58 protein-coding genes, 2 tRNA genes and 1 riboswitch (2 of these 61 cut by a window edge) are annotated in these 54952 nt (G+C 60.2%); of the genes, 27 read left to right on the top strand and 33 right to left on the bottom strand.

The window, feature by feature from the left end; translation table 11 throughout:
- A protein-coding gene (gene mksB, locus ELQ88_RS06690; protein ID WP_224790917.1) for an Mks condensin complex protein MksB crosses the window boundary here: on the bottom strand, positions 1 to 849 show its 5' portion. It extends 444 nt beyond the left edge of the window; the window shows 849 of its 1293 coding nt (coding positions 1–849); the start codon lies at positions 847 to 849; its stop codon lies beyond the left edge, outside the window.
- Positions 850 to 1056: 207 nt separating this feature from the next.
- Here mksB and ELQ88_RS06695 point away from each other — a divergent pair, with 207 nt between their 5' ends.
- Positions 1057 to 1797, top strand: a complete 741-nt coding sequence (locus tag ELQ88_RS06695; RefSeq protein ID WP_138969485.1) for an energy transducer TonB — start codon at positions 1057 to 1059, stop codon at positions 1795 to 1797.
- Positions 1790 to 2242: a ribosomal protein S18-alanine N-acetyltransferase gene (gene rimI, locus ELQ88_RS06700; RefSeq protein ID WP_128873665.1), complete on the top strand. Its 453-nt coding sequence runs from the start codon at positions 1790 to 1792 to the stop codon at positions 2240 to 2242. The genes ELQ88_RS06695 and rimI overlap by 8 nt, the downstream gene beginning before the upstream one ends.
- Positions 2243 to 2367: 125 nt before the next feature.
- On the opposite strand, the gene ELQ88_RS06705 is transcribed toward rimI, so the two are convergent.
- Positions 2368 to 2772 carry a serine kinase/phosphatase gene (locus ELQ88_RS06705; RefSeq protein WP_138964261.1) on the bottom strand — a complete coding sequence of 135 codons (405 nt, stop codon included), beginning with the start codon at positions 2770 to 2772 and terminating at the stop codon, positions 2368 to 2370.
- A gap of 168 nt (positions 2773 to 2940) precedes the next feature.
- Here ELQ88_RS06705 and can point away from each other — a divergent pair, with 168 nt between their 5' ends.
- Complete coding sequence (gene can, locus ELQ88_RS06710; RefSeq protein WP_128873667.1) at positions 2941 to 3585, top strand: carbonate dehydratase; 645 nt, start codon at positions 2941 to 2943, stop codon at positions 3583 to 3585.
- Positions 3586 to 3696: 111 nt separating this feature from the next.
- Here the strand turns inward: can and ELQ88_RS06715 are convergent, their stop codons facing one another.
- Both ELQ88_RS06715 and ELQ88_RS06720 read right to left on the bottom strand, forming a co-directional pair.
- A complete protein-coding gene (locus ELQ88_RS06715; RefSeq protein WP_138964263.1) occupies positions 3697 to 4869 on the bottom strand; it encodes a hypothetical protein in 1173 nt (390 codons plus the stop codon).
- 109 nt (positions 4870 to 4978) lie between these two features.
- Entirely contained in the window at positions 4979 to 6397 is a 1419-nt protein-coding gene (locus ELQ88_RS06720; protein ID WP_128873669.1) for a TIGR00366 family protein, read from the bottom strand.
- Between the two features lie 202 nt (positions 6398 to 6599).
- On the opposite strand from ELQ88_RS06720, the gene ELQ88_RS06725 reads away from it, so the two are divergent.
- Entirely contained in the window at positions 6600 to 7913 is a 1314-nt protein-coding gene (locus ELQ88_RS06725) for an MFS transporter (RefSeq protein WP_138964265.1), read from the top strand.
- A gap of 29 nt (positions 7914 to 7942) precedes the next feature.
- Entirely contained in the window at positions 7943 to 9037 is a 1095-nt protein-coding gene (gene ddlA, locus ELQ88_RS06730; protein WP_138964267.1) for a D-alanine--D-alanine ligase, read from the top strand.
- A gap of 70 nt (positions 9038 to 9107) precedes the next feature.
- Here the strand turns inward: ddlA and ELQ88_RS06735 are convergent, their stop codons facing one another.
- The 3 genes from ELQ88_RS06735 to ggt all read right to left on the bottom strand — a co-directional run bounded on the left by ELQ88_RS06735 (position 9108) and on the right by ggt (position 11894).
- A complete protein-coding gene (locus ELQ88_RS06735) occupies positions 9108 to 9479 on the bottom strand; it encodes a helix-turn-helix domain-containing protein (RefSeq protein ID WP_128873672.1) in 372 nt (123 codons plus the stop codon).
- A gap of 3 nt (positions 9480 to 9482) precedes the next feature.
- The gene (locus ELQ88_RS06740; protein WP_128873673.1) at positions 9483 to 9785 is read right to left on the bottom strand and encodes a type II toxin-antitoxin system HigB family toxin; all 303 of its coding nucleotides are present in this window, start codon (positions 9783 to 9785) and stop codon (positions 9483 to 9485) included.
- 276 nt (positions 9786 to 10061) lie between these two features.
- On the bottom strand, positions 10062 to 11894 hold the full coding sequence (gene ggt, locus ELQ88_RS06745; RefSeq protein WP_138964269.1) for a gamma-glutamyltransferase: 1833 nt from the start codon (positions 11892 to 11894) through the stop codon (positions 10062 to 10064).
- A gap of 164 nt (positions 11895 to 12058) precedes the next feature.
- Between ggt and ELQ88_RS06750 the strand changes: the two genes are divergently transcribed.
- The gene (locus ELQ88_RS06750; RefSeq protein WP_138964271.1) at positions 12059 to 13162 is read left to right on the top strand and encodes a DUF2817 domain-containing protein; all 1104 of its coding nucleotides are present in this window, start codon (positions 12059 to 12061) and stop codon (positions 13160 to 13162) included.
- A 116-nt stretch (positions 13163 to 13278) separates the two neighbouring features.
- Here the strand turns inward: ELQ88_RS06750 and ELQ88_RS06755 are convergent.
- Positions 13279 to 13355, bottom strand: a tRNA-Met gene (locus tag ELQ88_RS06755).
- 296 nt (positions 13356 to 13651) lie between these two features.
- Here ELQ88_RS06755 and ELQ88_RS06760 point away from each other — a divergent pair.
- Complete coding sequence (locus ELQ88_RS06760) at positions 13652 to 14869, top strand: MFS transporter (protein WP_128873675.1); 1218 nt, start codon at positions 13652 to 13654, stop codon at positions 14867 to 14869.
- Positions 14870 to 14985: 116 nt separating this feature from the next.
- Here the strand turns inward: ELQ88_RS06760 and ychF are convergent, their stop codons facing one another.
- From ychF to ELQ88_RS06800, 8 genes are all read right to left on the bottom strand, one after another.
- Positions 14986 to 16086 (bottom strand): redox-regulated ATPase YchF, encoded by a 1101-nt coding sequence (gene ychF / locus ELQ88_RS06765; protein WP_064675906.1) that lies wholly within the window; start codon positions 16084 to 16086, stop codon positions 14986 to 14988.
- A gap of 22 nt (positions 16087 to 16108) precedes the next feature.
- Positions 16109 to 16693: an aminoacyl-tRNA hydrolase gene (gene pth, locus ELQ88_RS06770; RefSeq protein ID WP_046030136.1), complete on the bottom strand. Its 585-nt coding sequence runs from the start codon at positions 16691 to 16693 to the stop codon at positions 16109 to 16111.
- Between the two features lie 170 nt (positions 16694 to 16863).
- Positions 16864 to 17466: a 50S ribosomal protein L25/general stress protein Ctc gene (locus ELQ88_RS06775; protein WP_128873677.1), complete on the bottom strand. Its 603-nt coding sequence runs from the start codon at positions 17464 to 17466 to the stop codon at positions 16864 to 16866.
- Between the two features lie 141 nt (positions 17467 to 17607).
- Entirely contained in the window at positions 17608 to 18549 is a 942-nt protein-coding gene (locus ELQ88_RS06780) for a ribose-phosphate pyrophosphokinase (RefSeq protein ID WP_003208392.1), read from the bottom strand.
- A gap of 45 nt (positions 18550 to 18594) precedes the next feature.
- A tRNA-Gln gene (locus ELQ88_RS06785) sits at positions 18595 to 18669 on the bottom strand.
- 36 nt (positions 18670 to 18705) lie between these two features.
- On the bottom strand, positions 18706 to 19557 hold the full coding sequence (gene ispE, locus ELQ88_RS06790) for a 4-(cytidine 5'-diphospho)-2-C-methyl-D-erythritol kinase (RefSeq protein WP_138969486.1): 852 nt from the start codon (positions 19555 to 19557) through the stop codon (positions 18706 to 18708).
- A 2-nt stretch (positions 19558 to 19559) separates the two neighbouring features.
- Positions 19560 to 20177, bottom strand: a complete 618-nt coding sequence (lolB, locus tag ELQ88_RS06795; protein ID WP_128873679.1) for a lipoprotein insertase outer membrane protein LolB — start codon at positions 20175 to 20177, stop codon at positions 19560 to 19562.
- Between the two features lie 4 nt (positions 20178 to 20181).
- Positions 20182 to 21906: a tetratricopeptide repeat protein gene (locus ELQ88_RS06800; protein ID WP_138964273.1), complete on the bottom strand. Its 1725-nt coding sequence runs from the start codon at positions 21904 to 21906 to the stop codon at positions 20182 to 20184.
- Positions 21907 to 22256: 350 nt separating this feature from the next.
- On the opposite strand from ELQ88_RS06800, the gene hemA reads away from it, so the two are divergent.
- The 6 genes from hemA to ELQ88_RS06830 all read left to right on the top strand — a co-directional run bounded on the left by hemA (position 22257) and on the right by ELQ88_RS06830 (position 27632).
- Positions 22257 to 23546, top strand: a complete 1290-nt coding sequence (gene hemA, locus ELQ88_RS06805; protein WP_138964275.1) for a glutamyl-tRNA reductase — start codon at positions 22257 to 22259, stop codon at positions 23544 to 23546.
- Positions 23543 to 24625 (top strand): peptide chain release factor 1, encoded by a 1083-nt coding sequence (gene prfA / locus ELQ88_RS06810; protein ID WP_128873681.1) that lies wholly within the window; start codon positions 23543 to 23545, stop codon positions 24623 to 24625. Before hemA ends, prfA begins: the two co-directional genes overlap by 4 nt.
- The gene (gene prmC, locus ELQ88_RS06815; protein WP_128873682.1) at positions 24626 to 25456 is read left to right on the top strand and encodes a peptide chain release factor N(5)-glutamine methyltransferase; all 831 of its coding nucleotides are present in this window, start codon (positions 24626 to 24628) and stop codon (positions 25454 to 25456) included.
- Entirely contained in the window at positions 25450 to 26205 is a 756-nt protein-coding gene (locus tag ELQ88_RS06820) for a molybdopterin-synthase adenylyltransferase MoeB (RefSeq protein WP_138964277.1), read from the top strand. Before prmC ends, ELQ88_RS06820 begins: the two co-directional genes overlap by 7 nt.
- Positions 26198 to 26989: a glutamate racemase gene (gene murI / locus ELQ88_RS06825; protein ID WP_138964279.1), complete on the top strand. Its 792-nt coding sequence runs from the start codon at positions 26198 to 26200 to the stop codon at positions 26987 to 26989. The genes ELQ88_RS06820 and murI overlap by 8 nt, the downstream gene beginning before the upstream one ends.
- A 124-nt stretch (positions 26990 to 27113) precedes the next feature.
- Positions 27114 to 27632: an acyloxyacyl hydrolase gene (locus ELQ88_RS06830; RefSeq protein ID WP_138964281.1), complete on the top strand. Its 519-nt coding sequence runs from the start codon at positions 27114 to 27116 to the stop codon at positions 27630 to 27632.
- A 126-nt stretch (positions 27633 to 27758) separates the two neighbouring features.
- Here ELQ88_RS06830 and ELQ88_RS06835 read toward each other — a convergent pair whose 3' ends face one another.
- From ELQ88_RS06835 to ELQ88_RS06865, 7 genes are all read right to left on the bottom strand, one after another.
- The gene (locus tag ELQ88_RS06835) at positions 27759 to 28064 is read right to left on the bottom strand and encodes a YkgJ family cysteine cluster protein (RefSeq protein ID WP_074880229.1); all 306 of its coding nucleotides are present in this window, start codon (positions 28062 to 28064) and stop codon (positions 27759 to 27761) included.
- Between the two features lie 150 nt (positions 28065 to 28214).
- Positions 28215 to 29462, bottom strand: a complete 1248-nt coding sequence (locus ELQ88_RS06840; protein ID WP_138964283.1) for an FAD-dependent oxidoreductase — start codon at positions 29460 to 29462, stop codon at positions 28215 to 28217.
- Entirely contained in the window at positions 29459 to 30241 is a 783-nt protein-coding gene (locus ELQ88_RS06845) for an SDR family oxidoreductase (RefSeq protein ID WP_138964285.1), read from the bottom strand. The genes ELQ88_RS06840 and ELQ88_RS06845 overlap by 4 nt, the downstream gene beginning before the upstream one ends.
- A gap of 116 nt (positions 30242 to 30357) precedes the next feature.
- A complete protein-coding gene (phrB, locus tag ELQ88_RS06850) occupies positions 30358 to 31803 on the bottom strand; it encodes a deoxyribodipyrimidine photo-lyase (RefSeq protein ID WP_138964287.1) in 1446 nt (481 codons plus the stop codon).
- Positions 31804 to 31824: 21 nt separating this feature from the next.
- Positions 31825 to 32766, bottom strand: a complete 942-nt coding sequence (locus tag ELQ88_RS06855) for a MerR family transcriptional regulator (protein WP_138964289.1) — start codon at positions 32764 to 32766, stop codon at positions 31825 to 31827.
- Positions 32766 to 33725: a DUF523 and DUF1722 domain-containing protein gene (locus ELQ88_RS06860; protein WP_138964291.1), complete on the bottom strand. Its 960-nt coding sequence runs from the start codon at positions 33723 to 33725 to the stop codon at positions 32766 to 32768. Before ELQ88_RS06860 ends, ELQ88_RS06855 begins: the two co-directional genes overlap by 1 nt.
- A gap of 121 nt (positions 33726 to 33846) precedes the next feature.
- Positions 33847 to 34833: an NAD(P)/FAD-dependent oxidoreductase gene (locus ELQ88_RS06865; RefSeq protein WP_128873691.1), complete on the bottom strand. Its 987-nt coding sequence runs from the start codon at positions 34831 to 34833 to the stop codon at positions 33847 to 33849.
- A gap of 196 nt (positions 34834 to 35029) precedes the next feature.
- Between ELQ88_RS06865 and ELQ88_RS06870 the strand changes: the two genes are divergently transcribed.
- On the top strand, positions 35030 to 35932 hold the full coding sequence (locus ELQ88_RS06870; RefSeq protein ID WP_138964293.1) for a TIGR01777 family oxidoreductase: 903 nt from the start codon (positions 35030 to 35032) through the stop codon (positions 35930 to 35932).
- A gap of 13 nt (positions 35933 to 35945) precedes the next feature.
- Positions 35946 to 36968 (top strand): ferrochelatase, encoded by a 1023-nt coding sequence (gene hemH, locus ELQ88_RS06875; protein WP_138964295.1) that lies wholly within the window; start codon positions 35946 to 35948, stop codon positions 36966 to 36968.
- Between the two features lie 108 nt (positions 36969 to 37076).
- Here hemH and ELQ88_RS06880 read toward each other — a convergent pair whose 3' ends face one another.
- Positions 37077 to 38351, bottom strand: coding sequence for a uracil-xanthine permease family protein (locus ELQ88_RS06880; protein WP_138964297.1), 1275 nt, complete (start codon positions 38349 to 38351; stop codon positions 37077 to 37079).
- A gap of 2 nt (positions 38352 to 38353) precedes the next feature.
- Positions 38354 to 38992 (bottom strand): uracil phosphoribosyltransferase, encoded by a 639-nt coding sequence (gene upp / locus ELQ88_RS06885; protein ID WP_128873695.1) that lies wholly within the window; start codon positions 38990 to 38992, stop codon positions 38354 to 38356.
- Positions 38993 to 39166: 174 nt separating this feature from the next.
- Between upp and ELQ88_RS06890 the strand changes: the two genes are divergently transcribed.
- The 4 genes from ELQ88_RS06890 to ELQ88_RS06905 all read left to right on the top strand — a co-directional run bounded on the left by ELQ88_RS06890 (position 39167) and on the right by ELQ88_RS06905 (position 41215).
- Positions 39167 to 39724: a hypoxanthine-guanine phosphoribosyltransferase gene (locus ELQ88_RS06890; RefSeq protein ID WP_128873696.1), complete on the top strand. Its 558-nt coding sequence runs from the start codon at positions 39167 to 39169 to the stop codon at positions 39722 to 39724.
- Positions 39725 to 39728: 4 nt separating this feature from the next.
- Positions 39729 to 40202, top strand: a complete 474-nt coding sequence (locus tag ELQ88_RS06895; protein ID WP_128873697.1) for a WbuC family cupin fold metalloprotein — start codon at positions 39729 to 39731, stop codon at positions 40200 to 40202.
- Positions 40203 to 40378: 176 nt separating this feature from the next.
- Positions 40379 to 40864 (top strand): hypothetical protein, encoded by a 486-nt coding sequence (locus tag ELQ88_RS06900; RefSeq protein ID WP_138964299.1) that lies wholly within the window; start codon positions 40379 to 40381, stop codon positions 40862 to 40864.
- 63 nt (positions 40865 to 40927) lie between these two features.
- Complete coding sequence (locus ELQ88_RS06905; RefSeq protein ID WP_059406169.1) at positions 40928 to 41215, top strand: PA4642 family protein; 288 nt, start codon at positions 40928 to 40930, stop codon at positions 41213 to 41215.
- Between the two features lie 135 nt (positions 41216 to 41350).
- On the opposite strand, the gene mqo is transcribed toward ELQ88_RS06905, so the two are convergent.
- Together mqo and ELQ88_RS06915 are read right to left on the bottom strand one after the other, a co-directional pair.
- Complete coding sequence (mqo, locus tag ELQ88_RS06910) at positions 41351 to 42859, bottom strand: malate dehydrogenase (quinone) (protein ID WP_128873699.1); 1509 nt, start codon at positions 42857 to 42859, stop codon at positions 41351 to 41353.
- A 737-nt stretch (positions 42860 to 43596) separates the two neighbouring features.
- Positions 43597 to 43830: a hypothetical protein gene (locus ELQ88_RS06915; RefSeq protein ID WP_128873700.1), complete on the bottom strand. Its 234-nt coding sequence runs from the start codon at positions 43828 to 43830 to the stop codon at positions 43597 to 43599.
- Positions 43831 to 44028: 198 nt separating this feature from the next.
- On the opposite strand from ELQ88_RS06915, the gene ELQ88_RS06920 reads away from it, so the two are divergent.
- On the top strand, positions 44029 to 44613 hold the full coding sequence (locus ELQ88_RS06920) for a YajG family lipoprotein (RefSeq protein WP_128873701.1): 585 nt from the start codon (positions 44029 to 44031) through the stop codon (positions 44611 to 44613).
- A gap of 339 nt (positions 44614 to 44952) precedes the next feature.
- Complete coding sequence (locus ELQ88_RS06925) at positions 44953 to 45231, top strand: hypothetical protein (protein WP_138964301.1); 279 nt, start codon at positions 44953 to 44955, stop codon at positions 45229 to 45231.
- A gap of 72 nt (positions 45232 to 45303) precedes the next feature.
- Here the strand turns inward: ELQ88_RS06925 and ELQ88_RS06930 are convergent, their stop codons facing one another.
- Complete coding sequence (locus tag ELQ88_RS06930; RefSeq protein WP_138964303.1) at positions 45304 to 46470, bottom strand: 1-acyl-sn-glycerol-3-phosphate acyltransferase; 1167 nt, start codon at positions 46468 to 46470, stop codon at positions 45304 to 45306.
- Between the two features lie 139 nt (positions 46471 to 46609).
- On the opposite strand from ELQ88_RS06930, the gene ELQ88_RS06935 reads away from it, so the two are divergent.
- The 4 genes from ELQ88_RS06935 (at position 46610) to ELQ88_RS06950 (ending at position 48727) form a co-directional block, all read left to right on the top strand.
- Positions 46610 to 46792: a CPXCG motif-containing cysteine-rich protein gene (locus tag ELQ88_RS06935; protein ID WP_008153387.1), complete on the top strand. Its 183-nt coding sequence runs from the start codon at positions 46610 to 46612 to the stop codon at positions 46790 to 46792.
- A gap of 13 nt (positions 46793 to 46805) precedes the next feature.
- Positions 46806 to 47066 (top strand): DUF2007 domain-containing protein, encoded by a 261-nt coding sequence (locus ELQ88_RS06940; RefSeq protein WP_128873704.1) that lies wholly within the window; start codon positions 46806 to 46808, stop codon positions 47064 to 47066.
- Between the two features lie 35 nt (positions 47067 to 47101).
- Complete coding sequence (locus ELQ88_RS06945; RefSeq protein WP_128873705.1) at positions 47102 to 47725, top strand: SOS response-associated peptidase; 624 nt, start codon at positions 47102 to 47104, stop codon at positions 47723 to 47725.
- A 183-nt stretch (positions 47726 to 47908) separates the two neighbouring features.
- Positions 47909 to 48727 (top strand): M48 family metallopeptidase, encoded by an 819-nt coding sequence (locus ELQ88_RS06950; protein ID WP_128873706.1) that lies wholly within the window; start codon positions 47909 to 47911, stop codon positions 48725 to 48727.
- Between the two features lie 99 nt (positions 48728 to 48826).
- On the opposite strand, the gene ELQ88_RS06955 is transcribed toward ELQ88_RS06950, so the two are convergent.
- The 3 genes from ELQ88_RS06955 to ELQ88_RS06965 form a co-directional block, all read right to left on the bottom strand.
- A complete protein-coding gene (locus ELQ88_RS06955) occupies positions 48827 to 49411 on the bottom strand; it encodes a TMEM165/GDT1 family protein (protein ID WP_128873707.1) in 585 nt (194 codons plus the stop codon).
- Positions 49412 to 49500: 89 nt separating this feature from the next.
- A riboswitch (yybP-ykoY riboswitch) is annotated at positions 49501 to 49623 on the bottom strand.
- Between the two features lie 52 nt (positions 49624 to 49675).
- Positions 49676 to 50674 (bottom strand): class I SAM-dependent methyltransferase, encoded by a 999-nt coding sequence (locus ELQ88_RS06960; RefSeq protein WP_138964305.1) that lies wholly within the window; start codon positions 50672 to 50674, stop codon positions 49676 to 49678.
- Between the two features lie 33 nt (positions 50675 to 50707).
- Positions 50708 to 51673 (bottom strand): 2-hydroxyacid dehydrogenase, encoded by a 966-nt coding sequence (locus tag ELQ88_RS06965; protein ID WP_128873709.1) that lies wholly within the window; start codon positions 51671 to 51673, stop codon positions 50708 to 50710.
- Between the two features lie 91 nt (positions 51674 to 51764).
- On the opposite strand from ELQ88_RS06965, the gene ELQ88_RS06970 reads away from it, so the two are divergent.
- Positions 51765 to 52394: a LysE family transporter gene (locus ELQ88_RS06970; protein ID WP_128873710.1), complete on the top strand. Its 630-nt coding sequence runs from the start codon at positions 51765 to 51767 to the stop codon at positions 52392 to 52394.
- A 46-nt stretch (positions 52395 to 52440) separates the two neighbouring features.
- Here the strand turns inward: ELQ88_RS06970 and ELQ88_RS06975 are convergent, their stop codons facing one another.
- Both ELQ88_RS06975 and ELQ88_RS06980 read right to left on the bottom strand, forming a co-directional pair.
- A complete protein-coding gene (locus tag ELQ88_RS06975) occupies positions 52441 to 53070 on the bottom strand; it encodes a CatB-related O-acetyltransferase (protein ID WP_138964307.1) in 630 nt (209 codons plus the stop codon).
- A 27-nt stretch (positions 53071 to 53097) separates the two neighbouring features.
- The gene (locus ELQ88_RS06980) at positions 53098 to 53952 is read right to left on the bottom strand and encodes a glycosyltransferase family 2 protein (protein ID WP_275938804.1); all 855 of its coding nucleotides are present in this window, start codon (positions 53950 to 53952) and stop codon (positions 53098 to 53100) included.
- A 384-nt stretch (positions 53953 to 54336) separates the two neighbouring features.
- On the opposite strand from ELQ88_RS06980, the gene ELQ88_RS06985 reads away from it, so the two are divergent.
- Positions 54337 to 54952, top strand: the start of a protein-coding gene (locus tag ELQ88_RS06985; RefSeq protein ID WP_138964311.1) for a fatty acid--CoA ligase. The gene runs 1067 nt beyond the window's last position; only the first 616 of its 1683 coding nucleotides appear in the window; it begins with the start codon at positions 54337 to 54339; its stop codon lies beyond the right edge, outside the window.

Raw genomic sequence — 54952 nt, forward strand, 5'->3', positions numbered from 1 at the left:
TTGCGGCACTGCGTCGATGCCTTTGCGCCGGATGGCCGCCAGGGCCAGCGCCGCGCCACGGGTCACGGCATTGTGCCGGCGGGCTTCTTCACGCAACGGCAGCAGCAGTTCTCGGGCATGGCGCAGGGTCAGCTGGGCGCTGGTCTGCATTTCGAGGATGCGCGCGTGGGTGCGCAACAGCATGTCGTCATCGACCAGGTGGCCAAGACGCTGCTGATCGGTGAGCATCTTCAGCAGCACGTTTTCGACCTTGCGCACGCCTTGTTCGAAGGCGCCGTCGGCGTTCACCAACTGGATCATCGGCTCGACATATTCATCCCAGGTCGCCAGCACTTCAGCGTAACGCTGGCGCAGCGGAATCTGCCGGTCGCTGGTCTTGGCGCGTTCGGCGACGGCCACCAGCGCCTGTTCATCGTTGGCGAGCTTCTTCAATACGTCCCGCACGCGCATGTCGAGCAGGCGCAGCTGGCGCGCGAGGTCGTTGCCGTCGCGGATGTCGAAGGCGTCCTGGATGTAGCCGGCCAGACGCTCGAGATGGCGCAGATAGGCTTCGATCTCCAGGCACAGGCCCAAGCGGTGTTCACGGCGCAGGTAAGCGAGGAAATCGTGAATCTGCGCGTTGAGCTCGAAACGGTTCGGGCTTTTCGCCACCGGAACCAGAATGTCGAGGCGAATCCACACGTCCAGCAGGCTGGTGATGTCCTGCGGTGTACTGTCCAGTTGCTGGGCGGCCAACTGTGAACGCAATTCGCTGAGGCTCAGGGTGCCTTGGTCGAAGTGCTCGCACAGTGGCTCCAGAAGGGCCCAGTGTTCAGCGAGGGCGCGCAAGACGCGCTTGGGTTCGATCATCGGGATGGCCGGCTGTCTGACGATTGAAAGCCGCGATTGTACTGCATCGGGGCCAATGCAAATCACTCTCGGGATGGACTGTCGTTTTTCTGTCTATCAAGCGCGGGCGATCTTGAGCGAAGGGCGGTAGAATCCCTGCACTTTCAGTTATCCACAAGTGGCCGACCTTTGCTTATCGAGTCCCGTCGCCGCGCTTATTTGGCCGCCATGCAGGTGGTCAACTGGCTGCCGCGCACCGAATTGCCCTTTGCTGCGCCGTCGCGGCCCGAGCTCCTGGAAACGCCCGAGCCCGTGGTTGTCGCCCCGGTTGCACCGGCTCCTGTGGCTGAGCCGCCCGTGGAGCCGCGGGTCAAACCTGCCGAACGGGTAAAGATCGAAGTGCCCCGGCCATCGTTGGCCAGCACGCGCACGAACGCCAAGGTCGAAGAAGCCGCCGCCCCGGTCGCGAGCAGGGTGGCGGTCGTACCGCCGCCCCGTTTCGCCCTGCAATTGCTGCGAGCCGGTCGCTGCCTGTTGCTGGTGGAGTTACCCACAGGCGAAACATTCCAGGCACGCGACCCTGCCTATCTGCTGCTCAAGGACATGCTGCGCGCCGCCGGTCTGCCGGACAGCCCGCAAATCGTCGGCGAGCCGGTGCGCTGGCCGTTGCTGGCCCGGGGCACAATGGATCAGGGCCCGGAAGCCGCCCGCGATTTCGTGCAAGGATTTCTTTCGGCCCGCCTGGAAGACGCCCCGTGCGTCTGCCTGTGGCTGATTGGCCTGCCAGCGTTACGTTTTGCCGGTGAAGCGAATGCCGAGGCATTCAACCGTGAACTCCAGGTCGAAGGCCTGGGCTCGGTCTGGGCCCTGCCGGGCCTGGAATTATTAATGGAAGAGCCACAGCGTAAGGCTGATGTCTGGCAAGCCATGCGTCGGCTGATGGCGCGCTGGAAAGAACCCAATGAGTGATGCTGTATCGTTCCGCCCGATGACCGAGGCGGACCTGGACGCCGTACTGAAAATCGAATATGCGGCCTATAGCCATCCCTGGACCCGCGGGATTTTTCTCGATGGCCTGGGCAAGTACCAGATCTGGCTGATGTTCGAAGGGCAGCAGCAGGTCGGTCATGGTGTGGTGCAGATCATTCTCGATGAAGCGCATCTGCTGAACATCACCGTCAAACCGGAGAATCAGGGCCGTGGCCTGGGCTTGACGCTGCTGGAGCATCTGATGTCGATTGCCTACACGGCCGAGGCGCGCGAATGTTTCCTGGAAGTGCGCGACAGCAACCGGTCCGCGTTTCGGTTGTATGAGCGGTATGGGTTTAACGAGATCGGGCGTCGGCGGGATTACTACCCGGCGGTGGGTGGGCGCGAAGATGCGGTGGTCATGGCCTGCACCTTGGTGGATTGAATCCTGAAAGCTTCGCCGGCAAGCCTCGCTCCTACAGGGGGGGCGTCGGTCTCACATGTTGTGTCCGACACCAATCCTGTGGGAGCGAGGCTTGCCCGCGAATGCGTCTTAACAGACGAAGAAAATCAACGTTTACCATCCATCGGATCCCGCCGCGCCATCTCCTCTTCATCCAGCCCGTTGCCGCCACCAATGTCGTCTTCATCGACAATGCTCAAATCCCAATCCGCCTGGTCACCTTCACCGGCCTCTTGAGCATCCCGCGCACCGTCTTCACGGATCAATGTTTCCGGGCTCATGTCGTCGTCGGTGGATTCATGGTCATCGGTCGAGGCGCCGGTCATACCGGCTTCCTGCACGCGTTCCCGGGGCATCAGTCGCGCGCGCTCCGCCTCCGGCAGCTCGTCGCCGATTTTGGCGCTCGGTTGTTCCTCATCGAAATCCAGCTCACGCATCGAACCCATGCGGTCTTCGGTGTCGTCAATGGGCTCGGGTTGCGCCGCCTCGTACGGACGTCGTGTATCAGTCATGGTAATTCCTCATACTGTGGGCCTTACTACGGTGGACCCACTGGGCTGCTCAGAATTCCGCCAGCCTGGAACACCGGTAATATGCATCATCTGCAATCTGCATCTCGCGCGTGACCCAGACGGGCGGTTGTCTGTCAAATCAGCGCATCATTCACGAGGCTTCATTGCATGAACGAATTACAAGATCTGATTGATAACAACGAACGCTGGGCCGAAGCGATCAAGCAGGAAGATCCGGACTTCTTCTCCAAGCTGGCTCGCCAACAGACCCCGGAATACCTATGGATCGGCTGCTCCGATGCACGGGTGCCGGCCAACGAAATCGTCGGCATGCTGCCGGGCGATCTGTTCGTCCACCGCAACGTGGCCAATGTGGTGTTGCACACTGACCTCAATTGCCTGTCGGTGATCCAGTACGCGGTCGACGTGCTCAAGGTCAAACACATCCTCGTCACCGGCCACTACGGCTGTGGCGGGGTGCGCGCCTCGATGCAGGATCGCCAGTTGGGCCTGATCGACGGCTGGCTGCGTTCCATTCGCGATCTGTACTATGAAAAACGCGAAGAGCTCGCCAAGTTGCCCACCGAAGAAGAGCGGGTCGATCGTCTCTGCGAACTCAACGTGATCCAGCAAGTGGCGAACGTCGGGCATACCAGCATTGTGCAAAACGCCTGGCACCGCGGGCAGAAACTGTCGATCCACGGCTGCATCTATGGCATCAAGGATGGTCGCTGGAAAAGCCTGAACGCCACCATCAGCGGTTTCGAGCAGTTGCCGCCGCAGTACCGCCTGCGTCCGGTCGAGGTGTTGTAAGGGCCTTCAGCTGCAGCGGCAGGCAAACTGCTGCTGCAGCTTGTCGACCGACAGAGGAAAAAGCGCGCTTTTCCGCGTCAGCCATGGCTTACGCGGGAAAGTCGCTCATCGTTACAGATTCGGCGCAGAGTTCGCACCCACCGGCGCGGGTACCTTGAGCTGTGTGAGCTGCGACTTGATCGGAGCCGTCGCGCATTTGGCCACGGCTTGTTCAGGCGTCAGGTTGCGGATCGAGGTGTAGAACAGCTCGCAGGTCTTTTCCTTGCGGGTCACTTGCCAGGTCTGGGTGCAGCTTTTGAGCTGAACGTTCGGATCGCTCCCCGGTTGGCTGCCCATGCCGGCCTGCCAGCAGGCAGCGCTCAAATCCTGGCCCATGATTTTCAGCCCCGCGGTGTCAGCCTGGGCCTGGGCGTTGTCGCCGCTGTAGCTGTCCGGATTGGCGGCGTACCAGATATAACTCGGGTGGTTGGAACCCAGCACCGGCACCTTGACCCCTTCGCTGGGACTGATGGTTGCCAGCCCCAGAACATTCACGGTCGGGCCATATTGCTGCTTGATCCAGTTACGCACCGGCGCACCAAAGGCGACCATGGGCAATGTCGCGCCACTGGCGTTCTGGCTGACGTTTTTGACCATGGTGGTCTGGTAGTCCTTGAAGTAGTCGTAGACGCCTTCCAGGTCCTTGCCGGCGCTGGACGGCGCGGCAATCGGCGCGATGTCGATGATGGTCTGGTAGCCCGGCGTCTGTTCGGCGGGGATGCCGTTGTCGGTGAGCAGCGTGGCCCAGCGATCGGTGGTGGCGGACCGGAGGTAATCCTGAGCCTGGGTCAGCGAATAGTCCGGCGGGAAGTGCAGCAATTCGACGCTCTTGCGATTTTCCAGGGCCATGCCCAATGGCAGGAACAGATTCCAGCTGAAGGCCCACTTGCCATCGGCATTCAATTTGCTGGCACCGGTGTAGGCCAGGTCGCCAGCGTCGAGCAGCGCGGCCAAGGGTTTCTCGTAACCGTCGGGAACGCCGCTGATGTCGGCGTAGAGCTGATCGTTATCGGTCTTGACCCGCACTGTCGCCGCGCTGTAGCCATCGCGCTGCAGGCTTTGGCTCAGGTAATGCTCGACGGTTTGCTCCAGCGTCCAGTTGCGAAAACAGATGACGTTGCAGTTGTTGGGGTAGGCGAACAGGCGGGTGACGCGTTCGGTACTGCCCAGCTTCAGGTCGACATCGGCATGGGCGGCGGCGCTCAGGGTTAGGGTAGCGAGGGTGAGTCCTGCGAGTTTGAACATGCTCAGATCCTTTTCAGCGTGTGGGCCCTTGGTTTCGGGCGCTCTACATACTGAAACAGGCTGGGCTGGACAAGAAGTGGGCCGATGGAAATATCGGCCCTTTTTTGCGTCAAGGCATCACTGGCGGCGTATACGTCAGCGTCGTCCCCAACGCCCACAGCAGCAACAGCACCAGCGGTGTGTGCACCAGCAGTTGCACGAACGAGAATCCGATCAGGTCCCTTGCCTTCAACCCCAGCACGCCCAGCAGTGGCAGCATGTAGAACGGGTTGATCAGGTTAGGCAGCGCCTCGGCGGCATTGTAGATCTGCACGGCCCAGCCCAGGTGGTAGTTCAGGTCGTTGGCCACTTGCATCACATAGGGCGCTTCGATGATCCACTTGCCGCCGCCGGACGGGATGAAGAAACCGAGGATCGCCGAGTACACTCCCATCAACAGCGCGTAGGTGTCGTGGGACGCGATGCTGACGAAAAAGGTCGAGATGTGGTGGGCCAGGGTCTGGGCGTCCGTCCCTTTGACGGTGGTCATCAGCGCGGCGATCGAGCCATACAGCGGGAACTGGATCAGGACGCCGGTGGTGGTCGGCACCGCGCGGGCCACGGCATCGAGGAAGCTGCGCGGGCGCCAGTGCAGCAGGGCGCCGAGCATGATGAACAGGAAGTTATAGGTGTTCAGCCCGGAAATCGCACTGATCGCCGGTTTGGTCGAGAACTCGTGGAACAGCCATCCGGCCGCCAGCAGCACCAGCAAAATCGTCAGCAGCGGGCTGTGCTCCAGCCATTCGCCGGGGCGGGTGCGCGGTTGCAGCGGCGGCAGGTTGAAACTCGGGTCGATACCGCAGGCTTGGGCATCACGGGCGGAATTCGGGCCAGGTGCGGTGGCATAGGCAATGATCAGCGAGATCACGATCAACGCCAGCAACATCACGCCGGACTGCCAGAGAAAGATGGTCTGGGTGAACGGAATCACCCCGGTGATCGACAGAATCGACGGCGGCAGACTGCCCGGGTTGGCCTGCAATTGCGCCGCGGAGGACGACAGGCCCAGGGCCCACACCGCGCCCAGGCCCAGGTAGGCGGCGGCACCGGCGGCGCGGTAATCCATTTTCAGATCGGTACGGCGGGCGAGGGCGCGCACCAGCAAGCCGCCGAACACCAGCGACAGGCCCCAGTTCAGCAACGACGCGACCATGGAGATCAGCGCGACCCAGGCCACGGCGGAACGGCCGTTTTTCGGGATGCGTGCCAGGCGGTCGATCAATTTCACCGCCGGTGGCGAGCTGGCGACCACGTAACCGCCGATCACCACGAAGGCCATCTGCATGGTGAACGGGATCAGGCTCCAGAATCCGTCACCGAAGGCCATGGCGGCATCGGTGGGTTTGGCGCCCATGGCCATGGTGGCCACGGCGACGATGATCACCGCCAGCGCGGCAAACACCCAGGAGTCGGGGAACCAGCGCTCGGCAAAGCTTGAGCAGCGCAGGGCAAAACGGGCAGAGCGGCTATCTTCGATATCAGCGGTCACGGGAGTACCTCGGATTTTTATGTTTTTTGAGGTCATCAGGGCTGCACAGGCCCGTCTGGACAGCTGCCAACAGTAATTCAATCGACCTTTTTTTGTGACGAAGTTTTACCAGTATTGGACTTTGGTCTAACGGGTTGTCCGCTGGCGCATTTGCGTAGACCATGGGCGCCTTGGTTTTTTGCCCTGTGCCAGAGTTCCGTTCATGACTGCCAACACCGATTCGCGCCCGGCGCCGTTCACTCGCTCCGACTACAAGACCCTGGGCCTTGCAGCCTTGGGTGGCGCGCTGGAAATCTACGACTTCATCATTTTCGTGTTTTTCGCGCTGACCCTCAGCCAGCTGTTCTTTCCGCCGGAAATGCCCGAATGGCTGCGCTTGCTGCAAAGCTTCGGGATATTCGCCACCGGTTATCTGGCGCGGCCCTTGGGCGGGATATTGATGGCGCATTTCGCCGACCGGCTGGGACGCAAGAAAGTCTTCAGCCTGAGCATCCTGATGATGGCGTTGCCGTGCCTGCTGATCGGCATCATGCCGACCTATGCACAAATCGGCTATTTCGCCCCACTGCTGCTATTGGCCCTGCGCATCCTGCAGGGCGCTGCAGTCGGCGGGGAAGTGCCGAGCGCCTGGGTGTTCGTCGCCGAGCACGCTCCCGTGGCCCATCGCGGTTATGCCCTCGGCTTCCTCCAGGCCGGCCTGACCTTTGGCTACCTGATCGGCGCCCTGACGGCGACCTTTCTCGCCCAGGCGTTCACCCCGGCGGAAATCCTCGATTACGCCTGGCGTTATCCGTTCCTGCTGGGCGGCGTGTTTGGGGTGATTGGCGTCTGGCTGCGTCGCTGGCTCAGCGAGACGCCCGTGTTCATGGCCATGCAGGCCCAGCGCGATGCCGCGGTCGAACTGCCGCTGCGCACGGTCTTGCGTGAACATCGCCTGGCCATGCTGCCGGCGATGCTCCTCACCTGCGTGCTGACCTCGGCGGTGGTGGTGTTCGTGGTCATCACCCCGACCATGATGCAGAAAACCTTCGGCATGACGGCCGGCCATACCTTCGCCCTGAGTGCGCTGGGCATCGTTTTCCTGAACATCGGCTGCGTCCTCGCCGGGTTGCTCGTCGACCGCATCGGCGCCTGGCGCACGGTGATGCTCTATAGCCTGCTGCTGCCGTTGGGCATCGGCGTGCTCTATACCTGCCTGATCGTCGGGGGCAGCTGGATCGGTCTGGCGTACGCGGTGGCCGGTCTCTGTTGCGGGGTGGTGGGCGCGGTGCCGTCGGTGATGGTCAGCCTGTTTCCGGCGCGGATTCGTGTTTCGGGCATCTCCTTCACTTACAACATTGCCTACGCCGCGTGGGCGAGTGTCACCCCGCTGCTGTTGATCGGTCTGATGCCATGGAGCCCGTGGATCTGTGTGATTTTCAGCGCGGTGATGGGCGCCGTCGGCGTGAGCAGTGCGGCGTATTTCGGCGCGCGGATGCCGCGGGCCGGAGGTTGCCCGGCCGCGAGTGTTGTGTAATCGAATGGCCAATCGCTGAGGAGTCTTGAATGAGCAAGTTGCGGGTGGGGATTATTTTCGGAGGCCGATCGGCCGAGCACGAGGTGTCGCTGCAGTCGGCGAAAAATATTGTCGATGCGCTGGATCGTTCGCGTTTCGAGCCGGTGCTGATCGGTATCGACAAGCAAGGCCACTGGCACCTTAACGATCCGTCGAACTTCCTGCTCAACCAGGAGAGTCCGGCGCTGATCGCCCTCAACCAGTCCAACCGCGAGCTCGCCGTCGTGCCGGGCAAGGCCAGCCAGCAATTGGTCGAAACCTCCAGCCAGGAACTGCTGGGCCATGTCGACGTGATCTTCCCGATCGTCCACGGCACCCTGGGCGAAGACGGTTGCCTGCAAGGTTTGCTGCGCATGGCCGACCTGCCGTTCGTCGGCTCCGATGTGCTCGGCTCGGCGGTCTGCATGGACAAGGACATCAGCAAGCGCCTGCTGCGTGATGCTGGCCTGGCGGTCACGCCATTCGTGACCCTGACCCGCGCCACGGCGGCGCGCACCGGGTTCGCCGAGGTTCAGGGCAAGCTCGGCCTGCCACTGTTCGTCAAACCGGCAAACCAGGGCTCTTCCGTGGGCGTGAGCAAGGTGAGCGATGAAGCCGAGTACCAGGCGGCGATCGAACTGGCGCTGGATTTCGATGAAAAAGTCCTGGTCGAGTCCGCCGTCAGCGGCCGCGAAATCGAATGCGCGGTACTGGGCAACGAGGACGCCGTCGCCAGCGGTTGCGGCGAGATCGTGGTGCGCAGCGGGTTCTATTCCTACGACAGCAAATACATCGACGATCAGGCGGCTGAAGTGGTGGTCCCAGCCAACATCAGCACCGAGGCCAGCGAACGCATTCGTGCCTTGGCCGTCGAGGCGTTTCAGGTGTTGGGCTGTTCCGGACTGGCGCGGGTCGATGTGTTCCTGACCGACAGCGGTGAAGTGCTGATCAACGAGATCAACTCGCTCCCCGGCTTCACCCGCATCAGCATGTACCCCAAGCTGTGGCAGGCCACCGGGATGACCTACAGCGAGCTGGTCAGCCGCCTGATCGAGCTGGCGCTGGAGAAGCACAAGGCGCGACAGGCGCTGAAGATCTCGCGTTAGGCTGTAGGTGGCGCTGAATGGGTCAAGTGATCCCAACAGGCATCAGGATGATCGTCCGGTCGTCGCGTGATCAGGGCTGCTTCACAGGCTTGATCAAACTTTCTGCTGGTATACCGAAAAGGTCGTGCAGTTTCCAGATCATCGGGAGCGTCAAGGCGCGCTTGCCATTAAGCACTTCGTAGACCCGGTTTGTCCGGCCAATGGCAGGTGCCAGATCAGCTGCGGACAGGCCAGACTGTTCCATGCGAAATTTGATTGCATCGATCGGGTTCGGTAAATCGACTGGAAACTGCTTCGATTCATACGCCTCGATGAGCGTGATCATGATATCGAAGTAGTCACCCTCGGGAGTGCCCGGCTCAGGCTCATTGTCGAAGAGCGCAGACACGTCCTTGAGAGCTGCACGGTAATCCTCAGCGGTGTGAATCGGACGAATATCCATGGGTTACTCCATCTCGACGGTATCAGCGTCGATTGCGTCGTACTGCTTGTGAGTGCCGACAAATTTTATGTATACGGCGCCGAAGCGATAGGCCACAGCGACTACTAATCGAAAGTCATTGCCCTTGATGTTGAACACGACTCTGCGACTTTTAAGAATACTGGCGGTGGCAAAGTGCGCTTTTATATCCGCAGGCGTTTTCCACTCTGCATTTCTTGCCTCGTCAATCCAGGCCAGGAGAGATGGTTCCGCGTCCGGGCAACTTTTCCAAAAACTCTTCAGGTGACTGATGGCGATGATTCTCATGGCATGATCCTAGTCCCATGCTGGGACTGATGCAAGTCTGTGGCGGCGCATCCGATCTGTGGGAGGGCGAGTTTGATTTCTGTAATCAATCGCTTCCGACAGCTGAGTCGATAAGCCGGGGCTAAATGCAAAATCGGGGAAAATCAATCTTCAACTCTACTCAGGATGCAGCCATTTGCGGGTAGGAAAAGGCTGCACGAGCTGACCGATCAGGATTGGTTATCCATAAAAAAGGGCCTACCTCCCGGTAAGCCCTTTCTCGTTCCAGCGTACGACTCAGTCTCCCAGCGCTGCCCCCTCACGCCGCGGATCCGCCCCACCTGCCAACGCGGCTTTTCCCTGCGCATCCTTCACCCGCACAATCGCCTGGGTCCCGCTGGTCATGTCGATCTCGGTAACAGTGTGTCCTTTGTCCTTCAATGCCTGGATCAATCCGGCGCTGAACTGTCCGCGTTCCAGTTCCGTGGGGCCATTGCGGCTGCCGAAGTTGGGCAGGCTGATGGCGGTTTGCGGGTCGAGGTTCCAGTCGAGCAGGCCGATGGTGGATTTGGCAACGTATTCGATGATTTGCGAGCCGCCGGGGGAGCCGATTGTGGCGAGGAATTCGCCGCTCTGGCGGTCGAAGATCAAGGTTGGTGCCATGGATGAGCGGGGGCGCTTGCCGGGCTCGACGCGGTTGGCGACCTTCTGCCCGTTCTCCTCGGGGATGAACGAGAAGTCGGTCATCTGGTTGTTGAGCAGGAAGCCCTGAACCATCAGGTGCGAGCCGAAGGCGGATTCGACGGTGGTGGTCATCGACACCGCCCCGCCCTGGTCATCGACCGCCACCACTTGCGAGGTGGAGATGCGCAGCGGCGAACGGTCGGGCGCATAGGCGAACTGGATGCCCGGCGGCGTGCCGGGTTTGGCCATGCCCATGCTGCGGTCACCGATCAGGGCGGCGCGGCTGGCCAGGTAGGTCGGGTCTACCAGGCCTTTGACGGGAACGGGCACGAAGTCCGTGTCGGCGACATACTGCGCGCGGTCGGCGTAGGCCAGGCGCTCGGCTTCGGCAATCAGGTGCACGGCGTCAGGGGCCGGCTCGAGGCCCGCAGGCTTGTCCGTCTTGAGCGGTTTCAAGGACGCCAGGGCCAAGCGTGGGTCGCGGGTTTCCAGAGCCTGCAAGGTGCCGAGGATCTGTGCCACGGCGATCCCGCCCGACGACGGCGGCGGCATGCCGCAGACTTGCCAGCGTTTGTAGTCGGTGCACAGCGGCGCGCGTTCCTTGGCGCTGTAGCCTTGAAGATCGTTCAGCGACAGGCTGCCGGGGTTGGCATGGCCTTGAACCTTGGCGACGATCTCTTGGGCGACGGGGCCTTTGTACAGCGCATCGGGACCCTCCTGGGCAATGCGTTTGTACACGGCGGCCAATGCCGGGTTTTTCAGTTGTGTGCCCGCGGCCTTCGGGCTGCCATCGGCATTGAGGAAATACGCCGCCATGTCCGGCGAGCGTCGGATGGACGAGTCCGAGGCGATCAGTCGATGCAGGCGCGGGGAGATGGCGAAGCCTTGCCCGGCGAGTTCGATCGCCGGCTCGAACAGCTGTGCCCATGGCAGGCGGCCGTGTTTGTGATGAGCCAGTTCCAGTGCGCGCAACACCCCCGGCGTGCCCACGGAACGACCACCGATCTGCGCCTGGGGGAATGGCATCGGTTGGCCGTCGGCCTGTAGGAAGAGTCTCTCGGTGGCGCCGGCCGGTGCGGTTTCGCGACCGTCGTAAGTGCGCACGCTCTTGCCGTCCCAGAGCACGATCAACGCACCCCCGCCGATGCCCGAGGACTGCGGTTCGACCAGTGTCAGCACCGCTTGCATCGCAATGGCGGCATCGATGGCTGAACCGCCCCGGCGCAGCATCTCCCGCCCGGCTTCGGCCGCCAGGGGATTGGCCGCTGCCGCCATGTATTTCGAGGCGTGCCGGGTGTGCAGGTCGGTGCGGTAGCCCGAGGCGGCTTCCGGTGCGATTGGTAATGTCGAAGCGGGCGGAGCATTGCACGCCGCAAGGACCAAGGCAGTGGCAATCAGCGACAGCGCTGACAGGCGATAGCGGCTCAAGTCAAAGGCTGAGGACACGCGGGGCACTCCATCCGTGGGAAAAGATCCGAGGACTTTATCGGCCGACAGCCAGTGACGCAAACCATGGCCTACGGCAAAGACGCGTTTTTCCTTCATCAGTCAATGCATTTTCTGTAGGGTCGAGGGCAACAGACAGGGCAGAAGATCAACAAGAGGCAAGCATGCACACAGACTTCCCCACCCAGCCAAGTTACCGCACCCAGCGCGAACAATTCCTCGCCGCGGCGACGGCGGCCGGCGCGACACTGACCCACTACCCGCACCCACTCCAGGGGCCGTTCGGGGAGCCGTTGAGCACCGATGTGGCGGTACTCGGCAATCCGGCCGCCAAACGCTTGCTGATCGCGCTGAGCGGTACCCACGGGGTCGAAGGCTTCTATGGTTCGGGATGTCAGATCAAGTGGCTGCAGACGTTGGGCAGCCGTTCACTGCCGGCCGATGTCGCGGTGGTGTTTGTGCATCTGATCAATCCCTGGGGCACGGCCTGGCTGCGCCGGGTCAATGAAGACAATATCGACCTGAACCGCAATCACCTGAACTTCGAGCGCCCGCTGCCGGACAATCAGGCCTATGCAGCGCTGCATGAAATTTATGCGTGCGGCGAGCTGCAAGGCCCCGAACGCGAGCGTGCCGATGAGCTGCTCGACCAGCAGATTCGCGAACAGGGTTGGCCTGCAGTGATGTCGATTGTCGAAGGCGGCCAGCACAGTCATGCCGATGGCCTGTTTTACGGCGGGCTGGCGCCGAGCTGGTCGAATCGCACGCTGCATCAGATCATTGAGCAACACGTCGCCCACGCCGACGTCGCGATGTGTTTTGACTTGCATACCGGGGCCGGGGAGTACGGTCATCCGATGTTGCTGACGATTACCGAGTCGGCCTATCCGGCGCTGCAAGACGCGCAGACTATCTACGGTCCGTGGCTCTACACACTGCTGACCGGTGCCGACACGCTGAGCGAAACCGGGGTTGCCGCGACAGCCACAGGTTATACCTCACAGGCGCTGATCGATGCGTTGCCGCAGGTACGGTTGATGCCTTTTGTGATCGAGTGCGGGACTTACCCGGGGGCAGAGGTTCACCGTCACTTGCGCGATGACCACTGGTTGCATCTGCATGGCAATCCGCATGATGCGGTGGGGCGCGGGATCAAACTGAATCTGCTCGAGCAGTTCTATCCCGCCGACAACGACTGGCAGGCGATGGTCTGGCTGCGTACCTGGCAGATCTGGGAGCGGGGGTTGTCCGCGTTGGCGGCGATGTGACAGGTGTCTTGGTCCGACTCAGGTTCTGTGGAGCCTGGTCGGGACCCTTCGCCAGCAGCCGGTTTTTCAGGGGCATAAAAAAACGGCCTACCTTTCGGTAAGCCGTTTTTAGTACTTGGTGGCTACACAGGGACTTGAACCCCGGACCCCAGCATTATGAATGCTATGCTCTAACCAACTGAGCTATGTAGCCAAGTGGCGCGCATTATTCACCGCAAACGACAATGCGTCAAGCGTAAATCTAAAATATTTCTCTACGCTTTCAACCGGTTATCCACCTGCCCCAGAAAATCGGGCCAGGTGAGGGCGTCAACTGGGATGAAATCGTAATAACCAGACGCTGATCCAGACACACCGTTAGACCAAGGCGTCGCGCTATCACCCCTTTTTTGAGGTCGTTAGCAGGCTAAGGGGATGGCGCTGCCGCACTGAAAAATGGCACATTGACGCACCTGCCTGTGTGCACCCATCCGCTGTACGGAAATTCTCATGGCTATCAGTAATGTCCAGACCGGCGCTCAGCCGGCATCCGCGACTTCACAAAGCAGCCCTTTGGTCATGCGCATCATCGGTGCCGTGGCCCTGGCGCATTTGATCAACGACCTGATCCAGTCGGTGCTGCCGTCGATTTACCCGATGCTCAAGGCCAACTATGGCCTGACCTTCACCCAGGTCGGCCTGATCACCCTGACCTTTCAGTTGACGGCCTCGCTGCTGCAGCCGTGGGTCGGTTATCACACCGATCGACATCCCAAGCCCTGGCTGCTGCCGGCCGGGACGGTGTGCACGCTGATCGGCATTCTGATGATGTCGGTGGTCGGCACCTTCCCGATGATTCTGCTGGCAGCGGGGCTGATCGGCATCGGCTCATCGACTTTCCACCCGGAAGCGTCTCGCGTGGCGCGACTGGCTTCGGGTGGGCGTTTCGGCCTGGCGCAATCGACCTTTCAGGTCGGTGGCAATGCGGGGTCGGCCTTTGGTCCGTTGCTCGCTGCAGCGATCATCATTCCTTTCGGTCAGGGCCATGTGGCCTGGTTCGGTCTGTTCGCGGTATTTGCCCTGTTCGTGCTCTATCGGATCAGTCGCTGGTACGCCAATCACCTGAGCCTGTTCAAGCTCAAGCAGGGTCAGGCGGCGACGCACGGCTTGTCGAAAAACCGGGTGATCAGTGCCTTGGTGGTGCTGGGGTTGCTGGTGTTCTCCAAGTACTTCTACATGTCCAGCCTGACCAGCTACTTCACCTTTTACCTGATCGAGAAATTCGACCTGTCGGTGGCCAGTTCACAGCTGCATCTGTTCCTGTTTCTCGGAGCGGTAGCGGCGGGGACCTTCTTCGGCGGGCCGATCGGCGACAAGATCGGGCGTAAGGCAGTGATCTGGTTCTCGATTCTTGGCGTGGCACCCTTCACCTTGCTCCTGCCTCATGTCGACCTGTTCTGGACCAGCATTCTCAGCGTGGTGATCGGCTTCATCCTGGCTTCGGCATTCTCGGCCATCGTGGTGTACGCCCAGGAATTGGTGCCAGGCAATGTCGGGATGATTGCCGGGGTGTTTTTCGGCCTGATGTTCGGTTTTGGCGGGATTGGCGCGGCGTTGCTGGGGTATCTGGCGGATGTTCACGGCATCGAGTACGTGTACTTCCTGTGTTCGTTCCTGCCGTTGTTTGGCGTGCTGGCGATCTTTCTGCCGCGAACCAAAAAGACCTGACCCACGCCAATCTCCTGTAGGAGCCGGCAAGCCGGCTCCTACAGGATTGCGGTGGACGGAATTTCAGGCACAAAAAAGCCGCGTATCAAACGCGGCTTTTTGTTGCGTAGCTGTTTTTACACGTTGAAGCGGAAGTGCATCACGTCGCCGTCTTTAACGATGTAATCCTTGCCTTCCAGACGCCATTTACCGGCTTCCTTGGTGCCGGCTTCGCCCTTGTACTGGATGAAGTCGTCATAGGCGATGACTTCGGCGCGGATGAAGCCTTTTTCGAAATCGGTGTGGATCACGCCAGCGGCTTGGGGTGCGGTGGCACCGACGCGGACGGTCCAGGCGCGGACTTCTTCGACACCGGCGGTGAAGTAGGTCTGCAGGTGCAGCATCTCGTAGCCGGCGCGGATCACGCGGTTCAAGCCTGGCTCTTCCAGGCCCAGGGCCTCGAGGAACATGTCTTTCTCTTCGCCGTCATCCAGCTCGGCGATTTCGGCTTCGATCTTGTTGCAGACCGGAACCACCATGGCGCCTTCTTCTTCGGCGATGGCCTTGACGATGTCCAGCAGCGGGTTGTTCTCGAACCCGTCTTCGGCGACGTTGGCGATGTACATGACCGGCTTGGTGGTCAGCAGGTGGAAACCACGAATCACCGCCTTGTCGTCGGCGCCCATGGTCTTCATCAGCGTGCGCGCAGGCTTGCCGAGGGTGAAGTGAGCGATCAGTTGCTCCAGCAGGCCTTTCTGGACCACGGCGTCCTTGTCGCCACCCTTGGCGTTGCGAGCGACTTTCTGCAGTTGCTTCTCGCAGCTGTCGAGGTCGGCAAAGATCAGTTCCAGGTCGATGATCTCGATGTCGCGTTTCGGGTCGACGCTGTTGGAGACGTGAATCACGTTCTCGTCTTCGAAGCAGCGGACCACGTGGGCGATGGCATCGGTCTCGCGGATGTTGGCGAGGAACTTGTTGCCCAGGCCTTCACCTTTCGAGGCACCGGCAACCAGGCCAGCGATGTCGACGAATTCCATGGTGGTCGGCAGGATGCGCTTGGGATTGACGATGGCTGCCAGGGCTTCCAGGCGCGGATCCGGCATCGGCACGATACCGGTGTTCGGTTCGATGGTGCAGAAGGGGAAGTTCTCGGCCGCGATCCCGGATTTGGTCAGGGCGTTGAACAGGGTGGACTTGCCGACGTTAGGCAGGCCGACGATGCCGCAATTGAATCCCATGGTGTTTCCCCTCGGATAAGTGTCAGGCCTTCTGGCTGTGCAGGTTTTTCATCGCGCGGTTCCATTCACCGGCGAGGATATCCGGCAGCACGCCGAGGGCAAAATCGATGCTGGCATCGAGTTTTTCCTGTTCGGCGCGTGGCGCACGACCCAGGACGAAATTTGAAACCATACTGGCAACGCCCGGGTGGCCAATGCCAAGCCGCAAGCGGTGAAAGGTATTCTGATTGCCCAGTTGCGCGATGATGTCGCGCAACCCGTTGTGACCGCCATGGCCGCCGCCCTGTTTGAGCTTGGCAACGCCCGGAGGCAGGTCGAGTTCGTCGTGCGCCACGAGGATTTCTTCGGGCTTGATGCGGAAGAAACCGGCGAGTGCCGCTACGGCCTGGCCGCTGCGGTTCATGTACGTGGTGGGAATCAGCAGACGAACATCCTGACCCTGATGCGAATAGCGCCCGGTCAGGCCGAAATATTTGCGATCCGCCACAAGGTTTACGCCCTGTGCGTTCGCGATGCGCTCAACAAAAAGGGCCCCTGCGTTATGCCGGGTCTGTTCGTATTCAGCGCCTGGATTTCCCAAGCCAACGATCAGTTTGATGGCAGTCACGATAGGGGCCCTTCCTTGGAGTGGTGGATAACATCGCCGCGACCGGTGTGTGCGGCGAAAGTGGACGACAAGTGCTCATTTACCATTATGTAAACTCCGCGTTCTCGCCCGCTTTCTCGCTACGTTCCAGTCCGCGATGTTACTTGATCACTCCGGCATCGCAGAGTGAATTACTCTGCTGCGCCTTCTTCGGTAGCTTCTGGAGCAACACGTGGAGCGTGAACGTTGGCAACAGCCTTGTCGTCACCGTGTGCCAGAGCAACAAACTCAACGCCTTTAGGGGCTTTGAGGTCGGACAGGTGAATGATCGAGCCGATTTCGGCGTCAGCCAGGTCGACTTCGATGAATTCAGGCAGGTCTTTTGGCAGGCAGGTCACTTCGATTTCCGAAACAACGTGCGAAATTTCGCCGCCTTTCTTGATCGGAGCTTCTTCACCAACAAAGTGTACAGGCACGATAGCGGTCAGCTTTTGACCAGCTACAACGCGTACGAAGTCAGCGTGCAACACGTGGCCTTTGGCCGGGTGACGCTGCAGAGCCTTGATGATTACGTTTTGCTTGGTGCCGCCAACGTTCAGCTCGATGATGTGGCTGTAAGCCGCGTCGTTTTCGAGCAGTTTGGCAACTTCTTTAGCCAGCATGCTGATGGATTCAGGGGCTTTTTCGCCACCGTAAACTACAGCTGGTACCAGGCTTGCGAGACGACGCAGGCGGCGGCTCGCACCTTTCCCCAGGTCGGAACGCACTTCAGCATTCAGAGTAAATTCGTTCATGTTGTATCTCCAAAATAACCACATTCGCCCCAGCGTTTGCGACCAGCGCTAAAGGCGATATGGGCAAAAAAGCCCCGCCCCGACAGGAATGCCGGGGCGGGGCGCTTTTCGTCAACGAGACATTCGAGAAGGGCAGGGCCCTTAGCGGAACATCGCGCTGATCGATTCTTCATTGCTGATGCGGCGGACCGCCTCGGCAACTACCGGCGCGATATCCAGTTGACGGATACGCGAGCAGGCTTGAGCAGCAGCGGACAACGGGATGGTGTTAGTCACCACCAGTTCGTCCAGCATGGAATTTTCAATGTTTTCGATCGCCCGACCGGACAGCACAGGGTGTGTGCAGTAGGCGAAAACCTTGGCAGCGCCATGCTCTTTCAGGGCCTTGGCCGCGTGGCACAGGGTGCCGGCGGTATCGACCATGTCATCGACCAGAATACAGGTACGCCCTTCGACATCGCCGATGATATGCATCACTTCAGAGTGATTGGCTTTCTCACGGCGTTTGTCGATGATCCCGAGGTCCACGCCCAGGGATTTGGCAACGGCACGTGCACGCACGACGCCACCAATGTCCGGGGACACGATCATCAGGTTTTCGAAGCGCTGATCTTCAATGTCATCCACCAGAACCGGGGAGCCGTAGATGTTATCTACCGGAATATCGAAGAAACCCTGGATTTGGTCAGCATGCAGATCAACCGTGAGAACACGATCGATGCCGACTACGGTAAGCATGTCAGCCACGACTTTCGCGCTGATAGCCACACGTGCGGAACGCGGACGGCGATCCTGACGGGCATAACCAAAGTAAGGAATTACAGCAGTGATACGAGTAGCCGAGGAGCGGCGGAAGGCATCAGCCATCACTACCAGTTCCATCAGGTTATCGTTCGTCGGAGCGCAAGTCGGCTGAATAATGAAGACATCTTTACCGCGGACGTTTTCATTGATCTCGGCAGTAATTTCGCCGTCGGAAAACTTGCCGACAGAGATGTCACCGAGAGGGATATGCAGCTGACGTACAACACGCCGAGCCAGATCGGGGTTAGCATTCCCCGTAAAGACCATCATCTTGGACACGCGCAGTACCTAGAGGCTGAGGGTAACCTGGATGAGTATAGAAAATGGCAGGGGCGGCTGGATTCGAACCAACGCATGGCAGGATCAAAACCTGCTGCCTTACCGCTTGGCGACGCCCCTGTATCTGTTGCAACGAGTACCCAGTACTCGGTTCCTTTAGAGCAGACTTTGCAGCTTGCGATGCAACATCGAAACGTTGCTTCCTTTTGCTACAAACCCTGTAAGGGTCTCTGTAAGAAGGGCCGAGACTTTATCAGCTTCAGCTTTGCTTGGGAAGCCCCCAAACACACAACTTCCAGTTCCGGTGAGTTTTGCTTCGGTAAATTTACCTAACAAATCCAATGCGTTACGTACATCTGGGTAACGCCTTGCTACCACCGGTAAGCAGTCATTTCGACTGTTTCCCTTGGGAACGGGGCGCACTTTAATGGGAGAAGAGTTACGTGTCAACAACGGATCTGAAAAAATTTCTGCTGTACTTACAGATACTTGCGGCACAAGCACGAGATACCAAGGTTCTTCGGGGTCTACAGGGGTCAGTTTTTCCCCGACGCCTTCGGCAAAAGCCGCGTGTCCACGCACGAAAACCGGGACGTCGGCGCCCAGCGTCAGGCCCAGCACGGCCAGTCGATTCTCATCCCAGCCCAGTTGCCAGAGATGATTCAAGCCGAGCAATGTCGTCGCGGCATTGGAGCTGCCGCCACCGATTCCACCGCCCATGGGCAGGATTTTTTCGATCCAGATGTCGATGCCGAGCGAACAGCCGGATTGCTCCTGAAGTTTTTTTGCCGCCCGCACGATCAGATTACTGTCGTGCGGTACACCTTCGAATTCGGTGTGCAAACGAATCACGCCATCGTCGCGCACGGCAAAGGTGATTTCATCGCCGTAATCGAGAAACTGAAAAATGGTCTGCAACTCGTGGTAACCGTCTTCACGGCGACCGAGGATGTGCAGCATCAGATTGAGTTTGGCCGGGGAGGGCAGCGTCAAGCGCGGGGCGGTCATGGTCACTGCCCCAGTTTGCGCGGTTGCCATTCCTTGATCACCAGCGTGACATCAAGGTCGGTGCCATGCAGTTTGATCCGCTCGGGCAGCCAATAGCCGTTTTGTTCGGCGTAGCTGAGGTACTCCACCTGCCAGCCATCCTGTTCGAGATTGGCCAGACGGCTGTCGGTGTCCAGGGTCAGGCGACTTTTGCTGTCCGGGGCCGGAAGCCCGCGCACCCACCAGGCCAGATTGGACACCGGCAACTTCCAGCCGAGCTGTTCTTCGAGCAGCGCTTCCGGAGACGTCGCGTCATAGCGGCCCTGGTTGGCGACTTCCAGTGAGACTTTGCCGGGGCGCCCGGTCAAGCGCGCCGCACCGCGACCCAGGGGGCCTGACAGGCGGATGTCGTAGTAGTCCTGACGCTGCAACCAGAACAAGGTGCCGCTGCCGGAGTCTTTGGGGGCGCGGATGCCGATCTTGCCGTTGATCTGCCAGCCATCAAGCGCCGTAAGCTGCTGTTTGTACTCGCGCCATTGGGCCGGGTTGCCTTGGCCCTGGACCGATTCGCGGGCACCGAAGCCCGCGCAACCGGCGAGCAGGGCGATGAAGCTGAAAACGATGAGGTGGCGCATGAACATAAATTTAAAGAGTCTCTGAACCGGTCAGGCGCTTGATGGTGCTGCGCAGGGTAGGGCTGTCGGGCTGCTCCTTGAGGAACTTGCCCCAGATTTGCTTGGCTTCGCGTTGCTTGCCGTTGGCCCACAGGACCTCGCCCAGGTGAGCGGCGACTTCCTGGTCGGGAAAGCGCTCCAGGGCCTGGCGCAAGTAACGTTCGGCTTCATCGAGATTGCCCAGGCGGTAATGCACCCAGCCGAGGCTGTCGAGTACCGCCGGGTCTTCCGGATTGATCTGGTGCGCCTGTTCGATCAGAGCCTTGGCTTCGGCGTAACGCGTCGTTCGGTCGGACAGGGTATAACCGAGGGCGTTGAGTGCCATCGCGTTGTCCGGGTCGCGCTTGATGATCAGCCGCAGGTCTTTTTCCATCTGCGCCAGGTCATTGCGTTTCTCTGCCTGCATGGCGCGGGTGTATAGCAGATTCAAGTCGTCCGGGTTTTGCTGCAAGGCTTGGTGCAAGACGTTCCAGGCCTTGTCCCCCTGTTTGTTGGCAGCCAGGGTTTCAGCTTCGATCAAATACAGCTGAATCACGTAATCGGGCTGTTCATCGCGCTCTGCCGCCAAACGGCGTTGGGCTTCGGCGGTCTTGCCGTTATTGATCAGGATATCCGCCTGACGCAATTGTGCCGGCAGGTAATCGTTACCGGGTTTGACCTGGGCGTACTCGATCAGTGCACCTTGGGGGTCATTACGCTCTTCCGCGATACGGCCGAGGTTCAAGTGAGCCGAATCGACATGGCTGTCCCGGGCGATCAGGTCTTCCAGATAACCCTTGGCCTCGTCCCAGGCCTTGGCTTCCAGACACACCAGTGCCAGCGAATAACGCAGTTCGTCGTCTTCCGGGTACTGCTGCACCAGGCTCGAGAACTCGACCTTGGCATCGGCTATGCGGTCCTGTTCGACCAGCATGCGTGCGTAGGTCAGGCGCAGGCGTTTGTCGTCCGGGTACTGCTTGATGCTTTTTTTCAGCAGCGGCAAGGCTTCATCGCCACGATCGAGCGATTGCAGCAGGCGTGCGCGCAGCAGGATCGGGGCAATTTCGCCCTCGTCCGGAGGATTGTCTTCCAGCAGGCTCAGCGCGCCCTTGGCGTCACCGTCCTGTTGCAACAGCAAGGCCTTGCCGAAAATCAGCTGGCTGTTGTTCGGGTGGCGCTGCAACAGGCGGTCGAAACTTTTCATCAAGCCGTTGCGCGTGTCCTGATCGGTATCGGCCGCAGACAGAGCGAGGAAGTCGAAATGCGTGTCGCCCTTGCCTTGCAGGACTTTCTCCATATAGAGCATCGAATCGTCATAACGCCCGGCGCGAGCCAGCTGCACCGCAGCGGCCCGTTGCGCCTCGAGGTCGTCCGGGGCGTTTTTCGCCCAGATCAGCGCGGTGTCCAGCGCGGCCTGATCGGCGCCCAGGTACTCGGCGATACGGAATGCTCGCTCGGAAATGCCCGGATCCTGGGTGTTGATCGCCTGGGTCACGTAGTTGTCCAAGGCAATGTCGAAGCGATTGCGCTGGCCAGCCAGTTCGGCGCTCAACAGGCTGAAGACGGTATCTTCGCTGAACGAGCTGTAAACCTTGGGCTTTTCAGGGGCCGGAGTGCTGTCTTCGACCGGCGGCGTACCGTCCGGCGAAACGGGTGCCAAAGCCTGGCAGCCGCTGAGGAAGACAAAAGCGAGGAGCAACGCGGAGGATCTATTCATATAGGAAGAGGACGACTAACCTGCGGTCGGATCATCATGACACAAGCCTTCGGCCAAACATAACCGACCCGCCATTTTCCCCTGTATGCCGGTCCTGTGTACACCGATCCCCTGTAGGAACTGGCTTGCCAGCGAAGGCGTCTTCAAGGGCGCTGCAAGACTGGAGGCCGCCTTCGCTGGCAAGCCAGCTCCTACACAGGGGGCGGCGGCGGTGGGTCGGTGGGGTCATGTAAACGAGAAGCGCTCGCACGCCTGGCTTTCGCCTGCCGGGCCAATAGAGATCGAGTAGTTGTTCTCGTTGTGTCGAAGTAGGACAATTGCCGGCTTCACGTCACCATCAGCGACCTTGAATGGCCTTCCTTGCACTCGGTATCAACCACAAGACTGCTTCAGTAGACGTCCGCGAGCGCGTGGCCTTTACCCCTGAGCAGCTGGTGGAGGCCTTGCAGCAGCTCTGCCGACTCACCGACAGCCGCGAAGCTGCGATCCTCTCCACCTGCAATCGCAGTGAACTCTATATAGAGCAGGATCACCTTTCGGCTGACATCATCTTGCGCTGGCTGGCCGATTATCACCATTTGAGCCTCGAAGAGCTGCGCGCGAGCGCTTATGTGCACGAAGATGATGCGGCAGTTCGTCACATGATGCGGGTGGCCTCCGGGCTCGATTCGCTGGTGTTGGGCGAACCGCAGATTCTCGGTCAGATGAAATCGGCCTACGCCGTGGCCCGCGAGGCGGGCACCATCGGTCCGTTGCTCGGACGGCTGTTCCAGGCCACGTTCAATGCGGCCAAACAGGTGCGCACCGACACTGCCATCGGTGAAAATCCGGTGTCCGTGGCGTTTGCCGCGGTCAGCCTGGCCAAACAGATTTTCAGCGACCTGCAACGCAGCCAGGCCTTGCTGATCGGCGCCGGCGAGACCATTACCCTGGTCGCCCGCCATCTGCATGAGTTGGGCGTGAAGCGCATCGTGGTCGCCAACCGGACGCTGGAGCGCGCAAGCATCCTGGCCGAGCAGTTCGGCGCCCATGCGGTGTTGCTCTCGGACATCCCGGCGGAACTGGTGCGCAGCGACATCGTCATCAGCTCCACCGCCAGCCAGTTGCCGATCCTGGGCAAGGGCGCGGTGGAAAGCGCCTTGAAGTTGCGCAAGCACAAGCCGATCTTCATGGTGGACATCGCCGTCCCCCGGGATATCGAGCCGGAAGTCGGCGAACTGGACGACGTGTACCTGTACAGCGTCGACGATCTCCACGAAGTGGTCGCCGAAAACCTCAAGAGCCGTCAGGGCGCAGCCCAGGCGGCGGAGGAGATGGTTTCGATCGGTGCCGAAGACTTCATGATCCGCCTGCGCGAACTGGCGGCGGTGGATGTGCTCAAGGCCTATCGTCAACAAAGCGAGCGCCTGCGCGACGAAGAATTAATCAAGGCCCAGCGGATGCTGGCTAACGGCAGCAACGCCGAAGACGTGCTGGTGCAGCTGGCACGCGGCCTGACCAATAAACTCTTGCACGCCCCGAGCGTGCAATTGAAAAAGCTCTCTGCCGAAGGTCGCCTCGATGCGCTGGCCATGGCCCAGGAACTCTTTGCCCTCGGTGAGGGCTCATCGGATAGCTTTTCGGATAAGAAACCGCAATGAAAGCGTCACTGCTCAATAAGCTGGACATCCTCCAGGACCGTTTCGAGGAATTGACTGCCTTGCTTGGCGATGGCGAGGTCATTTCCGATCAGGCCAAATTCCGCACCTATTCCAAGGAATATGCGGAAATCGAGCCGATTGTCGAAGCCTATAAACAGTTGCTCAAAGTGCAAGGCGACCTCGAAGGCGCCCAGGCGCTGCTCAAGGACAGCGACCCGGACATGCGCGAAATGGCCGTGGAAGAAGTCCGCGAAACCAAAGAGCAACTGATCGAAATCGAAGCCAGCCTGCAACGCATGCTGCTGCCCAAGGATCCGAACGACGGCCGTAACGTGTTCCTCGAAATCCGCGCCGGCACCGGCGGTGACGAGGCGGCGATTTTCTCCGGCGACCTGTTCCGCATGTATTCGCGTTACGCCGAGCGGCGTGGCTGGCGGGTAGAAATTCTCTCGGAGAACATCGGCGAACATGGCGGCTTCAAAGAAGTCATCGCCCGGGTCGAAGGCGACAACGTCTACGGCAAGCTGAAGTTCGAATCCGGTGCACACCGCGTGCAGCGGGTTCCGGCCACTGAATCCCAGGGGCGTATCCACACCTCGGCGTGCACCGTGGCGGTATTGCCCGAACCGGACGAGCAGGAAGCAATCGAGATCAACCCGTCCGATTTGCGGATCGATACCTACAAGTCCTCCGGTGCCGGCGGTCAGCACGTCAACAAGACCGATTCGGCGATCCGCATCACCCACTTGCCGTCCGGCATCGTCGTCGAATGCCAGGAAGAACGTTCCCAGCACAAGAACCGCGCACGGGCGATGTCCTGGTTGTCGGCCAAGCTCAACGACCAGCAGACCAGTGCTGCCGCCAATGCCATTGCCAGCGAGCGCAAATTGCTGGTGGGCTCGGGCGATCGCTCCGAACGGATCCGCACCTATAACTTTGCCCAGGGCCGGGTCACTGACCATCGGGTCAACCTGACGCTGTATTCCCTCGACGAAATCCTCGCGGGTGGTGTCGATGCGGTGATCGAGCCGTTGCTGGCCGAGTACCAGGCCGATCAACTGGCGGCCATAGGTGAGTAAATGACGATCATTGCCAGTTTGTTGCGCGCCGCCGAGTTGCCCGACTCGCCCACGGCGCGCCTGGATGCCGAATTGCTGCTGGCCGCGGCCTTGGGCAAATCCCGCAGCTTCCTGCACACCTGGCCGGAACGCATCGTCCCGAGCGACGCCGCATTGACCTTTGCCGGGTTTTTGCAGCGTCGTCGTGGCGGAGAACCGGTGGCGTACATTCTTGGCCAGCAAGGTTTCTGGAAGCTCGATCTGGAAGTGGCGCCGCACACGCTGATCCCGCGCCCGGACACCGAGCTGCTGGTGGAAGCCGCGCTGGAATTGCTGCCGGCGACCCCAGCCAGTGTGCTCGATCTGGGCACCGGCAGCGGCGCCATCGCCCTGGCCCTGGCCAGCGAGCGTCCGGCGTGGAAGGTCACGGCCGTGGATCGCGTGCTTGAAGCCGTAGCCCTGGCCGAGCGCAATCGGCTGCGCCTGCACCTGAACAATGCCACGGTACTGAGCAGTCATTGGTTCAGCGCGCTGCAAGGCCAGCGCTTTCAACTGATCATCAGCAACCCGCCCTATATCGCGTCCGCCGATCCGCATCTGATCGAGGGCGACGTTCGCTTCGAACCGGCCAGTGCCCTGGTGGCCGGTGTCGACGGGCTCGACGACCTGCGTCTGATCGTCGCCCAGGCGCCGGATTATCTTGAAGCGGGTGGCTGGCTGATGCTCGAACATGGTTATGATCAAGCCGCTGCGGTGCGCGATTTGCTGTTGGACCGCGGCTTTGAACAGGTTCACAGCCGCACCGATCTGGGCGGTCACGAACGCATCAGTCTGGGGTGCCTGCCGTGCTGAATGATCAGGAATTGTTGCGCTACAGTCGGCAGATCCTGTTGCAACACGTCGACATCGACGGTCAGTTGCGACTCAAGCAAAGCCGCGTGTTGATCATCGGTCTTGGCGGTCTTGGCTCACCGGTGGCGCTGTACCTGGCCGCTGCCGGGGTCGGTGAACTGCATCTGGCGGACTTCGACAGCGTCGACCTGACCAATCTGCAACGCCAGATCATCCATGACACGGATAGCGTCGGGGTCAGCAAGGTCGAATCGGCCATCCGTCGTCTAGGCGCGATCAATCCCGAGATTCGGTTGATTGCCCACCGCGCGGCGCTGGACGAAGATTCCCTGGCCGCTGCCGTGGGCGCAGTGGATCTGGTGCTGGACTGCTCGGATAATTTCTCCACCCGTGAAGCGGTCAACGCGGCCTGCGTGGCTGCGCGCAAGCCGTTGGTCAGCGGCGCGGCGATTCGCCTCGAAGGGCAATTGTCGGTGTTCGACCCACGCCGCGCGGAAAGTCCGTGCTACCACTGTTTGTACGGGCACGGCAGCGAAGCCGAACTGACGTGCAGCGAAGCCGGCGTGCTCGGGCCTCTGGTCGGGCTGGTGGGCAGCCTCCAGGCGCTGGAAGCGATGAAACTGTTGGTGGGTTTCGGCGAGCCGCTGGTGGGGCGCCTGTTGTTGATCGATGCCTTGGGCACGCGCTTCCGTGAACTGCGGGTCAAACGTGATCCGGGTTGCAGCGTTTGTGGTACTGCCCATGCGTGAAGCGCCAATCGGCGTGTTCGACTCCGGCGTCGGAGGGCTTTCGGTGCTGGCCGAGATCCAGCGTTTATTGCCCAATGAGTCACTGCTGTACGTGGCCGATTGCGGGAATATTCCCTACGGCGAAAAAACCCCGGAGTTCATCCGACACCGTTGCAGTGTCATGGCCGAATTTTTTCAGCAGCAGGGTGCCAAGGCCCTGGTGCTGGCGTGCAACACGGCCACGGTCGCCGGGGTTGCGGATTTGCGGCGCGATTATCCCCAGTGGCCGATAGTCGGCATGGAGCCGGCGGTCAAACCCGCCGCGGCAGCTACCCGCAGTGGCGTGGTCGGTGTCCTGGCCACCACCGGCACGTTGCAGAGTGCCAAATTTGCCGCGCTACTCGATCGTTTCGCCACGGATATCCGGGTGATCACTCAGCCTTGTCCCGGGCTGGTGGAGCTGATTGAAAACGGTGATCTGCACAGCCCTGCCCTGCGTGAGTTGCTGGCCAGGTATGTCGGGCCCCTGCTTGCCGCGGGTTGCGACACGATAATTCTCGGCTGCACGCATTACCCCTTCTTAAAGCCGTTGCTAAAGCAGATGATCCCTGAGGACATCAGCTTGATCGACACCGGCGCCGCGGTGGCACGGCAACTACAGCGCCTGTTGACCGAGCGCGAATTGCTCGCTGATGGAGCTGCTCGCGCTGCGCAGTTCTGGACGAGTGCCGATCCTGAGCATTTTCGAAATATCTTGCCGATCCTGTGGAATACCTCTGGTGTTGTGCGAAGCTTCAATCAGTAGATAAATCTTGGGGAAATCGAATAATCGGGATGAACTTCTGATTAAACGTCGACTTCTATAGTTTTAGTTCTATTGAGAACCACAAAAAAATCACACGATACTCGTTCGGAAAAGGATGTTTCTAATGAAGCGACTATTCTGTTTGGCCGCGATTGCGGCCGCACTGATGGGGCACAGTTTTACTGCTCAGGCGGCAGGCGTAGAGTTCGCGGTCGGCCAGACCAGCGAGTCGACCATGACTTATCGGCTGGGCATGCAGATCGATTGGGACCAGAGCTGGCTGCAAAGTGACGTCGGTCGTTTGACCGGTTACTGGAGTGGCGCCTACACCTATTGGGAAGGCGACAAGAGTTCCAGCAACCACAGCCTGTCGTTTTCGCCGGTGTTGGTTTACGAGTTTGCCGGACAGAACGTCAAGCCGTACGTGGAGGTGGGCGTTGGCGTAGCGGCGTTCGCCAATACCGAAGTCGAAAACAACCAGCTCGGCAATGCGTTCCAGTTTGAAGACCGGTTCGGCTTTGGCCTGCGCTTTGCGGGCGGACATGAAGTCGGGATTCGTGCGACGCACTACTCCAATGCCGGGATCAGCAGCCCTAACAACGGGGTGGAAAGTTACGCGCTGCATTACACGATGCCGTTGTAACCCTCGGCGCTGTTCTTGTAGGAGCTGGCTTGCCAGCGAAGGCGATGGGTCAGTTTTAATACATGTGTCGACTGACACACCGCTTTCGCCGGCAAGCCAGCTCCTACAGGTCTGCGGTGGTTTGACTCAGCGATACGCCGTGGTGATCCCCTGGCGCTCTTCGATGCATTCCGGCGCCCCCATCTCGAACTCCCGGCAGATCAACGGGCGTTTTTCGTAGATGGTGCACATCATGGTGTTGCGATCCAGCGCGGCGCACCAGCCGTCATCCAGGCGCAGCATGACTTCGCCACCCCAATCATCGGTATCGATAAACCGCTCGGGCACGCCGGTGTCGGTGATCAGCATGACTTCAAGCTGGCAGCAGCACGCGGCGCAGGTCGAGCAAGTGACCGCCGGTTCGGCGATTTGCGTGTGGGGGATGGTCTTCATGGGGCGCAGTGTAAGGCAGCGCGGCGGTGCTGTGTGAAAGGCCTGACGGACGCTTGGGTGCAGGGGCAGGCAGCAGGCTGATCCACTAACCGTATTCGCGAGGCTTGGCGCCACCGCCGCAGGGCTGTTCAGTTGCAGAAGCGGGCGCTGTCATAAGGTTTCCCCGAACGAGCGGGCAACGCGCAAAGCGCTGACCACGCCGTCTTCATGGGTGCCGCTGGCCCAATAGGCGCCGCAAAAGTAAGTGTGGTGCGCGCCGTTCAATTCTTCCCAGCGTTCCTGGGCGGCGACGGCCGCCAGGCTGAATTGCGGGTGGGCATACGTGTATTGGGCGAGCACCTTGAACGGACTGATGCCGGCGCTTTGATTGAGGCTGACACAGAACGTCGTATCGCTCTGGATGCCCTGCACAATATTCATGTCGTAAGTGACAGCCGCCCGTGTATGGCCTGGGCCGCCGAGGCGATAGTTGCAACCGGCCCAGGCCAGTTTTTGCTCGGGCAACACACGTGTGTCGGTATGCAGCACGACTTCATTGTCAGCGTAGGGCAGGGCACTGAGGATCGACTGTTCGGCGTCGCTTGGCTCGGCCAGCAGTTTCAGTGCCTGATCGCTGTGACAAGCGAACACCACTTTATCGAATCGCTCGCTGCCGCCGGCGCTATGGATAATCACTCCAGCCCCATCGCGTTCGACTCGATTGACCGGGGCATTGAGCCTGATCTTGTGTTCAAAGCTCGCCGTCAATGGTGCGATATAGGCGTTAGACCCCCCTTCGATCACGCACCATGGCCGGCGATTGTCAGTGGACAGCAGACCATGGTTGTTGAAGAACCTGACGAAGGTCCGCATTGGAAAACCCAGGATGTCAGCCATGGACATCGACCAGATCGCGGCCCCCATCGGTACGATGTAGTGCAGGATGAACCGCTCGCCATAGCCACTCGCTTTGAAATAGTCGTCCAGCGTGGTGTCTGCCGCGATTCGCCCTTCGATCAGGTCGAGCTGTGCCGCTTTATTAAAGCGCGAGATGTCCCGCAGCATGCCCCAGAACCCCGGCGACAACAGATTGCGGCGCTGGGAAAACAGGCTGTTGAGGTTGTTGCTGTTGTACCAGAGGCCGGTATCGGGGTCGGTGACCGAAAAGCTCATTGGCGTCGGCTTGAACGCCACGCCCAGTTGACCCAGCAGGCGAATGAAATTCGGATAGGCCCAGTCGTTGAACGCCATGAAACCGGTGTCCACCCGGTAGCTTTGGCCATCGACAGTCACGTCCAGGGTATGGGTATGACCGCCGACCCGGTCGCTGGCCTCGAACAGGCTGATCTCGTGGCTGCGGTTGAGCAGATAAGCGCTGGTCAGCCCCGAAATGCCGCTGCCGACGATGGCGATCTTCACGGCTGATCCTTGATCGGCGGCTGGCCACGTACCATGCGTTTACCGATTGCCAGTTTTGCGCTGTCGGGCATTTTCGACAGCGGCCAGAGGGCGGCCATGAACAGCGCAGGCAGGGCGATCTCCGGGGGACGGCGCCTGAGTTCTTCGAAGATATGCCGAGCGGCTTTATCCACAGGCCAGGCGAGGGGGGGCGGCACGTCGTTGTTCGCGGCCGGCGGTGTGTCGACGAAGCCTGGGCTGACCATGGTGACTTCGATGCCGTCCGGAGCCAGATCGCGGCGCAAGGACTCGAACAAGTAACGCAGGCCGGCTTTCGAAGTGCCATAGGCTTCGGCCCGGGGCAGCGGCAGATAGGTTGCCGAGCTGGCCATTCCCACTATATGCGGCGCAGTTCCGGCTCGCAGCAAGGGCACGGCAGCTTCGATGCAATAACTGCTGGCGAGCAGGTTGGTGCGTACGACGTGCTCGATGATTGAAGCATCCAGCTGCCTGGCGTCGACATACTCGCAAGTGCCGGCATTCAGGATCACCGAATCCAGCGAGCCCCACTCCTGGGCAATCCGCTCACCGATTTCACGCACGGTCTGGCCGTTGGTCAGGTCGCCGGCCACCACCATCACCTGTCCTGGATAGCGCTTGGCCAAGACCTTCAATGGTGCCGCCGAACGTGAACTGACCGCCAGGTGGGCGCCGGTTTTCAGTATTTCTTCGGCCAACGCCGCGCCAATGCCGTTGCTGGCGCCAGTCAGCCAAAAGCGACGTGGAAGTGTAACGCTCATCCCATGCTCCTTTTCAGCCAGGCACACGACTGGCCCAAAATACGGGTAGATGTTCATTAGATAGTGCCCGGGCATCGAAGTAATCCCGGTGGCAATGTACTGTCTCGCGCAGGAAATCACTCATCCCCGCCTCCTGCGTTCTGCCGCGACGGCAGATTCTTGAACGCCACCAGCGCTCGCGTGCGCGACTCACTAAGATTGACGATCGGCGACGGATAACCTGACACACCAAATAGCCCTCCGAGGTTTACCGGGTTGTGCACTTCTTTTTTGCTCAGTCCGGCCAGTTCCGGCAGCCAGTGCTTGATGAATACGCCCTCGGCATCAAATTTTACCGACTGGCTCAACGGGTTGAAAATCCGGAAATAGGGGGCCGAGTCGGTGCCGGTGGACGAACTCCACTGCCAGCCGCCGTTGTTAGCCGCCAGGTCGCCATCGATCAGGTGGCGCATGAAAAAGCGTTCGCCTTCGCGCCAGTCGATCAGCAGGTTCTTGGTCAGAAACATGGCCACTACCATCCGCAGACGGTTGTGCATCCAGCCGGTTTCAAGCAATTGGCGCATGGCCGCATCGATGATGGGCAGGCCGGTGCGGGCTTGCTGCCAGGCCAGGAGTTCTTCAGGCGCATCGCGCCAGGCCAGGGCTTCGGTTTCCGGGCGGAAGGCGCGATGACGGGACACTCGTGGGTAGCCCACCAATATGTGTTTGTAGAATTCGCGCCACAACAACTCATTGATCCAGGTGACGGCGCCCACGTTGCCGCTGTCGAACTCACCTTGATTGCTTTGCAGGGCCGCATGCAGGCATTGGCGAGGAGATATCACGCCGGCCGCGAGATAGGCCGACAGTTGACTGGTGCCGGGTTTGGCCGGGAAGTCCCGCTCGCTTTGGTAGTAGTCGATCTGGGTGTCGGTAAAAGTGTCGAGGCGGCGCCGGGCTTCGCCTTCACCGGCCGGCCAGAGGGCGCGCAAGTTGTCGCCGGGCGTTTCGAAACCCTCGATGTTGGCGGGGATCTTGTCCGGTTCGATGCTCAATGGCGCTTGCACTTTTGGGGCGTTCACCAGACCGGGAAGCGCATGATGCAGGCGTTCATGGCAAACCTTGCGGAACTGGCTGAACACCTGGAAATACGTGCCGGTCCTGGTCAGGACACTCCCGGGCTTGAACAGCAGCTGGTCGAGATAGCGGTGAAACTCAATACCCTGGGTCTTCAGCGCGTCAGCCACCGCCAGGTCCCGGCGGGTTTCATGAATGCCGTATTCCTCGTTGACGTGCACGGCTTCAATCGCCAACTGCCGACAAAGCTCGAGCAAAATATTCGGCGCGTCATCCCAGCGTGGTGCATGGCGGATCAGCAGGGGAATGTTCAGTTCGTTCAGCGCGCGGCTTAATTCGCTCAGGTTGCGCAGCCAGAAATCCACTTTGCACGGCGCATCGTCGTGCTCGCGCCATTGTTCCGGGCTCAGCAGGAACACAGCCAAGCTCGGACCCCGTGCGGCGGCGGCCGAGAGGGCGGTGTTGTCATGTAGGCGCAAGTCGCTGCGCAGCCAGATCAATTGCATGGTGGTATCCAAGGGTAACAATTAAATGAGCCCACGCCGGACCAGGTCCTGGTGAGCCGATAACGGATCTTCGGCCAGGAACAAGTCAGTAATCTCGGTGGCTCTAGCGGACAACTCGGTGTGGTGGATGCACACCGTGGGTCCTGCAATCATTTTTGGGCAACTGACGCTATTCAAAAGTTTCGTCAGCTGTGAAAGGTTCATGGCTTTGCTGGAATACAGCAGCACGCCCCGTGCTTTCAGGTGATCGACCGCCAGCGCGAGCTCGCCGGCGGGGAGTGGCCAGTCGAACACCTCCACCGGGCAATCGGCGCTGCTGATCAACCAGGCGGTGAGCCACAGGTGGGGCTCCAGCGGCAGGTCCGAGTGATTGATCAACAGCAGCGGCGCACTGCGCAACTGACGGTTGTTATGGTAGATGCGGGCGCCGAATTTGCTGCGTAGCCAGGAAAAGAAAAACACCCGTTCCATCTGTGCGCCGAACTGGCCTTGCCAACGTTGTTCCAGTTCCGCCAGCAACGGCATCAGCAGTTGTTCGCACACGATTCGCGGTGGGTACAGCGCCATGGCCTGGTTGACGGTGTCGTCGAGGGTACGTTCGTTCAGTTGGGTCATTGCGTGCAGCAGGGTGTGGCGCAGCACATGCCAATCGTTTTCGACCGATTCGGTCAAGGCCTGTGGGGTGTCGAGCAGTTGCTTGACCTGGCTGACGGCAACGCCGCGATCGAGCCAGGTCAGAATCGTCAGGATGCGTTGAACATGTTCGGCGCGGAACAGCCGGTGACCCTTGGGCGTACGTTGCGGCACGATCAGGCCATAACGCCGTTCCCAGGCGCGCAAGGTCACGGCGTTGACGCCGGTCTGGCGGGCCACTTCACGAATGGGCAACCAGCCGTCATCGAGGGCCTTCGCGAAGTCGGCGCCCACGTCTGCGCTGGCGCTGGCGTCGAGTGGGGTTTTCATCAGATCGCGTTTCGCAGGCTGAGATTTTCCGGGTGCGGCTGCAGGTAAACCTGCTGCGCGATGTACGGATCCGGATGCTGGCGAAAATAATGTTTGAGCAGGGTCAGCGGCACCACCAGCGGCACGATGCCTTGGCGGTACTGGCCGATGACGTGCTGCACTTCCTGCTTGTCTTCGGCGCTGATCGCCTGTTTCAGGTAACCACTGATGTGTTGCAGGACATTGGTATGGGTGCGGCGCGTGGCGCATTTCTTCAAGGCGGCCATCAGTTCGCTGAAATAGCGTGGACCCAGTTCCAGGGGATCGCTGCGGCCCATGTTGCCCAGCAGATGGCCGAGGATTTTGTAGTGCACCGGGTTGTGGGCCATCAGCAGGTATTTGTAGCGCGAGTGAAAGTCTGTGAGGCCGCGGCGGGTCAGGCCTGCTTGGTGCAATTGCTGCCAGGCGCTGTAGGCGAATACGCGGGTCAGGAAGTTTTCCCGCAACACCGGATCGTTGAGTCGACCTTCTTCTTCCACCGGTAAATCCGGATGCAGGGAGCAAAAGGCCTGGGCGTAGATGCCGCGCCCACCGCCGTCCACCGGCACGCCGTTGGCGTGGTAGACCTTGACCCGTTCCAGGCCGCATGACGGCGATTTCTGCATGAAGATGTAGCCGCAGATATCGCTGAGCTCGGCCGCCATTTTCTGGCCATATTCAGCCAGTGGCCGCGTGACGTTGATCGCAGGATCGACTGAGCCGATGGCATCGGGTTGTTCGGGGCTACCCACCAGGCGGATGGGTTGGCGCGGGATGCCCAGGCCGATGGCAACTTCCGGACACACCGGGACGAAATCGAAGTAATCGGTGAGGGTCTGGCTGCACAGCCGCGACTGCTTGTGCCCGCCATTGAAACGCACCTCGGCACCCATCAGGCAGGCGCTGATGGCGATTTTCGGTTTAACGGTGGGGTGGGACATCGGGGCACCTCGAATCCAGACCTGTACAGAACTCCTGTTCTGTACAACATTACTTGATCATAGATTCAAAGGTGTACAAGTCAAATTATTTGTATAAGTATTCCGCGCTAACGCTATCCACCTACTGTAAATGTGCATGCAAACGGCGGGCGGCTTCCTGACCGCTGAGCCAGGCACCTTCCACACGCCCGGACAGGCACCAGTCGCCGCACACATAGAGGCCCAGATCGGCATCGGCCAGCACACCCCATTCATGGCTGCTGGCGGGGCGGGCGTAGAGCCAGCGATGGGCAAGGCTGAAGGTTGGAGCGGGCATGGCGTCGTGCAACAGTTCAGCGAACGCGCCATGCAACTGCTCGATCACCGCTTCCTTGGACAGGTCGATATGCTGCCGGCTCCAGGCACTGGTGGCATGCAGGACCCAGGTGTCCAGGGTGTTGTCGCGCCCGGGTTTGCTGCGATTGCGGGCCAGCCAGTCGAGTGGGCTGTCCTGCACGAAGCAGCCTTCCATGGGCGTATCAAGCGGCGTTTCGAAGGCCAGGGCGACAGCCCAGGTCGGGTCCATCTTCACCCCCGCGGCCGCCCCGGCGAGCTTCGGCGCGGAGGCCAGCAGCGCGGTGGCCTGCGGCGCTGGCGTGGCGATCACCACATGGCCGAACGGGCCGTGGGTGAAGCCTTCGGCGTCTTGCAGATGCCAGTGCTCTTCGCCGCGATAGACCTCGGTGATCCGGCAGGCGAACTGCACTTCCAGATCGCCAAGCAGGCCGCGGGTGATGGCGCTCATGCGTGGCGTACCGACCCAGCGGGTCTGTTCGTCCGGCGACAGGTTGAGCTGGCCGCCGTGGTAGGTGTAGAGCTGCGGCGTCCACTCGGCGACCCAGCCGTTGGCTTGCCAACGCTGGACTTCCGTGACGAAGCGGCGATCGCGCGCGGTAAAATACTGCGCGCCCAAGTCCAGGGCACCCGCATCGCTGCGTTTGCTCGACATGCGTCCGCCACTGCCGCGGCTTTTATCGAAAAGTTGCACGACATGCCCGGCCTCCGTAAGGGCCTGGGCGGCTGACAGTCCGGCGATGCCGGTGCCGATGATTGCGATAGGTACAGTCATAGGGGCCTCGTTTACCTTTCTGTACAGACTACGCCGGGGTTTAAACCTGTACAATATTGTTTTTTGGTATAACTTTTAGCGTTCTCGTTCTGACGGCTTGGCCTATTGTTAAACATAGAGCCTGCCCGATACCAAAGATCCCTGCTTATAAAAATAGACTAGTGATCAGGGTTAAACGCCACGCGAGGAAGAAGTCATGCACATATTGCTGACCGGCGGTACTGGTTTGATAGGACGTCAACTCTGTCGACACTGGTTGAGTCAGGGCCATCGTTTGACTGTGTTGAGTCGCACACCGGAAAAAGTCGCAAAAATTTGCGGACCACAGGTGCGCGGCGTCGCATTGTTCGAAGACCTTGGGCAAGAAACCGTCGATGCCGTTATCAATCTGGCGGGTGCACCGATTGCCGACCGGCCCTGGACCTCCAAACGCAAAGCGCTGCTCTGGAGCAGCCGGATCACGCTGACCGAAACCTTGCTGGCCTGGCTCGACAGCCGCGAACAGAAACCCCGGGTATTGATCTCGGGCTCCGCCGTTGGCTGGTATGGCGACGGTGGCGAACGGGAACTGACCGAGGAATCGCCCCCGGTCATCGATGATTTCGCCAGTCAGTTGTGCATCGCCTGGGAGGAAACCGCGCAGCGTGCCGAAGCCATGGGCATTCGCGTGATCCTTATCCGTACCGGGCTGGTGTTGTCGGCCGAGGGCGGCTTTTTGTCGCGGCTGCTGCTGCCGTTCAAACTGGGGCTGGGCGGGCCGATCGGCAACGGTCGCCAATGGATGCCGTGGATTCATATCAACGATCAAATCGCCCTGATTGATTTTCTTCTGCATCGCGAAGACGCCAGCGGTCCTTATAATGCCTGCGCGCCCCAGCCGGTGCGCAATCGTGAGTTTGCCAAGGCGCTGGGCAGCGTGTTGCATCGCCCGACGTTCATGCCGATGCCGGCCCTGGCTTTAAAAGTGTGTCTGGGCGAGTTGTCATTGCTGTTGCTGGGTGGCCAGAAGGCCGTACCGGCTCGCTTGCTGCAAGCGGGATTCACTTTCCGGTTCACTGATTTGCGCGCGGCTCTGGACGACCTGTCCAGCCGCCTTTGAAATAGGACGTTGCATGACCGATCACGCATTGCTTCTGGTCAACCTGGGCTCGCCTGCCTCCACTTCGGTGGCCGATGTGCGCAGTTATCTCAATCAATTTCTGATGGACCCTTATGTGATCGACTTGCCATGGCCGGTACGACGGTTGCTGGTATCGCTGATCCTGTTCAAGCGCCCGGAGCAATCGGCCCACGCCTATGCCTCGATCTGGTGGGAGGAAGGCTCGCCGCTGGTGGTGCTCAGCCGTCGCCTGCAACAGGCCATGACCGCGCAATGGATCCACGGTCCGGTGGAACTGGCGATGCGCTATGGCGAGCCGTCGATCGAGTCGACGCTGGTGCGCATGGCGGGGCAGGGGATTAAACGCATTACCTTGGCGCCTCTGTACCCGCAGTTCGCCGACAGCACGGTGACCACGGTGATCGAAGAAGCCAAAAGGGTCGTGCGTGAGCACAACCTCGATGTGCAGTTCGCGATTCTTCAGCCGTTCTACGACCAGCCGGAATACCTGGACGCGCTGGTAGAGAGTGCCAAGCCGCATTTGCAGGAGGATTTCGATCACTTGTTGTTGAGCTTCCATGGCTTGCCCGAGCGGCACCTGAAAAAACTCAACCCCGGTCACTGTTTCGAGGGCGGCGGCGATTGCTGCGCCTGTGCGCCACCGGAAGTGCTCGCGACCTGTTATCGCGGGCAGTGCCTGCGCACGGCAGCCGAGTTTGCCAAACGCATGGGGCTGCCGGACGGCAAGTGGTCGGTGTCGTTCCAGTCGCGGCTGGGCCGGGCCAAGTGGATCGAACCCTACACCGAAGCGCGCCTTGATGAGCTGGCTGGCATGGGCGTGAAAAAAGTGTTGGTGATGTGCCCGGCGTTTGTCGCCGATTGCATCGAGACGCTGGAAGAGATCGGTGATCGCGGCAAGGAGCAATTCCGCGAGGCGGGAGGGGAGGAGTTGGTGCTGGTGCCGTGCCTGAATGATGATCCGCAGTGGGCGCGGGCGTTGAACACGTTATGTGAGAGGGCGCCGTTGGCGCTGTAAAAGCTTCGCCGGCAAGCCGGCTCCTACACAGGTCGCGTGATCGACACAAAACCTGTAGGAGCCGGCTTGCCGGCGAAGGCGTCTGAAGCAGCAACAAAAACCCCAGGCTTACAACAACGACTCACCCGCCTTCTTGTGCTTCCAGCTGTCATTACCCGGCAGCAACAAATTCAGGGCAATCGCCGTCACCGCGCACAGCGCAATGCCTTTGAGGCCGAAGTCGTCCGGGCCAGTGCCGGTGCCGACCAGCACGCCGCCAATCCCGAATACCAGGGTTACCGAGACAATCACCAGGTTGCGCGCCTCGCTCAGGTCGATTTTATGGCGAATCAACGTGTTCATCCCCACCGCCGCGATCGAGCCAAACAACAGGCACAGAATCCCCCCCATCACGGGCACCGGGATGCTTTGCAGCAGCGCACCGAATTTTCCGACGAACGCCAGGCTGATGGCGAAGATCGCCGCCCAGGTCATGATTTTCGGGTTGTAGTTCTTGGTCAGCATCACCGCGCCCGTCACTTCGGCGTACGTGGTGTTGGGCGGACCACCGAACAGGCCGGCTGCGGTGGTCGCAATCCCGTCACCGAGCAGGGTACGGTGCAGGCCGGGCTTCTTCAGGTAATCGCGACCGGTGACGCTGCCCACGGCAATCACGCCGCCGATATGCTCGATAGCTGGAGCCAACGCCACCGGAATGATGAACAGAATCGCCTGCCAGTTGAATTCCGGCGCGGTGAAGTGCGGAATCGCAAGCCAGGGAGCTGCGGCGATCTTCGCGGTATCGACCACACCGAAATAGAACGCCATCGCGAAGCCCACCAGCACGCCGGAGATGATCGGCACCAGGCGAAAAATGCCTTTGCCGAACACCGCGACAATCAGGGTGGTCAGCAACGCCGGCATCGAGATCAACATCGCCGTCTGGTAATGAATCAGCTCGGTGCCGTCGTCCGCCTTGCCCATCGCCATGTTCGCGGCAATCGGCGCCATGGCCAGGCCGATGGAGATGATGACCGGGCCAATCACCACCGGTGGCAGCAAGCGGTCGATGAAACCTGTGCCTTTGATTTTCACGGCCAGGCCGAGGAAGGTGTAGACGAAGCCTGCCGCCATCACACCGCCCATGGTCGCCGCGAGGCCGAATTGGCCCTTGGCGAGAATGATCGGGGTGATAAAGGCAAAGCTCGACGCCAGGAACACGGGCACCTGACGCCCGGTGACGATCTGGAACAGAATCGTCCCCAGGCCTGCAGTGAACAGTGCCACGTTCGGATCGAGGCCGGTAATCAGCGGCATCAACACCAGCGCACCGAACGCCACGAACAGCATCTGGGCACCAGACAGCACCGTGCGCCAGAGCGGATCGTTGAACTCATCCTGCATGGTCACGCGTCCTTCTGCTTGGTACCGAAGATCTTGTCACCGGCATCGCCCAGGCCTGGAATGATGTAACCGTGTTCGTTCAATTTTTGATCAATGGAGGCGGTGTAGATGGTCACGTCCGGGTGAGCCTTCTCCACGGCGGCGATGCCTTCTGGCGCCGCGACCAGCACCATGGCGCGAATGTCGCGGCAACCGGCCTTCTTCAGCAGGTCGATGGTGGCGACCATGGAACTGCCGGTGGCGAGCATCGGGTCGATGATCATCGCCAGGCGTTCGTTGATTTCCGGCACCAGCTTTTCCAGGTAGGTATGAGCCTGTAGAGTCTGTTCGTTGCGGGCCACGCCCACGGCGCTGACTTTGGCGCCCGGGATCAGGCTGAGCACGCCTTCGAGCATGCCGATACCGGCGCGCAGGATCGGCACCACGGTAATTTTCTTGCCGGCGATCTTCTCGACCGACACAGTGCCGGCCCAACCTTCGATATCGTAGGTTTCCAGCGGCAGGTCTTTGGTGGCTTCGTAAGTCAGCAGGGCACCGACTTCCTGAGCGAGCTCACGGAAATTCTTGGTGCTGATGTCGGCGCGGCGCATCAGGCCGAGTTTATGACGGATCAGCGGATGGCGGATCTCGAGGATGGGCATGGGAAAGGCTCCGGCGGCGGGCAAAAAAACCGGCCTAGATTAATCTATCCGAGGGTGTTGTCCTATAGACATAGAGTACGTTAGTCCACAAAGGCTTGATCTGGCCTCGCTTGATGCGTACCTTTGCCCGCTTTTCCGAATCCGTCACTCCCCCCAAACCCCCTGGAGAGCGCCATGTCCGCTGATCTCGAGCATATCCGTCAAATCATGCGAGAGGCTGACTGCCTGTACACCGAAGCTGAAGTCGAGGCGGCCATCGCCCGCGTCGGTGCACACATCAACGACCAGCTGGCTGATAGCAATCCGGTGGTGTTCTGTGTGATGAACGGCGGGCTGATTTTCGCCGGCAAGCTGCTCACCCATTTGCAGTTCCCGCTGGAAGCGTCCTACCTGCACGCCACCCGTTATCGCAACGAAACCAGCGGCGGCGACCTGTTCTGGAAGGCCAAGCCGGAAGTCTCGTTCATCGATCGCGACGTGCTGATCATCGACGACATCCTCGACGAAGGTCACACCCTGGGCGCGATCATCGACTTCTGCAAACATGCCGGCGCGCGCAAAGTGCACACCGCCGTGCTGATCGACAAGGACCACGACCGCAAGGCCCGTCCGGACCTGAAAGCCGATTTCGTCGGCCTGCCGTGCATCGACCGTTACATCTTCGGTTATGGCATGGACTACAAAGGCTACTGGCGTAACGCCAACGGGATTTTTGCGGTTAAAGGAATGTAAGCACATGACCACGCCGAGTTTTCTTGATCAAAACCTGTTCACTGGATTGGCCGAGAAAGCGGCGGCTAATCCGCGCGGGCGGCAGCATCACAACTTCCATCAGATGGAAGATGCCTGTCACCGGATGGCCGTAGGGTTGCAGCCGAACACCTACATCCCGCCTCACCGTCACCTGGGCGATAACAAGGCTGAAACCTTGCTGGTCCTCAAGGGGCGGCTTGGCCTGTTGATTTTCGATGAGTCCGGCGTGGTGGTGCGCAAACAAATCCTGCAGGCCGGTGGCGACTGTGTCGGCGTGGACCTGCCCGCGGGCGTGTTTCATGGCCTGGTGGTGCTGGAAGCTGACAGCCTGATGTTCGAGTGCAAGGCCGGTCCTTATCGCCCGGTCGGTGAGGGTGAGCTTGCTCAGTGGGCGCCCCGCGAAGGTGAGCCGGGGGTTGCCGAGTATCAGGCGTGGATGCGCGCGCAGTTCGATTGAGCTTCACCCCCCCCTGTAGGAGCTGGCTTGCCAGCGAAGGCGTCACATCAGCCGGCATCCATGCAGCTGACACACCGCCTTCGCTGGCAAGCCAGCTCCTACAGGGGATCCGTGTTCACCGATCCACCTTTGAATCTGCGTGATAGAGTGCTCGGCCCCGCCCTCCGGAGCCTGTAATGAGCCTTTTGACCCGTAGCTGCGCCGCCTTGTTGCTGACCCTCAGTCTACCCCTGGCCGCCGCCCCGGCGCCGATGCACGCGCAGTTCCTGCCCCCGGATGACCTGACCCTGCGTGACGCGGCTCCCGAGCAGCAACAACTGCTGCAGGTCACCGACTACGCCGTGGTGGTGGGCAGCCAGCGCCAGTCCAATCAACAGCCGATTCCGGTCACTTCCCCGTTGCTGATCCGCCTCAAGGGCAAACCCTTGAACAAGGGCGCGACCATCACCCAGGTGCTGGTCAACTTCGATGGCGAAAGCAAAAGCCTGAAAAAGCCGGTCTACGACGCCAAGAGCAAAACCCTGACGCTGTTTTACCCGATGGCCCAGTACCGCGTGGTCATCGACCTGTTGCGCAATGAGACGGTGTATTGCCAGTTCCTCAGCTACGCCAACGGCCATGTCTGGGCCGATCTGCACACCGGTGGCGTTCGTCCGCGTTGAGCCCGGCGGCAAGTGGGGGGTAAACTGCCCGCCCGTGAAAATGTCTGCGAGCTGGAGTCGGCAATGCGTAAAGATAAGAAGCAAGTGATTGGTGACGAGATCGGCGATGCGCAGATCAAACTGTTCCTCGATTTTGAGCCGGTCGACGCCACTTCGCCGTCGCTGCACAAGCTGATCAAGGCTTATCGCGGCCTGCGTATCGATGATTTCGAGCGTTTTCTGACGTTCTTCGTCGAAGCTGGCCTGGATCTGGACGGCAAGGATGAGCACGGCAATGACTTCGTTGCCCTGATCAAGGATCAGCGCAATGCGGCCGAGTACATCGAGTTGATCGCCAAGGCTCGCGGTTAACCATTACCTGTAGGAGCCAGGCTTGCCGGCGAAGGCGTCCGTGAGATCGCTTTCGCCGACAAGCCCGGCTCCTACAGAAGGCACAAAAAAACGCCCCGTTTTCAATGAAAACGGGGCGTTTTTCATGCTGCCGAATCAAGCGTAGCTTTCGGTCTCGCTGCTGGCTTCAACCAGTTCCAGTGCGATGTTGTTCTGCACATTGATCTTGCGATACAGCGCGGCATCGGTTTCCAGAACCTTTTCCCGGGCCGGGAAGATTTCCGCCAGTTTGGCAGCCCATTCGCTGGAGGCTTTGTTCGGGAAACATTTTTCGATCAGCTCGAGCATGATCGAAACCGTCACCGAAGCACCAGGCGAAGCGCCGAGCAGTGCCGCCAGGGAACCGTCCTTGGCCGCGACCAGTTCGGTACCGAACTGCAGGACGCCGCCCTTTTTCGGATCTTTCTTGATGATTTGCACCCGTTGGCCAGCCACTTCCAGGCGCCAGTCTTCGGCTTTCGCCTGAGGGTAGAAGCGACGCAGGGATTCCAGGCGCTGCTCCATCGACTGCATGACTTCGCTGACCAGGTACTTGGTCAGGTCCATGTTGTTTTTCGCCACGGCCAGCATCGGGCCGATGTTGCCGGCGCGAACCGACATCGGCAGGTCCATGAAGGAGCCGTGCTTGAGGAACTTGGTGGTGAACCCGGCGTAAGGCCCGAACAGCAGGGACTTCTTGCCGTCGACCACACGGGTGTCCAGGTGCGGTACCGACATCGGTGGCGAACCGACTGCAGCCTGGCTGTAGACCTTGGCCTGGTGGTGCTTGACCACTTCAGGGTTGTCGCAACGCAGCCACTGGCCGCTGATCGGGAAGCCGCCGAAGCCTTTGCTTTCTTCAATGCCCGAAGCCTGCAACAGCGGCAGGGCCGCGCCACCGGCGCCGAGGAAGACGAATTTGGCATCGACTTCGCGGGTGTTGCCGCTGTTGACGTCCTTGATGCTGACGGTCCAGCCGCTGCCGTTACGCTTCAGGCCGGTGACGCGCTTGCAGTACTTGACCTGGGCATCGGGTGCGCTGGTCAGGTGCGCGAGCAATTGATTGGTCAGGGCGCCGAAGTTGACGTCGGTGCCATTTATGACGCGAGTGGCGGCGACGACTTCGTCGGCCGGCCGGCCAGGCATCATCAGCGGCATCCACTCGGCCATGGTGGCCTTGTCTTCGGTGTATTCCATGTCTGCGAAGGCGTGATGCTTGCTCATCACCTCGAAACGTTCCTTGAGGAAGGAAACGCCAGCGTCACCCTGGACGAAGCTCAGGTGCGGCACCGGGCTGATGAAGGTCTTGGACGAACCGAAGGTGCCTTTTTTGGTCAGGTAGGTCCAGAACTGCTTCGACACCTCGAACTGGGTATTGATGTGCACGGCTTTCTTGATGTCGACGGTGCCGTCGGCGGCCTGCGGCGTGTAGTTGAGCTCGCACAGCCCGGCGTGGCCGGTCCCGGCGTTGTTCCACGGGTTTGAACTCTCCGCGGCACCGGAATCCATCAGCTCGACGACTTCCAGCTTGATCGCGGGGTCGAGCTCTTTGAGCAGTACCGCCAGGGTGGCACTCATGATGCCGGCCCCAACCAGTACTACGTCGACTGCTTCGTTATGCGCCATTTAACGCGTCTCCAAAATCTGCAGCACCAAATTGTCGGCATGGCTGCCAGGTGTTCCGGGGCGTGTCAGTGATGCCCCAAGTACCATGGCAGGATCGCCATGTCCGAATCTTCGCAATTTTTCGCAACTTCGACGGAGGCTACCGACCGGGCCCAAAAGAGCTACATGAACTCACTTCAGCGCGCGGCTGGCAATTCGACTTATGGTCGATACATCCGTTTGTGCAACCAAATCCGTAGCGGACAGGCTTCAGGCTCCGGTGTTCGAGGAATACTCGGTCCTGTGTCGTTGGGCTGTTTCAGACGCTAATGGTGCATATTCAGACGCAAAACTATTCATTTGCTCGCCACACTCTTGTGAAGTTGTGAAAACCCGTTTTTTTCACGCTCTTTTGAAGACGTGAACCTCAAAAAGGGCTGTCCCAGCCTGGCACCGTGCCCGGATGGATGGCCGCCATGCAATACATGACAGTCAAAACGGGCAAACAGCTCAGTGACCGAGCGTAATGACAGCTCTGCAGATTCGCGAAAAGTGGGGTTTTGCTTAAGGGAACAGCAAGCACGCCAGCTTCACTCGATCTGTGTGGGCGGCTCTCTGTGGGCGGTGCGGGGTGCCAATACCTGGGTATTGACGATGCTGCGAGGCCCGATCAGGAGACGTCCTTATAATCGGGGGGAGATTGTAGCGAAGAAACGCAGGGAGATGGTCGAGTTTGATCAGTTTTATTAGGCGTTCGGTCAGGTGGTCAACAGATGTTGCACTCGCGCGCGTGGTTGGCGCTGGTTGATGCGGGCGTTGGCGGGCAGGGGATGGTGCAGCCAGTTGAGGCGGATTTCTTCGATTTCGACCCAGCCATCGCCCATGGGCTGGAGGCTGCACTGCTTGAATGCCTGGCAGTGGCCATTGCGGTCGAGCAGGGCGAAGCAGCGATGCAGCGGGCGTGGGGCGAACAGCGAGATGAGATAACGCATGGCGAAGTACCTTGGGGGACTGCTGTGAAGATTGGCATTGAGTCGTGACGCGAAAGTGTATGAGCGGTGACAGGTGTGTGACAGGTGTCGCGGTCTGAAAGGTGTGTGGGACTCTTCCGTAATGGTTGCGCTGGTTCGCTGCAGTGGCGCACCGCTATACTGCGGGCTTGTTTGTGCCTGAATTCTGGAGAGAAGAGCATGTTGCAACGCCTGTTGTTCGGTTTGATGACTGTGACCAGTTTGACCCTGGTCGGCTGCGCCCACAGCCCGCAACAACTGAATCCGGAACCCAAGCTGACGACGCAGTTGGCACCGGTCGGCCGTGGCCAGCCGGTGGTGGTGCGCGTGGTGGACGGTCGTCCGTCGCCAACCCTGGGCACCCGCGGGGGCTTGTATCCCGAGACCAGTGCGATCACCGTGCAGGGCGCGCAGATTCTGCCGAAATTGCAGGCCCAGGCCGAAGCGGCCGTGCGTTTGCTGGGCTTTACCCCGACGTCCAACGCGATGAACGCGCCGCAACTGACCGTGACCCTGGCGGAGCTTAAATACCAATCGCCCAAGGAAGGCCTGTACGTGACCGAGGCGACCATTGGCGCGACCTTCCGCTCCGATGTGCAGAACGCCAACCGCCGTTACAGCGGCCGCTACGGTGCCTCCCTGGACCAGCGTTTCGGTATGGCGCCCAATCAGGAAACCAATACCAAGCTGGTCAGTGATGTGTTGAGCGATGCGTTGACGCGTCTGTTCAAGGATCCGACGATTGGCCAGATTCTCAACGAATAACGCGATCCCCCCTGTAGGAGCTGGCTTGCCAGCGAAGGCGTCGTCACAGCCAGCAATGATGCTGACTGACACTCCCTTTCGCCGTAGGAGTCGGCTTGCTGGCGAAGGGGGTGCTGGATTTGCGGTGATCTTGAGATCGCCTTCGCTGGCAAGCCAGCTCCTACAGGGGGGCGGTGTTGGGTTCGGCGGGTAGCGCACGACAGGCTGACGCTGGACAGCAATCTGCCAAATGGTGCGTTATTTGTCGCAAAGGGCGCCGCCGCAGGGGGGCATTCGGTAGAATCCGCGCCGCGGTCGTCGGTTCGGCGCCTGCCACAGCTGTTTTTTCCGAGGTTTGTGATGTCGCTGCATTTGATGACGCTGTTTACCGCCCATCCCGCCAAATTGATCAACCTGCTGGCCTTGCTGTTTGCCTTCCCTGGCAGCTGGTTGCTGCATGCGACCCGTCGCCGTGAGCAGCGTGCGCTCGCAAGCATCGAGACGCAGCGCCAGCATCGTCCTGGGGAAGAGCCCAATCTGGATTGGGCGACCTTGCGCATGAACCGGTTCTTCTACCGCTTCGGTTTCGCTTGCCTGGGGTTGGCGCTGCTGGTGTCGTGGATCAGCACACAGGTCTAGATCGTTAAAGCACAAGATCCCGGATAAAGAAAACGGCGCCCGAGGGCGCCGTTGTCGTATCAAGCCGTTACCTTACAAAGGCAATCCCGCCTTGACCCGGTACTGATTGCGCACCGGCATCGCATATTGCAGCACCAGGAACGGGCGATGTTCTTCCGGGCATGCCTCCAGGCGTCGCTGCCATTCCTCCTGCGCCTTGGCCAGTTCGTCGGCCGTGAACACCTCGGTGGCTTTCGGCACCTGCAATTGCGGGTCGGCGTCTTTCCACTGCGCATAGGCCAGGTAATGCACCGGGAATAACCGGTAGCCGCCGAGAATCTGCTTGTCCATCTCGATCGCCAATTGCTTGGTGTCTTCGAACAGCTGAGTGATCGGCGCGGCGAAGTTCACATGGACGCGGCCCTTATAGCCGGTGATGCCCTTGGCGATGCTCACGTCGTCCTCGCCCGGCACCTTGGTGTAGCTGCCAGTCGTGGCGCGGATGAACAGCTCGCGAGCCTTGGCCTGGTCGCACGGGTCGTACTCGTAGCTGATCGACACCGGAGTGACGTTCAGCGAACGGATGACTTCGCCGAAGGGCTCGTCCTTGCGGCTCATGTGGAACATCTTGAGGATCGCCGATTCGGTGCGATCGTCGCCGTCCTTGGCGCGACCTTCGGCCTGGGCGATCCAGATCGACGCGCAATCGTTACGGATCGAGTGGTTGATGTAGGCCGACAGCAGTTGGTAGGCCGCCATCTTTTCGCGCCGACCGCTGATCGAACGGTGCACGATGAAGCTCTTGTTCAGGCGCATCAGGTCGCTGACGAAGGGCTTTTGCAGCAGGTTGTCGCCAATCGCGATGCGGGGTGTCGGCAGGCCTGCGTGGTACACCGCGTAGTTGACGAAGGCCGGATCCATCACGATGTCGCGGTGGTTGGCGATGAACAGATAGGCGCTGCCGGACCTGAACTGCTCGACACCGGTGTACGTCACGCCGTCGGTGGCTCGCTCGATGGTGTGGTCGACGTAGAACTCGACTTTGTCCTGCAACGTGGCCACCGAATTGACGCCGGCGAACTCACGGCGCAGTCGATGAGCTATAAGAGGTTTGAGCATCCAGCCGAAGGCACCGGCATAACGCGGGAAGCGGAAGTGGATGAGGATATCTAGAAACGCCTTGTCACCAAGCAGCCGATCCAGCACTGCCGGGACTTCGCTATCGTCGTAAGGTCGGATGGCATCGAATTCGCCCATCATGCTCTCTTGTTGGAAACGGCTAGGGTAAGTAAAGGTTTTGATCGAAAACCGACGGGGCACGGTCTGAAAAAGTAGCCAGACAAAAATAGCCCTGCAAATAGACCGGCGATTATACGCACAAGTCACCTGGGAGACCGCGATGCTGGAAACCGAGCGCTACGAATGTCCGTATTGTGGGGAAGAGGCTGAAGCTGTTCTGGACTTGTCCGGCGGCGATCAGACGTATATCGAAGATTGTCCGGTGTGTTGTCGCCCCATTACGTTTGTCCTGCAGACCGACGGTCAAGAATGGTTGCTCGAAGTTCACAGCGAAAACGAATGAAAAGGGGCGCGCCATGCAGCGAATCTACGAGCCGGAAAACCTGATGGAAGGGGAGTTGCTGCAAGGTATGCTGGCCAGCGAGGGCATCGAGGCGCATCTGGTGGGGCGCGATTTGCTCGGGGGCACCGGCGAATTGCCGATCTTCGGCCTGCTGGGGCTGTCGGTCGATAACGATCAGGCTGCCTACGCCAGGGAACTGATCACCGCGTACAATGCAGCGCTGCCGCTGTCCGGCGACGAACCGGAGAGTTTTCCCGGCACCCTGGTCTGTTAGGCTGGTGTTCGTTTTATCTAGAGTTGTGTGGCCCCATGTGTGGACGTTATGCCCTGTTTCGCTGGAACCCCGCCTTCGCGGCCCTGCCTGGCTTCCCCGCCGACCAACAGGCCCAGTGGAATATTTCTCCCAACGATTCGGTGTTGATGCTGCGCGCCGGCAGTGATGGCCAGCGTGAGTTGGCCCGTGCCCGTTGGGGGCTGACCCCGCCGTGGTTGACCGACCTGTCCCGCACCCCGGCCCATGCCCGCGCCGAAACCGTGGCCGAACAGCCGATGTTCCGCGAGGCCCTGCGGTCGCGCCGCTGCCTGCTGCCGGCCAACGGTTTCTACGAATGGCGCGGCACCGCCCGCAAACGCCCCTACTGGCTGACCCCGGCAGAGGGCTCTGCGCTGTTCTTTGCGGCGATCTGGGAGGCTTATCCGGTGCAGGAACAGGTATGGCTGAGTACGGCGGTGATCACCCAGCCGGCGGCGAGTCAGCGTCGGCCGCTGATTCTCGACGCAGCGGGGCAGGAAGCGTGGCTCAATCCCGAAACACCGCTGCATGGGTTGCAGGCGCTGCTTGCCGGTGAGCCCACGGCGTTGCGCGAGCGGGTGCTGGCGAACATGGTGAATGATCCGAAGCTGAATGGGCCGGAGTGTCTGACGCCGGGTTGAGTCGGCGCCTTTGCTGGCCTGGACTATGACCCGCCCCGCTGCCGCTCTCGACTCACCCGCCGTGAAATTTTTTACCGCAGCGATGGGAGCTTTATCCGAAATATCAGTCTGCATGTCTGATGTATCTGGCGCCGATACCCATCCGCGCCTAGGATACCCGGCATGTTTTCAGGGAGTTTTTTGATGAGCAAGACATTGGTTTTGTGTGCGCTGAGCGCAGGTTTGCTGCTCGCCGGTTGTCAGTCGGTCAATACCACCAGCGGTGGCGCTGTGGGCGTTGAGCGCAAGCAGTACATGTTCAGCATGCTGTCGACGGATGAGGTCAACCAGATGTACGCCCAGTCTTATCAAAAGACAGTGGGCGAGGCGACCAGCAAAGGTGTGCTGGACAAGACCAGTAACGACGCCAAGCGCGTCCAGGCGATTGCCGACCGGCTGATTGCCCAGGCGCCGAAATTTCGTCCGGACTCGGCGCAGTGGAAGTGGGAAGTCAATCTGATCAAGAGCGATGAACTCAATGCCAACTGCGGGCCTGGCGGCAAGATCTTTTTCTACACCGGGCTGATTGACAGCCTGAGCCTGACCGACGATGAAATTGCCGCGATCATGGGCCATGAAATTGCCCACGCCTTGCGCGAGCACGGTCGGGAAGCGATGTCCAAGGCCTACGGTATCGAGATGGCCAAGCAGGGTGCAGGTGCCTTGTTCGGCCTGGGCCAGGACAGCCTGGCGCTGGCGGACACCGTGGCCAACTACGGCATGACCTTGCCCAACAGCCGATCCAACGAAAACGAGGCGGACTTGATCGGCCTGGAACTGGCCGCTCGCGCCGGTTACAACCCGAATGCCGCTATCACCCTGTGGAACAAGATGAGCAAGGCCTCGGAAGGTTCGCCGCCGGAGTTCATGAGCACTCACCCGGCTTCGTCGAGTCGTATCGCTTCGTTGCAGGCGGCGATTCCTAAGGTCATGCCGCTGTACGAGCAGGCCAAGAAATCCTGATGTTCATATAGGGCAGCTGCTGACGCCTTCGCTGTAGGATCGCCGCACCGTTCGCTCCTACAGCGAAGAACGATTACGCGGTGCTACTGACTAAACGCGTCAAACCCACCCACTGCTCTGCATCGCCTTGTACACCGCGACAATGGCCAGGATGAGAAACGCCGACGCCGCCAGGCGACGGATCAAGGTCAGTGGCAGTTTGTCCGCGGCAAAGTTGCCCGCCAGCACCACCGGCACGTTGGCAATCAGCATGCCGAGGGTGGTGCCGATGATCACCAGCCACAGCTCCGGGTATTGCGCGGCGAGCATCACGGTGGCGACCTGGGTCTTGTCCCCCATCTCGGCAAGGAAAAACGCGATCAGCGTCGTCAGGAACGGTCCGAACTTGCGGGCGGTGCTGGCTTCGTCGTCGTCCATTTTGTCCGGCACCAGGGTCCACAGCGCCGTCGCGGCGAAGCTGGCGGCAAGGATCCAGTGCAGCGTGGCATCCGAGAAGAAACTACCGAACCAGGCGCCTACCGCACCGGCTGCCGCATGGTTGGCCAGGGTCGCGGCGACGATGCCGGCGATGATTGGCCAGGGTTTGCGAAAACGGGCAGCCAGAATGAGCGCGAGCAGTTGCGTCTTGTCGCCGATTTCGGCCAAGGCAACGATTGCGGTGGGAACGAGTAGAGAATCCAGCATCAGGGTTTTCCTAAGGGGCGGGTCGACACGGCTATGACACGTACAGCCTTCCCGCCCCGGGTAAGGTGTTCGTGTCATAGGTCTTGTCAAACCCTGCGTTCCGTCTGATGCGGACGCTGGGGTCGCATACGCCATGGTCTGTTGACCAAGTATGTTGACGTATGCCGGACGAGCATGGCGCTCGTGGGAGACTACTCCCCTAGGACGGAGCGGATTCTGCCTAGGCAAATCCGATTGAGCAAGCCTCTTTTTGTAAAAGAAGTGTCAGCCGCGCTTGGCCCTGTAGATCCTGAAACCTTGCCCTTCAGCCTTGATTGCACAGACACCCAGGTGCTCTTCGATCAGCGGCTGATACTTCAGGAAGCTATTGGCTACCAGCCGCAGTTCGCCACCATTTTTCAGATGTTTGGCCGCTTTTCGCAGCAAGTTCTCTGTGGCGTGATAGTCGGTATGGACCCCGACATGGAAGGGCGGGTTGCTCAGAATGGCACTTAAACCCATGGGGGCGGCATCGATTCCGTCACCGGTAATGACGTCCGCCTCAAGGCCGTTGGCAGCCAAAGTCAGGCGACTGCTGGCAGCGGCAAACGCATCCACATCAAGCAAAGTGACCAGGTTGTGCGGATAGCGACGTTTCACCGCCGCCCCCAACACACCGGCGCCGCAACCGAAGTCCAGCAGGTGGCCGCTCGGCAACTTGTCCAGGTGTTCCAGCAGCAAGGCGCTGCCGCGATCCAGTCGGCCGTGGCTGAATACACCGGGCAGGCTGATGACTTTCAATGGGCCTTCGGCCAACGGCAGCTCATATTCCTGGGCCAGGCTTTCCAGTGGTTTGGCTTGCGGCGCATTGGCCACGGTGACCTGCCAGAGCTGGCAATGCCGCGCGCTGTCGAGTTTGCGCGGTTTGCCGAAGGGGGTCAGCTGCTTGGCCGCGCCCTCGATGCCGCTGCGCTTTTCGCCGACCAGGTACACCTCGCGCCCGGCCAGGCGCGAGGCGACGGCATTGAGGATGTAATCGGTCAGGTCCTTGGACTTGGGCAGAAACACCACGGCGGCGTCGAACCCGCGCTCCGGCACCGTTACGCCAAAATGGCTGCGCTCGGCAAACCGCGCATCCAGCGCCGCTTGATCGCCGGCATGCCAGCACCAGCCATGGGCATCGGGCAGGCGGCCCAGCAGATCGTCGGCGGGCAAGCCGGCCAACAGGACCGAACCCTGGAATAACTCAGCCTGACGAAGCAGTACTTCACTGCGCGGATCCATACTCTGCTCCTGGAAAAAAAGTGCCGCAGTTTATCAACTGACGACCCGCAGCGCTGTACCGCTGAAATATCCCTGGGCGTTTTCGGTCAACTGGCCAACGATCCGCTGCCGCGCTTCGCGACTGCCCCAGGCATTGTGCGGGGTGACGATCAGCCGTGGGATGTCATGGGCCAGCAGCGGATTGCCAGCGGTCGGTGGCTCGACGCTCAGCACGTCGGTGGCCGCGCCGCCCAGATGACCGTTGCGCAAGGCGTCGGCCAAGGCCTGTTCGTCGATCAGGCCACCGCGAGCGGTGTTGATCACGAAGGCGCCGGGTTTCATCGATGCAAGTTCACGGGCACCGATGAAGTGGCGGGTGTGTTCGTTGAGCGGGCAGTGCAGGGTCAGCGCGTCGATTTGCGGCAGCAGTTCAGCCAGTGGCAAGCGATCCGGCCGGGCCGGGCGTCCCGGAATCTGCCCCAGCAACACACGCATGCCGAACGCTTCGGCCAGCCGTGCGACCGCGCCGCCCAATTCGCCGTGACCGAGCAAACCGAGGGATTTGCCTTCCAGTTCGACGATCGGATAGTCCAGCAGGCAGAACTGTTTCGCCTGCTGCCAGCGACCTTCGCCAACGGCTTTCTGATAGTCGGCCAGGCGTGTCGCCAGATTGAGCAGCAACATGATCGTATGCTGGGCCACCGACGGCGTGCCATAGCCCTGGCAGTTGCATACGGTGATGCCATGGGCACGGGCTGCCGCGAGGTCGACATTGTTGGTGCCGGTAGCGGTGATCAGGATCAGCTTCAGCTCGGGACTGGCGGCGATGGTATCGGCATCGATCAGGATTTTGTTGCTGATGGCGACGGTGGCGCCCTTCAGGCGGTCGATGACCTGGTCTGGCGTGGTTTGCGCGAACAACTGCAATTCGCTGAAACAGGCGCGCAACGGACTGAGGTCGAGATCGCCCAGGTCCAGGGAGGGATGGTCGAGGAAAACGGCGCGGCGAGAGTTCGTCATCAACTGTACCTTTTGTGCATTGAACTGAAGGCGTAATCTGCCGAGCCTACCAGATGAAACAAACAGTTACGCTTGGCCAAAAGGAGTTCCCATGTACTGGACAGAGTTCTTGACCGTTGCCCTGATTCATTTGCTGGCCGTCGCCAGCCCCGGCCCGGACTTTGCCGTGGTGGTCCGTGAAAGCGTGACCCACGGTCGTCGGGCCGGCACCTGGACGGCGCTGGGCGTCGGCACGGCCATTTTCCTGCACGTCGGTTATTCGCTGCTCGGCATCGGCCTGATCGTGTCGCAATCGATCGTGTTGTTCAACGCCTTGAAATGGGCCGCCGCCGCTTATCTGCTGTACATCGGCTTCAAGGCGTTGCGCGCTCGGCCAGCCAGCGCGGTGACGGACGAGCTGCACAAGGAAGCCGGCGAGCGTACGGCTCGCGGCGCCTTCACTTCCGGTTTCGTGACCAATGGCCTGAACCCCAAAGCCACGCTGTTCTTCCTCTCGTTGTTCACCGTGGTGATCAATCCACACACTCCACTGACGGTGCAGGCGGGTTATGGCATTTATCTGGCGGTGGCCACCGCTGTATGGTTTTGCCTCGTGGCGATGCTGTTCAGCCAGCAGCGCGTGCGCGCCGGGTTCGCGCGCATGGGCCACTGGTTCGACCGGACCATGGGCGCGGTGCTGATCGCCATCGGTGTGAAACTCGCGTTTACCGAGATGCATTAGACGTTGCAAGTCGGCCGCGGCATGCTCAGCCGCGGTTGAAACGCTTTTACCTGGCGTCGATGCGGCGTTGGCGGACGTAGTCCAGAAAGCCGTCCATGTCGTTGCTGCTCAGTATCCGCGACACCGCTTTGACTTCCACCAACGGCCAGTCCCACCAGGCCGACGCCAGCAAGTCCTGGCGCACGTCCTCTTCAAAACGCCAGCGAATGTGGCGGCATGGGTTGCCGCCGACGATCGCATAGGGTTCGACGTCGCGGGTCACGACGGCACCGGCGGCGACCACCGCGCCGTGACCGATAGTCACGCCCGACAGGATCATGACGTCGGCGCAAATCCAGCAATCGCTGCCGATCACTACATCGCCTTTGGTCGGGCTACAACCGGGAATGTCCCGGGCTTCGTCAATCATCAACGGAAAGGGATAGGTGCTGACCCAGTCGGTTCGATGGCCGCCACCCAGCAATATCTTCACACCCTCGGCGATTGAGGTGTAGGAGCCGACTTTCAGAATCGTGTTGTCGCCAAACTCCATGACCTCGGGGATGCCATAGGTGCCTACGCCGACTTCGTACCTGGGGTAGCGCAGGCGTATTTTTTCTGGCGCTCTTTCGAGTTTTTCCAGGCGCTTCAGGTGCTTTCTGATTTTACGTTGTTTGAGTTTTTCGAGAAATTTCATGCATGAGGCCTGACAGCGAAGGGAGGGCTAGCGATGCAACATTAGTCGTTTCAGGCGCTTGAAGCTGGTTCGGTTCAAGTGGCGCCAGGGAATCGAGCGCAACAATCGCCAAGCTTCTTTCTTGTCTTCGACCACGGCGTATTTGAGGGCCTTGTTCACCAGTTGGGTGCGCGCGCGCTGATAGGCAGGATGGTCTGCGTACGGTGCGATGGCCTCAAGGTCGGCCTGCAGCAACACCCGGTATTTTCTCGACAGGTTGTTGGCATGGCGGCGATAGCGGGTCGTGCACACGGGGAGTTCATGGATCTCGTACCCCAACCGGGCAATCCGCAAGGTCATCTGAAAGTCTTGAACCCGCAACTGCGATGCATAGAAGCCGGCACGTCGCATCGCGCTCATGCGATACAGCGCGACCGGCGCACCGATCACGACAGCACCGCCGAGCACTTGATCGAAGGTGTAGGTGCGGATCTGGTCGCGTTTTTGCTGCTTGATGGTATTGCCATCGCTGTCCATGTAGATGATCAGAGCGCCCACACATCCGACGTTCGGGTTCTTGTCCAGATAGTCGGCGCGAATGCGCAGCGATTCCGGGAGCATGATGTCGTCCAGGTCCGGCGTCGACACGTAAGCGCCTTTGGCGTACCGCAAACCGTGGTTGAGCGCCGCACTCACACCCTGGTTCGGTTGGGTGAATAGCTGGAAATCATAGGTTTTCTGCAGTTTCTTGAGCATCGCGATGCTGTTGTCACTGGACCCGTCGTCGACAATGATGACTTCGTAATGCGGGTACTCCTGGGCGAAGATGCTCTTGATGGCCTCTTCCAGATATTTTTCCGCGTTGTAACAGGGCGCCACGATGGAAACCAGAGGGGCTTGCATCAAGTTGCAAGCTCCAGAGGCGGTCGCTTCAATGCTCATTGTTGTACCAGTAACGTTCTAGACGACGTGGGTGTGATGGAAAACCCGGCATGCGCAGTCAGGGCGGGCAAGCTTGGCAATTATTGGCGTGCTTATCGATCCGTACCTTGTATCGATAATTTTACATAGGCTCGCGTGTCATTTACCTCATCCCAAGCCTTGCGTAAATGAAATTGCAACGATAACAACTTAAACCTGTAATTCTGGCGCAGATGCAAAATAGTGGCGTAAAGCTAGCAACTTCCCGTTGAAGCTAAATCATTCCTTTGGCTGATTTGGTACGCGCCCAAGGTCACTAGAGTGCTTGCTTTCAGCCACGACCGTGCAGTCAGAAAAGGGATTCTTATGTTGCAGACTCGCGTTATCCCCCCAGCCGAAGGCGCTTACCAGTACCCGCTGTTGATCAAACGGCTGTTGATGTCTGGCGCGCGTTACGAGAAAACCCGCGAGATCATTTATCGCGACCAGTTGCGCTACAGCTATCCGACCCTGATCGAGCGGGTCGCGCGGCTGGCCAACGTGCTCACGGCAGCCGGCGTCAAGGCCGGCGATACCGTGGCGGTCATGGACTGGGACAGCCATCGATACCTGGAATGCATGTTTGCGATCCCGATGATCGGCGCGGTGATCCACACCATCAACGTGCGCCTGTCGCCGGAACAGATCCTCTACACCATGAACCACGCCGAGGACCGCTTCGTGCTGGTCAACAGCGAGTTCGTCGGGCTGTACACCGCGATCGCCGGGCACCTGACCACGGTGGAAAAAACCCTGCTGCTGACCGACCTGCCGGAAAAAACCGCGGAACTGCCGAACCTCATCGGCGAGTACGAGCAGTTGCTGGCCGCCGCGAGCACCCGGTACGACTTCCAGGACTTCGACGAAAATTCCGTCGCGACCACCTTCTACACCACCGGCACCACCGGCAACCCCAAAGGCGTGTATTTCACCCATCGGCAAC

Source organism: Pseudomonas sp. MPC6, from assembly GCF_006094435.1.
Lineage (GTDB): Bacteria > Pseudomonadota > Gammaproteobacteria > Pseudomonadales > Pseudomonadaceae > Aquipseudomonas.

Excerpts from the sequence above, each read along its gene's own strand:
- ELQ88_RS06695 (WP_138969485.1), top strand. The coding sequence starts at position 1,057 with ATGCAGGTGGTCAACTGGCTGCCGCGCACCGAATTGCCCTTTGCTGCG.
- rimI (WP_128873665.1), top strand. The coding sequence starts at position 1,790 with ATGAGTGATGCTGTATCGTTCCGCCCGATGACCGAGGCGGACCTGGAC.
- ELQ88_RS06705 (WP_138964261.1), bottom strand. The coding sequence starts at position 2,772 with ATGACTGATACACGACGTCCGTACGAGGCGGCGCAACCCGAGCCCATT.
- can (WP_128873667.1), top strand. The coding sequence starts at position 2,941 with ATGAACGAATTACAAGATCTGATTGATAACAACGAACGCTGGGCCGAA.
- ELQ88_RS06715 (WP_138964263.1), bottom strand. The coding sequence starts at position 4,869 with ATGTTCAAACTCGCAGGACTCACCCTCGCTACCCTAACCCTGAGCGCC.
- ELQ88_RS06725 (WP_138964265.1), top strand. The coding sequence starts at position 6,600 with ATGACTGCCAACACCGATTCGCGCCCGGCGCCGTTCACTCGCTCCGAC.
- ddlA (WP_138964267.1), top strand. The coding sequence starts at position 7,943 with ATGAGCAAGTTGCGGGTGGGGATTATTTTCGGAGGCCGATCGGCCGAG.
- ELQ88_RS06735 (WP_128873672.1), bottom strand. The coding sequence starts at position 9,479 with ATGGATATTCGTCCGATTCACACCGCTGAGGATTACCGTGCAGCTCTC.
- ELQ88_RS06740 (WP_128873673.1), bottom strand. The coding sequence starts at position 9,785 with ATGAGAATCATCGCCATCAGTCACCTGAAGAGTTTTTGGAAAAGTTGC.
- ELQ88_RS06750 (WP_138964271.1), top strand. The coding sequence starts at position 12,059 with ATGCACACAGACTTCCCCACCCAGCCAAGTTACCGCACCCAGCGCGAA.
- ELQ88_RS06760 (WP_128873675.1), top strand. The coding sequence starts at position 13,652 with ATGGCTATCAGTAATGTCCAGACCGGCGCTCAGCCGGCATCCGCGACT.
- ychF (WP_064675906.1), bottom strand. The coding sequence starts at position 16,086 with ATGGGATTCAATTGCGGCATCGTCGGCCTGCCTAACGTCGGCAAGTCC.
- ELQ88_RS06775 (WP_128873677.1), bottom strand. The coding sequence starts at position 17,466 with ATGAACGAATTTACTCTGAATGCTGAAGTGCGTTCCGACCTGGGGAAA.
- ispE (WP_138969486.1), bottom strand. The coding sequence starts at position 19,557 with ATGACCGCCCCGCGCTTGACGCTGCCCTCCCCGGCCAAACTCAATCTG.
- lolB (WP_128873679.1), bottom strand. The coding sequence starts at position 20,177 with ATGTTCATGCGCCACCTCATCGTTTTCAGCTTCATCGCCCTGCTCGCC.
- ELQ88_RS06800 (WP_138964273.1), bottom strand. The coding sequence starts at position 21,906 with ATGAATAGATCCTCCGCGTTGCTCCTCGCTTTTGTCTTCCTCAGCGGC.
- hemA (WP_138964275.1), top strand. The coding sequence starts at position 22,257 with ATGGCCTTCCTTGCACTCGGTATCAACCACAAGACTGCTTCAGTAGAC.
- prfA (WP_128873681.1), top strand. The coding sequence starts at position 23,543 with ATGAAAGCGTCACTGCTCAATAAGCTGGACATCCTCCAGGACCGTTTC.
- prmC (WP_128873682.1), top strand. The coding sequence starts at position 24,626 with ATGACGATCATTGCCAGTTTGTTGCGCGCCGCCGAGTTGCCCGACTCG.
- murI (WP_138964279.1), top strand. The coding sequence starts at position 26,198 with ATGCGTGAAGCGCCAATCGGCGTGTTCGACTCCGGCGTCGGAGGGCTT.
- ELQ88_RS06830 (WP_138964281.1), top strand. The coding sequence starts at position 27,114 with ATGAAGCGACTATTCTGTTTGGCCGCGATTGCGGCCGCACTGATGGGG.
- ELQ88_RS06835 (WP_074880229.1), bottom strand. The coding sequence starts at position 28,064 with ATGAAGACCATCCCCCACACGCAAATCGCCGAACCGGCGGTCACTTGC.
- ELQ88_RS06845 (WP_138964285.1), bottom strand. The coding sequence starts at position 30,241 with ATGAGCGTTACACTTCCACGTCGCTTTTGGCTGACTGGCGCCAGCAAC.
- phrB (WP_138964287.1), bottom strand. The coding sequence starts at position 31,803 with ATGCAATTGATCTGGCTGCGCAGCGACTTGCGCCTACATGACAACACC.
- ELQ88_RS06855 (WP_138964289.1), bottom strand. The coding sequence starts at position 32,766 with ATGAAAACCCCACTCGACGCCAGCGCCAGCGCAGACGTGGGCGCCGAC.
- ELQ88_RS06860 (WP_138964291.1), bottom strand. The coding sequence starts at position 33,725 with ATGTCCCACCCCACCGTTAAACCGAAAATCGCCATCAGCGCCTGCCTG.
- ELQ88_RS06865 (WP_128873691.1), bottom strand. The coding sequence starts at position 34,833 with ATGACTGTACCTATCGCAATCATCGGCACCGGCATCGCCGGACTGTCA.
- ELQ88_RS06870 (WP_138964293.1), top strand. The coding sequence starts at position 35,030 with ATGCACATATTGCTGACCGGCGGTACTGGTTTGATAGGACGTCAACTC.
- hemH (WP_138964295.1), top strand. The coding sequence starts at position 35,946 with ATGACCGATCACGCATTGCTTCTGGTCAACCTGGGCTCGCCTGCCTCC.
- ELQ88_RS06880 (WP_138964297.1), bottom strand. The coding sequence starts at position 38,351 with ATGCAGGATGAGTTCAACGATCCGCTCTGGCGCACGGTGCTGTCTGGT.
- upp (WP_128873695.1), bottom strand. The coding sequence starts at position 38,992 with ATGCCCATCCTCGAGATCCGCCATCCGCTGATCCGTCATAAACTCGGC.
- ELQ88_RS06890 (WP_128873696.1), top strand. The coding sequence starts at position 39,167 with ATGTCCGCTGATCTCGAGCATATCCGTCAAATCATGCGAGAGGCTGAC.
- ELQ88_RS06895 (WP_128873697.1), top strand. The coding sequence starts at position 39,729 with ATGACCACGCCGAGTTTTCTTGATCAAAACCTGTTCACTGGATTGGCC.
- ELQ88_RS06900 (WP_138964299.1), top strand. The coding sequence starts at position 40,379 with ATGAGCCTTTTGACCCGTAGCTGCGCCGCCTTGTTGCTGACCCTCAGT.
- ELQ88_RS06905 (WP_059406169.1), top strand. The coding sequence starts at position 40,928 with ATGCGTAAAGATAAGAAGCAAGTGATTGGTGACGAGATCGGCGATGCG.
- mqo (WP_128873699.1), bottom strand. The coding sequence starts at position 42,859 with ATGGCGCATAACGAAGCAGTCGACGTAGTACTGGTTGGGGCCGGCATC.
- ELQ88_RS06915 (WP_128873700.1), bottom strand. The coding sequence starts at position 43,830 with ATGCGTTATCTCATCTCGCTGTTCGCCCCACGCCCGCTGCATCGCTGC.
- ELQ88_RS06920 (WP_128873701.1), top strand. The coding sequence starts at position 44,029 with ATGTTGCAACGCCTGTTGTTCGGTTTGATGACTGTGACCAGTTTGACC.
- ELQ88_RS06925 (WP_138964301.1), top strand. The coding sequence starts at position 44,953 with ATGTCGCTGCATTTGATGACGCTGTTTACCGCCCATCCCGCCAAATTG.
- ELQ88_RS06930 (WP_138964303.1), bottom strand. The coding sequence starts at position 46,470 with ATGATGGGCGAATTCGATGCCATCCGACCTTACGACGATAGCGAAGTC.
- ELQ88_RS06935 (WP_008153387.1), top strand. The coding sequence starts at position 46,610 with ATGCTGGAAACCGAGCGCTACGAATGTCCGTATTGTGGGGAAGAGGCT.
- ELQ88_RS06940 (WP_128873704.1), top strand. The coding sequence starts at position 46,806 with ATGCAGCGAATCTACGAGCCGGAAAACCTGATGGAAGGGGAGTTGCTG.
- ELQ88_RS06945 (WP_128873705.1), top strand. The coding sequence starts at position 47,102 with ATGTGTGGACGTTATGCCCTGTTTCGCTGGAACCCCGCCTTCGCGGCC.
- ELQ88_RS06950 (WP_128873706.1), top strand. The coding sequence starts at position 47,909 with ATGAGCAAGACATTGGTTTTGTGTGCGCTGAGCGCAGGTTTGCTGCTC.
- ELQ88_RS06955 (WP_128873707.1), bottom strand. The coding sequence starts at position 49,411 with ATGCTGGATTCTCTACTCGTTCCCACCGCAATCGTTGCCTTGGCCGAA.
- ELQ88_RS06960 (WP_138964305.1), bottom strand. The coding sequence starts at position 50,674 with ATGGATCCGCGCAGTGAAGTACTGCTTCGTCAGGCTGAGTTATTCCAG.
- ELQ88_RS06965 (WP_128873709.1), bottom strand. The coding sequence starts at position 51,673 with ATGACGAACTCTCGCCGCGCCGTTTTCCTCGACCATCCCTCCCTGGAC.
- ELQ88_RS06970 (WP_128873710.1), top strand. The coding sequence starts at position 51,765 with ATGTACTGGACAGAGTTCTTGACCGTTGCCCTGATTCATTTGCTGGCC.
- ELQ88_RS06975 (WP_138964307.1), bottom strand. The coding sequence starts at position 53,070 with ATGAAATTTCTCGAAAAACTCAAACAACGTAAAATCAGAAAGCACCTG.
- ELQ88_RS06980 (WP_275938804.1), bottom strand. The coding sequence starts at position 53,952 with ATGCAAGCCCCTCTGGTTTCCATCGTGGCGCCCTGTTACAACGCGGAA.